The sequence below is a fragment of the Mucilaginibacter sp. genome (assembly GCF_965277465.1).
GTDB lineage: Bacteria > Bacteroidota > Bacteroidia > Sphingobacteriales > Sphingobacteriaceae > Mucilaginibacter.
On record NZ_CBDICW010000001.1, the window covers coordinates 1,899,845 to 1,957,515 of the forward strand.

At 37.8% G+C, this 57,671-nt stretch carries 54 protein-coding genes, 2 tRNA genes and 1 riboswitch (1 of these 57 cut by a window edge); of the genes, 35 read left to right on the forward strand and 21 right to left on the reverse strand.

The annotated features are described in order from the left end of the window. Positions 1 to 491: 491 nt before the first annotated feature. The 8 genes from ACQY4U_RS08645 to ACQY4U_RS08680 form a co-directional block, all read right to left on the reverse strand. Complete coding sequence (locus tag ACQY4U_RS08645; RefSeq protein WP_428328992.1) at positions 492 to 1,022, reverse strand: hypothetical protein; 531 nt, start codon at positions 1,020 to 1,022, stop codon at positions 492 to 494. 334 nt (positions 1,023 to 1,356) lie between these two features. Next, on the reverse strand, positions 1,357 to 3,750 hold the full coding sequence (locus tag ACQY4U_RS08650) for an ABC transporter permease (RefSeq protein WP_428328993.1): 2,394 nt from the start codon (positions 3,748 to 3,750) through the stop codon (positions 1,357 to 1,359). Between the two features lie 236 nt (positions 3,751 to 3,986). Beyond that, a complete protein-coding gene (locus ACQY4U_RS08655) occupies positions 3,987 to 5,681 on the reverse strand; it encodes a S41 family peptidase (RefSeq protein ID WP_428328994.1) in 1,695 nt (564 codons plus the stop codon). Between the two features lie 121 nt (positions 5,682 to 5,802). Next, positions 5,803 to 6,006 carry a hypothetical protein gene (locus ACQY4U_RS08660; protein WP_428328995.1) on the reverse strand — a complete coding sequence of 68 codons (204 nt, stop codon included), beginning with the start codon at positions 6,004 to 6,006 and terminating at the stop codon, positions 5,803 to 5,805. A 104-nt stretch (positions 6,007 to 6,110) separates the two neighbouring features. Continuing rightward, the gene (locus ACQY4U_RS08665) at positions 6,111 to 6,512 is read right to left on the reverse strand and encodes a DUF5655 domain-containing protein (protein ID WP_428328996.1); all 402 of its coding nucleotides are present in this window, start codon (positions 6,510 to 6,512) and stop codon (positions 6,111 to 6,113) included. Continuing rightward, complete coding sequence (locus ACQY4U_RS08670; protein WP_428328997.1) at positions 6,513 to 6,908, reverse strand: hypothetical protein; 396 nt, start codon at positions 6,906 to 6,908, stop codon at positions 6,513 to 6,515. It lies immediately after the preceding gene. Positions 6,909 to 7,035: 127 nt separating this feature from the next. Further along, positions 7,036 to 7,112: transfer RNA gene (locus ACQY4U_RS08675), tRNA-Met, on the reverse strand. 135 nt (positions 7,113 to 7,247) lie between these two features. Then, a tRNA-Met gene (locus tag ACQY4U_RS08680) sits at positions 7,248 to 7,320 on the reverse strand. 144 nt (positions 7,321 to 7,464) lie between these two features. On the opposite strand from ACQY4U_RS08680, the gene era reads away from it, so the two are divergent. Next, the gene (era, locus tag ACQY4U_RS08685; protein WP_428328998.1) at positions 7,465 to 8,340 is read left to right on the forward strand and encodes a GTPase Era; all 876 of its coding nucleotides are present in this window, start codon (positions 7,465 to 7,467) and stop codon (positions 8,338 to 8,340) included. 137 nt (positions 8,341 to 8,477) lie between these two features. Then, positions 8,478 to 9,779 (forward strand): ribosome biogenesis GTPase Der, encoded by a 1,302-nt coding sequence (der, locus tag ACQY4U_RS08690; protein ID WP_428328999.1) that lies wholly within the window; start codon positions 8,478 to 8,480, stop codon positions 9,777 to 9,779. A gap of 173 nt (positions 9,780 to 9,952) precedes the next feature. On the opposite strand, the gene ACQY4U_RS08695 is transcribed toward der, so the two are convergent. After that, positions 9,953 to 11,548: a S41 family peptidase gene (locus ACQY4U_RS08695; protein ID WP_428329000.1), complete on the reverse strand. Its 1,596-nt coding sequence runs from the start codon at positions 11,546 to 11,548 to the stop codon at positions 9,953 to 9,955. A gap of 182 nt (positions 11,549 to 11,730) precedes the next feature. Between ACQY4U_RS08695 and murQ the strand changes: the two genes are divergently transcribed. The 6 genes from murQ to metF all read left to right on the forward strand — a co-directional run bounded on the left by murQ (position 11,731) and on the right by metF (position 19,815). Then, on the forward strand, positions 11,731 to 12,555 hold the full coding sequence (gene murQ, locus ACQY4U_RS08700) for an N-acetylmuramic acid 6-phosphate etherase (protein ID WP_428329001.1): 825 nt from the start codon (positions 11,731 to 11,733) through the stop codon (positions 12,553 to 12,555). Continuing rightward, complete coding sequence (locus ACQY4U_RS08705) at positions 12,552 to 13,199, forward strand: DUF4240 domain-containing protein (RefSeq protein WP_428329002.1); 648 nt, start codon at positions 12,552 to 12,554, stop codon at positions 13,197 to 13,199. The genes murQ and ACQY4U_RS08705 overlap by 4 nt, the downstream gene beginning before the upstream one ends. 8 nt (positions 13,200 to 13,207) lie before the next feature. Further along, positions 13,208 to 13,774 (forward strand): hypothetical protein, encoded by a 567-nt coding sequence (locus ACQY4U_RS08710; protein WP_428329003.1) that lies wholly within the window; start codon positions 13,208 to 13,210, stop codon positions 13,772 to 13,774. A 160-nt stretch (positions 13,775 to 13,934) separates the two neighbouring features. Continuing rightward, positions 13,935 to 14,666 carry a Bax inhibitor-1/YccA family protein gene (locus ACQY4U_RS08715; protein WP_428329004.1) on the forward strand — a complete coding sequence of 244 codons (732 nt, stop codon included), beginning with the start codon at positions 13,935 to 13,937 and terminating at the stop codon, positions 14,664 to 14,666. A 168-nt stretch (positions 14,667 to 14,834) separates the two neighbouring features. Then, positions 14,835 to 14,945: riboswitch (SAM riboswitch) on the forward strand. A 156-nt stretch (positions 14,946 to 15,101) separates the two neighbouring features. Then, positions 15,102 to 18,776, forward strand: coding sequence for a methionine synthase (gene metH / locus ACQY4U_RS08720; protein ID WP_428329005.1), 3,675 nt, complete (start codon positions 15,102 to 15,104; stop codon positions 18,774 to 18,776). An 82-nt stretch (positions 18,777 to 18,858) separates the two neighbouring features. Continuing rightward, positions 18,859 to 19,815, forward strand: coding sequence for a methylenetetrahydrofolate reductase [NAD(P)H] (gene metF, locus ACQY4U_RS08725; protein ID WP_428329006.1), 957 nt, complete (start codon positions 18,859 to 18,861; stop codon positions 19,813 to 19,815). A 71-nt stretch (positions 19,816 to 19,886) separates the two neighbouring features. Here the strand turns inward: metF and ACQY4U_RS08730 are convergent, their stop codons facing one another. Beyond that, the gene (locus tag ACQY4U_RS08730) at positions 19,887 to 21,959 is read right to left on the reverse strand and encodes a M13 family metallopeptidase (protein ID WP_428329007.1); all 2,073 of its coding nucleotides are present in this window, start codon (positions 21,957 to 21,959) and stop codon (positions 19,887 to 19,889) included. Between the two features lie 335 nt (positions 21,960 to 22,294). Here ACQY4U_RS08730 and ACQY4U_RS08735 point away from each other — a divergent pair, with 335 nt between their 5' ends. Both ACQY4U_RS08735 and ACQY4U_RS08740 read left to right on the forward strand, forming a co-directional pair. Further along, on the forward strand, positions 22,295 to 24,940 hold the full coding sequence (locus tag ACQY4U_RS08735) for a valine--tRNA ligase (protein WP_428329008.1): 2,646 nt from the start codon (positions 22,295 to 22,297) through the stop codon (positions 24,938 to 24,940). 111 nt (positions 24,941 to 25,051) lie between these two features. Continuing rightward, positions 25,052 to 26,851, forward strand: a complete 1,800-nt coding sequence (locus tag ACQY4U_RS08740; RefSeq protein WP_428329009.1) for an ATP-binding protein — start codon at positions 25,052 to 25,054, stop codon at positions 26,849 to 26,851. Between the two features lie 6 nt (positions 26,852 to 26,857). Here ACQY4U_RS08740 and ACQY4U_RS08745 read toward each other — a convergent pair whose 3' ends face one another. Then, positions 26,858 to 27,310 (reverse strand): type I restriction enzyme HsdR N-terminal domain-containing protein, encoded by a 453-nt coding sequence (locus ACQY4U_RS08745; protein WP_428329010.1) that lies wholly within the window; start codon positions 27,308 to 27,310, stop codon positions 26,858 to 26,860. Positions 27,311 to 27,449: 139 nt separating this feature from the next. Between ACQY4U_RS08745 and holA the strand changes: the two genes are divergently transcribed. Continuing rightward, complete coding sequence (gene holA / locus ACQY4U_RS08750; protein ID WP_428329011.1) at positions 27,450 to 28,472, forward strand: DNA polymerase III subunit delta; 1,023 nt, start codon at positions 27,450 to 27,452, stop codon at positions 28,470 to 28,472. Positions 28,473 to 28,579: 107 nt separating this feature from the next. Continuing rightward, positions 28,580 to 29,452, forward strand: a complete 873-nt coding sequence (locus ACQY4U_RS08755; protein ID WP_428329012.1) for an FkbM family methyltransferase — start codon at positions 28,580 to 28,582, stop codon at positions 29,450 to 29,452. A 75-nt stretch (positions 29,453 to 29,527) separates the two neighbouring features. On the opposite strand, the gene ACQY4U_RS08760 is transcribed toward ACQY4U_RS08755, so the two are convergent. Together ACQY4U_RS08760 and ACQY4U_RS08765 are read right to left on the reverse strand one after the other, a co-directional pair. Next, positions 29,528 to 29,953, reverse strand: coding sequence for a hypothetical protein (locus ACQY4U_RS08760; RefSeq protein ID WP_428329013.1), 426 nt, complete (start codon positions 29,951 to 29,953; stop codon positions 29,528 to 29,530). 39 nt (positions 29,954 to 29,992) lie between these two features. Then, positions 29,993 to 30,382: a hypothetical protein gene (locus ACQY4U_RS08765; protein WP_428329014.1), complete on the reverse strand. Its 390-nt coding sequence runs from the start codon at positions 30,380 to 30,382 to the stop codon at positions 29,993 to 29,995. Positions 30,383 to 30,823: 441 nt separating this feature from the next. Between ACQY4U_RS08765 and ACQY4U_RS08770 the strand changes: the two genes are divergently transcribed. Further along, complete coding sequence (locus tag ACQY4U_RS08770; protein ID WP_428329015.1) at positions 30,824 to 31,978, forward strand: GAF domain-containing protein; 1,155 nt, start codon at positions 30,824 to 30,826, stop codon at positions 31,976 to 31,978. A gap of 447 nt (positions 31,979 to 32,425) precedes the next feature. On the opposite strand, the gene ACQY4U_RS08775 is transcribed toward ACQY4U_RS08770, so the two are convergent. Both ACQY4U_RS08775 and ACQY4U_RS08780 read right to left on the reverse strand, forming a co-directional pair. Next, positions 32,426 to 32,770, reverse strand: coding sequence for a hypothetical protein (locus ACQY4U_RS08775; protein WP_428329016.1), 345 nt, complete (start codon positions 32,768 to 32,770; stop codon positions 32,426 to 32,428). A gap of 867 nt (positions 32,771 to 33,637) precedes the next feature. Next, positions 33,638 to 33,835 carry a hypothetical protein gene (locus ACQY4U_RS08780; RefSeq protein WP_428329017.1) on the reverse strand — a complete coding sequence of 66 codons (198 nt, stop codon included), beginning with the start codon at positions 33,833 to 33,835 and terminating at the stop codon, positions 33,638 to 33,640. Positions 33,836 to 34,114: 279 nt separating this feature from the next. On the opposite strand from ACQY4U_RS08780, the gene ACQY4U_RS08785 reads away from it, so the two are divergent. Both ACQY4U_RS08785 and ACQY4U_RS08790 read left to right on the forward strand, forming a co-directional pair. Next, positions 34,115 to 35,197, forward strand: a complete 1,083-nt coding sequence (locus ACQY4U_RS08785; RefSeq protein WP_428329018.1) for a hypothetical protein — start codon at positions 34,115 to 34,117, stop codon at positions 35,195 to 35,197. A gap of 621 nt (positions 35,198 to 35,818) precedes the next feature. Further along, positions 35,819 to 36,244, forward strand: a complete 426-nt coding sequence (locus ACQY4U_RS08790) for a hypothetical protein (protein ID WP_428329019.1) — start codon at positions 35,819 to 35,821, stop codon at positions 36,242 to 36,244. Between the two features lie 61 nt (positions 36,245 to 36,305). Here ACQY4U_RS08790 and ACQY4U_RS08795 read toward each other — a convergent pair whose 3' ends face one another. Beyond that, the gene (locus ACQY4U_RS08795) at positions 36,306 to 36,527 is read right to left on the reverse strand and encodes a helix-turn-helix domain-containing protein (RefSeq protein WP_428329020.1); all 222 of its coding nucleotides are present in this window, start codon (positions 36,525 to 36,527) and stop codon (positions 36,306 to 36,308) included. Between the two features lie 96 nt (positions 36,528 to 36,623). Between ACQY4U_RS08795 and ACQY4U_RS08800 the strand changes: the two genes are divergently transcribed. Continuing rightward, positions 36,624 to 36,782, forward strand: a complete 159-nt coding sequence (locus tag ACQY4U_RS08800; RefSeq protein WP_428329021.1) for a hypothetical protein — start codon at positions 36,624 to 36,626, stop codon at positions 36,780 to 36,782. 1 nt (position 36,783) lies between these two features. Next, entirely contained in the window at positions 36,784 to 36,996 is a 213-nt protein-coding gene (locus ACQY4U_RS08805; RefSeq protein WP_428329022.1) for a hypothetical protein, read from the forward strand. Here the strand turns inward: ACQY4U_RS08805 and ACQY4U_RS08810 are convergent, their stop codons facing one another. Further along, entirely contained in the window at positions 36,997 to 37,239 is a 243-nt protein-coding gene (locus ACQY4U_RS08810; protein ID WP_428329023.1) for a hypothetical protein, read from the reverse strand. Between the two features lie 81 nt (positions 37,240 to 37,320). Here ACQY4U_RS08810 and ACQY4U_RS08815 point away from each other — a divergent pair, with 81 nt between their 5' ends. The 8 genes from ACQY4U_RS08815 to ACQY4U_RS08850 all read left to right on the forward strand — a co-directional run bounded on the left by ACQY4U_RS08815 (position 37,321) and on the right by ACQY4U_RS08850 (position 41,063). Further along, positions 37,321 to 37,485 carry a hypothetical protein gene (locus ACQY4U_RS08815; protein WP_428329024.1) on the forward strand — a complete coding sequence of 55 codons (165 nt, stop codon included), beginning with the start codon at positions 37,321 to 37,323 and terminating at the stop codon, positions 37,483 to 37,485. Further along, a complete protein-coding gene (locus tag ACQY4U_RS08820; protein WP_428329025.1) occupies positions 37,485 to 37,943 on the forward strand; it encodes a hypothetical protein in 459 nt (152 codons plus the stop codon). Before ACQY4U_RS08815 ends, ACQY4U_RS08820 begins: the two co-directional genes overlap by 1 nt. After that, a complete protein-coding gene (locus tag ACQY4U_RS08825) occupies positions 37,940 to 38,326 on the forward strand; it encodes a DUF5675 family protein (RefSeq protein ID WP_428329026.1) in 387 nt (128 codons plus the stop codon). The genes ACQY4U_RS08820 and ACQY4U_RS08825 overlap by 4 nt, the downstream gene beginning before the upstream one ends. Before the next feature lie 272 nt (positions 38,327 to 38,598). Next, entirely contained in the window at positions 38,599 to 39,393 is a 795-nt protein-coding gene (locus ACQY4U_RS08830; RefSeq protein ID WP_428329027.1) for a hypothetical protein, read from the forward strand. Then, positions 39,390 to 39,647: a hypothetical protein gene (locus ACQY4U_RS08835; protein ID WP_428329028.1), complete on the forward strand. Its 258-nt coding sequence runs from the start codon at positions 39,390 to 39,392 to the stop codon at positions 39,645 to 39,647. The genes ACQY4U_RS08830 and ACQY4U_RS08835 overlap by 4 nt, the downstream gene beginning before the upstream one ends. After that, positions 39,647 to 39,871 carry a hypothetical protein gene (locus ACQY4U_RS08840; RefSeq protein ID WP_428329029.1) on the forward strand — a complete coding sequence of 75 codons (225 nt, stop codon included), beginning with the start codon at positions 39,647 to 39,649 and terminating at the stop codon, positions 39,869 to 39,871. Before ACQY4U_RS08835 ends, ACQY4U_RS08840 begins: the two co-directional genes overlap by 1 nt. A 62-nt stretch (positions 39,872 to 39,933) precedes the next feature. Then, positions 39,934 to 40,584, forward strand: a complete 651-nt coding sequence (locus ACQY4U_RS08845) for a hypothetical protein (protein ID WP_428329030.1) — start codon at positions 39,934 to 39,936, stop codon at positions 40,582 to 40,584. A gap of 149 nt (positions 40,585 to 40,733) precedes the next feature. Continuing rightward, a complete protein-coding gene (locus tag ACQY4U_RS08850; RefSeq protein ID WP_428329031.1) occupies positions 40,734 to 41,063 on the forward strand; it encodes a hypothetical protein in 330 nt (109 codons plus the stop codon). Positions 41,064 to 41,166: 103 nt separating this feature from the next. Here ACQY4U_RS08850 and ACQY4U_RS08855 read toward each other — a convergent pair whose 3' ends face one another. Together ACQY4U_RS08855 and ACQY4U_RS08860 are read right to left on the reverse strand one after the other, a co-directional pair. Further along, positions 41,167 to 41,946 carry a methyltransferase gene (locus tag ACQY4U_RS08855; RefSeq protein WP_428329032.1) on the reverse strand — a complete coding sequence of 260 codons (780 nt, stop codon included), beginning with the start codon at positions 41,944 to 41,946 and terminating at the stop codon, positions 41,167 to 41,169. A 63-nt stretch (positions 41,947 to 42,009) separates the two neighbouring features. Continuing rightward, positions 42,010 to 42,924 (reverse strand): hypothetical protein, encoded by a 915-nt coding sequence (locus ACQY4U_RS08860; protein ID WP_428329033.1) that lies wholly within the window; start codon positions 42,922 to 42,924, stop codon positions 42,010 to 42,012. A 174-nt stretch (positions 42,925 to 43,098) separates the two neighbouring features. Between ACQY4U_RS08860 and ACQY4U_RS08865 the strand changes: the two genes are divergently transcribed. From ACQY4U_RS08865 to ACQY4U_RS08880, 4 genes are all read left to right on the forward strand, one after another. Continuing rightward, on the forward strand, positions 43,099 to 43,413 hold the full coding sequence (locus tag ACQY4U_RS08865; RefSeq protein WP_428329034.1) for a hypothetical protein: 315 nt from the start codon (positions 43,099 to 43,101) through the stop codon (positions 43,411 to 43,413). 124 nt (positions 43,414 to 43,537) lie between these two features. Beyond that, positions 43,538 to 44,722 carry a terminase large subunit domain-containing protein gene (locus ACQY4U_RS08870; protein ID WP_428329035.1) on the forward strand — a complete coding sequence of 395 codons (1,185 nt, stop codon included), beginning with the start codon at positions 43,538 to 43,540 and terminating at the stop codon, positions 44,720 to 44,722. A 13-nt stretch (positions 44,723 to 44,735) separates the two neighbouring features. Next, complete coding sequence (locus ACQY4U_RS08875) at positions 44,736 to 45,392, forward strand: hypothetical protein (RefSeq protein WP_428329036.1); 657 nt, start codon at positions 44,736 to 44,738, stop codon at positions 45,390 to 45,392. 238 nt (positions 45,393 to 45,630) lie between these two features. After that, a complete protein-coding gene (locus ACQY4U_RS08880; protein WP_428329037.1) occupies positions 45,631 to 46,242 on the forward strand; it encodes a hypothetical protein in 612 nt (203 codons plus the stop codon). Here ACQY4U_RS08880 and ACQY4U_RS08885 read toward each other — a convergent pair whose 3' ends face one another. Continuing rightward, positions 46,243 to 47,133, reverse strand: coding sequence for a hypothetical protein (locus tag ACQY4U_RS08885; protein ID WP_428329038.1), 891 nt, complete (start codon positions 47,131 to 47,133; stop codon positions 46,243 to 46,245). 27 nt (positions 47,134 to 47,160) lie between these two features. Between ACQY4U_RS08885 and ACQY4U_RS08890 the strand changes: the two genes are divergently transcribed. From ACQY4U_RS08890 to ACQY4U_RS08905, 4 genes are all read left to right on the forward strand, one after another. Then, a complete protein-coding gene (locus tag ACQY4U_RS08890) occupies positions 47,161 to 48,411 on the forward strand; it encodes a hypothetical protein (protein ID WP_428329039.1) in 1,251 nt (416 codons plus the stop codon). Between the two features lie 33 nt (positions 48,412 to 48,444). Further along, positions 48,445 to 50,547 (forward strand): hypothetical protein, encoded by a 2,103-nt coding sequence (locus ACQY4U_RS08895; RefSeq protein WP_428329040.1) that lies wholly within the window; start codon positions 48,445 to 48,447, stop codon positions 50,545 to 50,547. A 91-nt stretch (positions 50,548 to 50,638) separates the two neighbouring features. Next, entirely contained in the window at positions 50,639 to 53,680 is a 3,042-nt protein-coding gene (locus ACQY4U_RS08900) for a DUF5977 domain-containing protein (protein WP_428329041.1), read from the forward strand. Positions 53,681 to 53,767: 87 nt separating this feature from the next. After that, complete coding sequence (locus ACQY4U_RS08905) at positions 53,768 to 56,482, forward strand: hypothetical protein (protein ID WP_428329042.1); 2,715 nt, start codon at positions 53,768 to 53,770, stop codon at positions 56,480 to 56,482. Positions 56,483 to 56,504: 22 nt separating this feature from the next. Here ACQY4U_RS08905 and ACQY4U_RS08910 read toward each other — a convergent pair whose 3' ends face one another. Further along, positions 56,505 to 56,699: a hypothetical protein gene (locus ACQY4U_RS08910; RefSeq protein ID WP_428329043.1), complete on the reverse strand. Its 195-nt coding sequence runs from the start codon at positions 56,697 to 56,699 to the stop codon at positions 56,505 to 56,507. Between the two features lie 271 nt (positions 56,700 to 56,970). On the opposite strand from ACQY4U_RS08910, the gene ACQY4U_RS08915 reads away from it, so the two are divergent. Together ACQY4U_RS08915 and ACQY4U_RS08920 are read left to right on the forward strand one after the other, a co-directional pair. Further along, positions 56,971 to 57,546 (forward strand): XkdF-like putative serine protease domain-containing protein, encoded by a 576-nt coding sequence (locus tag ACQY4U_RS08915; RefSeq protein WP_428329044.1) that lies wholly within the window; start codon positions 56,971 to 56,973, stop codon positions 57,544 to 57,546. Between the two features lie 55 nt (positions 57,547 to 57,601). After that, on the forward strand, positions 57,602 to 57,671 hold the beginning of the coding sequence (locus ACQY4U_RS08920) for a hypothetical protein (RefSeq protein ID WP_428329045.1). 614 nt of this gene lie beyond the right edge of the window; the window shows 70 of its 684 coding nt (coding positions 1–70); it begins with the start codon at positions 57,602 to 57,604; the stop codon falls past the right edge of the window.

The following is a 57,671-nucleotide window of genomic DNA, read 5'->3' on the forward strand; positions in this document are numbered from 1 at the left end:
CTGATGTGTAAAAGTCTTTTTTATAGTGGTTTAACCCAATATCTTTAAATGAGGATATATGCTTTTGTGAAAAAAAGAAACTATTAATTGCCACAGATAAAGTATGATCACACCAAAAAACCTTAAAATATATCCACCCACAAACATATTTTATCTTTTAGGATTAAAAGGATAATTCCACTCAATAAATTTCAAAACAAAATATATATTATATGCAAAAGTTTAGGTGGTGTTATGTTTGCTTAATTATTTGATTTTTTTTGCATCAAATAAAGAAGTAACTAATCTTATTGCAAGAAAGACCATTATTACTGCTGCTATTATTAATATGATTTCCGGAGTTCCCATTTGTGTTTTAATTAATTGGTTTAGTTATACTAATGTACATATTTAATTATAAATATCATTTATATAAATCAACAGCCTCAAATCTCTCAATTCAAGGCTTTACCTGTATGGCCCGGGCCCGCCCTGTAAGAACACAAAACTATCTATCTGCTGAAGCGTATATATTGGTTAAACCTGTAATCGTGCGGATATTTAGTAATTTCGGTGCGGATAAAAAGTACTAAACTATCGGTCGTTAATTTCTTGATAGCATAGCCGCCTGAGGCGTCTGAACCGGTAAAACTTAAAGTGCTGTCTGCAGCTGAGGCTTTGTACTTATAAATATAAGGCGGATAGGTATCCGGGTGATCTGGATTAACGTAAAACTTAATAAAATTGGTCATCATGGCATCATGGCCGATCTGTTCATTTATCTTGGCTGCACTGTCTGCAGTAAATTCAAGATAATCAAATTTGCCAATAAACGAATATCTCTGTGGGAAAACTATGGGCGTGTTAAAATCAGTAGCCACTACCGTATCCTTTACAAAATACCATTTACCAGAAAGCGACTGATTAATAGTAAGCGGTTTACTAATGCTGGTAGTTGGTTTGGGTTTTGCACTGTCTTTTTTGCAGCCCTGGGTTATATATGCCAAAGCGAATATAGTAATCAGTATAACTTTTGCTTTCATGATGGGCAGTTATGTAATATTATTTTCTGATTCTAAACTAACAATCTATTGTTAAGTACATATTGATAATAAGTAAATAACAGTATTGTTACTTACACGCCAATTGCCCACATGGTGTGCGTGCTATACGAAAAGCTATAGGATAGGGGCACCGTCTGTTTTGAAGGTAAGGTTATTCAGTTCATCATCTATGTTGACAATATTGTGTTTCCAAACCTTAAGATGAATAAGTACAAACTAAATACATAATCCTATCATTTTATAAATCAAAAGCCTCAAATCTTTCAATTTAAGGCTCCTGGTTTTATTATCACCTCCCAAATTATCGGTAAAATTATTCTGTTTTTAAACTTTTTACGGGATTTGCCATTGCCGCCTTTATACTTTGATAGCTTACCGTTAACAGGGTTAACAATAGTGCTCCTGTACCTGTTATCGCAAACAGCCACCACGATATTTGAACCCTGTAGGTGTATTTTCGCAGCCAGCCCTGCATCAGGTAATTTGCTGTTGGCATGGCAATAATTAAGGCTATAGCTACCAGTACAACAGACTCGGCAGACATTAACCGCCATAACCCGATTATTGATGCGCCCAATACTTTGCGTACACCTATCTCTTTCCGGCGTTGCTCGGCAGCAAACGAAGCCATACCGAATAGCCCCAGGCAGCTGATGAAAATAGCAAGGCCTGTAAATACGCCAGCCAGCTTACCTATCCGTTCCTCAATTTCAAACTTTTTAGCATATTCCGAATCTGTAAAATGATAATCGAACGGGCTGTCGGGGTCATATTTAGTATAGATTGTCTTTATTTTTTGCAACGCATCAGCTATACTAATTTTGGGGTTGATCCGGATGTTTAAAACACTGCCGAAATATTGTAATGAATAAAAAATAGTAGGTTTTACCGGGTCAAAAGGCGATTTCATCACCATATCCTTAACAACGCCGATAATTTTAAAAGGGCGGCCCCAGCGGATAACCTGGCCAACAGGATGTTTGAGCCCCATAAATTTAGCGGCAGCTTCATTGATTATCATTGCAGAGGAATCTGACACAAAGGCCCGCGAAAAATCACGTCCATCACTCACCTTCCAGCCAACCGTTTTGCCGTACTCATTACTTACAGAGATCATCCCGAAATCAGACTGTAGATTAGGGTTTTTATTGGGCCATATAATGTCGCTGTAGTTAGACCATATATCAGTTAACGGGCTATCAGACTCGGCCACCTCAGTTACGGCACCCGATGCAATGAGGTCATTCCTTACCGAACCGAAATTTCGCTGAATACCTTCTGTCTTCAGTTCAACCTGTATCAAGCCATTCTGGTTATATCCAACCGGACGGTTTTTAGAGAAGCGGACTTCCATAAAAACAATCATGGTCCCGATGATCAGCATTACCGAAACGGTGAACTGCATTACCACTAATATTTTTCGCGGCAGGGAAGCATAGCGCCCGGCTTTAAAAGTGCCTTTTAAAACTTTTACCGGGTTAAAGGATGATAAGTAAAGGGCCGGATAACTGCCGGCTATTAAACCGGTTATTAAGCTGAAAATTATCCCAATGAACCAGAACAACAGGTTAGTAAACGGGATACTGATCTGCTTACCTGCAACCTGGTTAAACAAAGGCAGCGATAACTGAACAATAACTATGGAAATTAAAAATGCAAAGCACACCAGCAACAAAGATTCTGCAAAAAACTGGATAATCAGCTGGCCGCGCATGGAACCAACAGCCTTGCGGATGCCCACCTCTTTAGCCCGTTTTTCTGACCGGGCAGTGCTCAGGTTCATAAAGTTAATGCAGGCTAACAGCAATACAAACACGCCTATCAGGCTAAACATCCAAACAAATTGAATTTCGCCGCCGGTATTTACGCCATTTTTAAACTCCTGGTGCAAATGCCATTTGCTCATGGGTTGTAAAAATACCTGTGCTTTAAATGAAAGCCCCACCAAATCGTTATTTTGAGCCAGACCTTTCAACTTCAGGTCTTTAATATGAGCATTTACCGTTTTAATATTGGCATTGGGTTGCAGCTGGGCCAATATTGCCCATGAGTTGTTACCCCACATAGAAGCCGCACGTTTTAAAAATGGCTCGGATGTAACATACAGATCCCAGGGGGCTATAAATGAGGACACATCATTAAGTGTAGTGTTTTTAGGCAGATCTTCATACACACCGGTAACTTTTACATTTAATTTGTTGTCTATTTTGATGACCTTGTTTATCGGGTCGGCATCGCTGAAGAGTGATTTGGCCATAGTTGCCGAAAGCAGGATAGAGGAAGGATCTTGCAAACCGTTCCTGCTGCCGCTGATCATGCGGAGGGTCAACATTTCAGGGCCTTCGGCCTGCATATACATGCCTGATGAATTGAGCTTTTTATCGCCGGCGGCTAAAATATGGTCGCCCGGGCGTACCAGTACAACATATTTAAAATCGCTTTTATAACTGGCCCTTAGCTGGTATCCCAAAGGGATAGGCATTGATCTGCCGGTCATTATCTCACCGTTAAAGGTTTGATTTTGCATCACCTGTACTATGCGGTTGTAGTTCTTGTGGTATTTATCAAAGGAAAGCTCATCATAGATCCACAGGCCGATCAGCATAGCTACCGCCATCCCGATGGCTAAACCACCTATGTTAATTACCGAAGAAAACTTATTGTTGATAAGATTTCTCCATGCTATTTTGATATAGTTCCTGATCATGCTGTAACAGTTTTAACTTAACCTGTATACTTATTATAAACCTTGTGCCAATGATTTAACTATCTTATTATCAGGTTTTAATGTATTGTATAATTAAGTGCCTGTAACAATACCGGACACGTGCACGTACGGTATTGTTACAATTTTATGGTATGGTTACAAGGCTTTATTTTTGCGGATCAGGTATTAATTAAAGATCGGACCTATATTTAAATATGGATTATGGATACAAGAAATTACTTGTTTAATAGTTCTAATGCTTTTTGTTTGGCTGCGTCGGTTCCGCTCAGCAAGTCTTTAACTGTTTTTTTAACCACAACATCGGGCATAATTCCTACACCAACAAACTCTTTTCCATCCGGATAGGTATCCCGTTTACCGCATACGCGTGCACTTCCTCCGCCAGGCAAATTAAATGGAACAGGCTGCCCGGTACTGCCACCCGTAGGCAAGCCTATCAATTTGCCACGTTTCATATAATCAAAGGCTACGGTAAAATCCTCTGCTGCCGAAAATGTTCTCGGCCCTATCAATACAATTACCGGTTTGTTATAAAATATTTTACCATTAGGCGACCACTGGCCGGTACCATAATTTTCCCATTCGGGCTCGGCATTGGGCCTTGAATAATTGCGGAGCACTTTTGCCTCGGAGCTTAAAAAAGGTTTATCTGTCAAGCGCCGCAGGATGTTAAAGCCAATTCCGCCATCGCCGCCACCGTTGTACCTGATATCTATGATCAGGCCTTTTGTTTTGGCTATCTCGCTGTAAAGCGAGTCAAACTGCTTAACTATCTTGTTATCTTCAAAATTATTAATGGTTAGGTATCCTATGTTGCCAATGGTTTGATATTCCATTGTTTTTAACCCTTTTACATCGTGATAGCCAGTGCGGGATATTTTTCGGTTTATAGTTTTACCCTTGCTATCTTTAAATTCAATGCTTAAAGGTTTATTTTTAGGGCCCGAGAACAGTGCATAGGAAAACTCCCTGATCTCAATATCCTGCGGGGTAGAACCACTTAAATAAGGTTTCACATTCTTTTCGGCATAACTTATAACCGGTACCGAATCAATTTTAATAACCTCCAGGCCGGGTACAATCCCCGATTTATAAAGACTATCGCTAAAAACCTGGTTCACAAAAACTCGCCCTTCTATCATTTCTGTACGGAAGGGTGGCCTGCTATAAAACTCCGACGTTAAAGAATCGGGCACATAAACGTTGGTATGTCCATCTTTTAACAGCGCATAAAAACTGATTAAAACCTTATAATAATCGGCAGTTGATCTGGTGTTTTGAACCTTGGGCAAATAATCAAGATAGGTTTGATTCCAGTCGATATTGGCATGGTCAAAATTCACAAAATTATACTTCGCCTGCGACCAGAGCAACGATAGCCCGGCTACCTTCTCCGCATCAGTAAGGTTAGTTTTATAAGGTGTATTAAAGGCGGTATTTTGCCAAAGTGCTCCATTGTTTTTTAACTTTTGTATCAGGGCTTTATAACGTGGCTCATCGTGAAGAGTATCCAAAGTTGGCTCGTTTTCAATGAATTTGATAACCCCGCTCGAGGCGCCGTTTGCATACATCCGGTCGAGCGCGTTAAGTGCCGAATCTTTTTGACCAAGCAGTGCATACCCGCTTGCCAAATCGCGGTTAGCATCCGAACGGCGATAGTATAAATAGGCATTGGTAGGAGCCATCGCTTTTATAGGCACACTATCTAAAAATGCGATAGCATTTTTCAATATCATTACGGCTTTTTCAATCTGCGCAGGGGTGCTTTTTTTATCTATCAAATCATCTGCAATTCTTCGCTGCGCTTGTACGCGGTCTGCAGCTTCATTCCCTGTGTAAGTTTTTTGGGCAATAGCATTGATGGAAAAAACAAGCATTACTATTGGCAGACAAATAAATTTGCTTTTCATATTGGCGCGAATAAGATTTAAGAAATACTACTCTCAAATATACAAAACGCACCATAAATAGCAATGGCTGTTAAATAGCAGCTTGCCAAAGATTTGTGGAAACCTAAGATTTAAATTTAATTTAGTAGTTGTGCGCAGTTTGTTTCTTTCTCAAAACAATAAAGAAGCCAATAACACCACCAGCAATTAAGAATGCTGAAATACAAAACATAAAAGAATTAATTAGTACACCAACGTTAATTACACCACCCCACGACATCCATAAAAGCGCGTATCCTAAAATAATGCTGCAAACAGAGATCAGGCATTTTATTAATTTGCTCATTGTAAATCCTCCAGTTAATTACTATACTAATTTACGAAATATTTAAGCTTTCGGATCCTGATAATTATAAAGATATAATGATGGTTTGAGTGGCTCTAATTTTATTACAGCAGATCATAAGATTCCCTGATGTATTTAAATAAAGCCGGCCGCAGATCATCCAGCAGGGCAATGCGGATATGGTTTTGAAACTTATTGCCTACGGCTATACTTTTAAGTATCGGTTTTTCGGGATGTGGTGTTTTTGAATAGAACTTGATGTCCAGTTCCTTTTTCATCGGCCTGATCACCAAGAAAGTTAGCCGCCTGGCAAAAACGATACAATTCGGTGTAGTGCTTACCAATACGCCCTCCCAATCCGCTACCTCGGCCAGTATCTTATCAAACACCAGCACCATTTCGGGCAGTCTGCCCTCAAACAAACTATCGAGGCTAACCCTGGCGCAATAATGCCACTGATCTGCTTTAGGCAGTTCGCGCTCACATTTAGGGCAAGTCCAGCTCATTTATTTTTTCTTTTTCCGGTTTTCTAAAACCTCCGCAATATTAACAGCCGAACATTCGGTGATTATTTTGGCCAGGGTAATTAAAGGCAGATCGGCCTCGCCTATAAAATTAATACAGCCTTTCTGAAAATTAGCATCAGGCAGCCACTTTTCAAATTGCTGGTACAGCGCCGGGATCATATACATTGGCAGGCAATGCAGCGACATGTGTTTTTTTGTATCGGCTAACGCATACTTCATATAGCAGCGCTGCTCGTATAAAATCATATCCTTACCCATCATCGGCTTCACCATTGCAATAACAGTTGGATCGTTTGCTATAATAGCTTCGTGCAGTGCGGTTAAAACGGCCTGTCTTTCATCTGGCGCCCCGCTGATAAATTCCGTAATGCTCATAGACCAAGATAAACAAAAATAAGGGATCGCTCCAAGTGAGTTTAAACTGCTGAAAGCGGCTGAGTTGCCAGGATCAAAAAAGCAAAAAAGCCTCAAATCTTTCGATTCAAGGCTTTCTCTTTAATTCTGGGTAGCGGGAGCAGGACTCGAACCTACGACCTTCGGGTTATGAGCCCGACGAGCTACCAACTGCTCCATCCCGCACTATGTTTTAATTTTAAGATCTGCTTCATTACTGCAGAAAGGTGTAACTGTGTATTCAATTTAATGCCGTTACCGCATTGTTTTAAAATCAAAAAGTCTTTAGACTTCCGGCTAAAGACTTTTGATTTTTTCAGGTAGCGGGAGCAGGACTCGAACCTACGACCTTCGGGTTATGAGCCCGACGAGCTACCAACTGCTCCATCCCGCACTGTTTTTTTGTATGTTGCGATCCGATCATAACTTCGGAAAGTTGCTTCCAATTGTCAAAATGCAATTTGCACTCCGTTTTAATTGGACTGCAAAGATATAATTCGTTTCTTTGCAGTCCAAATATTATTTTAATTATTTTTCTATGGCGCATAAGGCAGGTTTCGTGAGTATAATTGGCAAGCCCAACGCAGGTAAATCAACATTGATGAACGCGCTTGTGGGCGAAAAAATGTCGATTATAACGCCTAAGGCACAAACCACTCGTCACCGTATTTTAGGTATTGTGAATGATGAGGATTACCAGATAGTTTTTTCTGATACCCCCGGAATTATTAAACCGCACTATGCCCTGCATGAGAGCATGATGCACCAGGTTGATGGTTCGATAGTGGATGCCGACCTTATTTTGCTGGTTACAGATATATATGAGGAATATGATGAGGCCGACGTTTTGAAAAAGTTAGAGGGCTCAACAGCGCCTTTAGCTATACTGATCAACAAAATTGATCAGTCGGACGAGGAAACAGTTAAGAAAAAAGTAGAGTACTGGCAGGAGAAATTAAACCCGATGGCCGTATTTGCAATTTCGGCCCTGCACGATCATAATGTGATCTCGGTAATGAACTTTGTAATTGAGCATTTGCCCGAGCATCCGCCATATTATGAAAAGGATGCGCTTACCGATCGTAACGATCGATTCTTTGCATCAGAAATGATCAGGGCACAGGTATTTAAACAGTACAAAAAAGAGATCCCATACAGTACCGAAGTAATTATAACCGCTTTTGTTGAGGGCGAAACCTTACACCGGGTGAGTGCCGAAATTATTGTGGAGCGTGATTCGCAAAAAAATATCATTATTGGTAAGGGCGGCGAAATGCTTAAAATAGTTGGTACTTATGCCCGCCGCGACATGGAAGAGTTTTTTCAGAAAAAGATCTTTTTAGAAATGTTTGTAAAGGTGATCCCTGATTGGCGCAGCAAAAAGAACTACCTTAAAAAATTCGGATACGAATAGTTAATTGAATTACGATTTACGAATTACGATATTAGATTTATGCTGATCGGATTTGTAAATTAGCATTAAAGTATGAGTCGGGATATTGGGCTTTGGCCATGTCCCTGATTCATAAATATAAAAATCTAAATATTAAAATGAGTAACATAGTAGCCATAGTGGGCAGGCCCAACGTAGGCAAATCAACTTTATACAACCGTTTAACCGAAAGCCGTAAAGCCATCGTCGACGATTTTAGCGGTGTAACCCGCGACAGGCATTATGGTGTTTCTGAGTGGATAGGCCATTCGTTTACCGTAATTGATACAGGTGGCTATGTAGCTAACTCAAACGATTTATTTGAAGCCGCCATCCGCGAGCAGGTTGCTATTGCAATTGAAGAGGCTACCGTTATTTTATTTATGGTGGATGTTACTACCGGCATTACCGATTTGGATGATGAAATAGCTACCATTTTACGCAAAGGTAGCAAGCCGGTGTTTGTGGTAGTAAACAAGTTAGATAATACCAACCTACTGGCCGACTCGATGGTTTTTTATAGCCTGGGCTTAGGCGAGCTTTACAATATATCATCAATGACAGGTTCAGGAACCGGTGAGTTGCTTGACGATGTAGTTAAGCATTTTGATGATGAGCAGGTTGAAGAAAACCAATTACCAAAATATGCAATTGTAGGCAGGCCTAACGTAGGTAAATCATCTATCATCAATTCGCTGATAGGTAAGGATCGTAACATTGTGACACCTATAGCAGGTACCACCCGCGATTCTATCCATATACATTATAACCAGTACGGGCATGATTTTATGCTGATTGATACTGCTGGTTTACGTAAAAAAACAAAGGTTAAAGAAAATATTGAGTTTTACTCGGTGATGCGTACCATAAAGGCGCTGGAAGAAGCCGATGTAGTTATCCTGATGATTGATGCTGTTGAAGGTATAGAATCGCAGGATATAAACATCTTTCACTTGGCCGAGAAAAATAAAAAGGGTGTTGTTATCGTAGTAAACAAATGGGATCTGATAGAAAAGAACAACAAAACCGTTAAGGTATTTGAAGAACAGATTCGCGATAAAATAGCACCGTTTACCAATGTGCCAATTGTGTTTACTTCGGTAACCGAAAAACAAAGGGTGTTAAAGGTGATTGAAACGGCAAATGCTGTTTATCAAAACAAGATCAAAAAGATCCCTACTTCAAAATTGAACGAGATCATGCTGCCGATAATTGAGGCTTATCCGCCGCCATCCATCAAGGGTAAATACGTAAAAATAAAATATATAACACAAATTGCAGGCACATCGCCAATGTTTGCGTTCTTCTGTAATTTACCACAATACATAAAAGAGCCGTATTACCGCTTTATTGAAAATAAGCTGCGGGAAAACTTTGATTTTGAAGGTGCACCAGTACAGGTGTGGTTCAGGCAGAAGTAATTTTTACTGCGTAAAATATTCTTGTTTAAAGAGATGCAAATTAATTGTGTCTCTTTTTTTATGCCTGATAGGGAGATGCATCGTGGTGTGGTGAGACACAAAGTATTATGCCTCTACAAAATATTCTGGTCTGTAAAAACACAATGCTTTATGTTTTCTTAAGCAAAGAGTGTTTACTTAATAGCTTCTATAGCTTTCCGTAAAGCAATATCATCCGTATTAACAGCCTGATAATAGGCATTTTCGCCCCATTTAAAGCGGGCGGCATAAGCCTTGAGCATCGTTTTTATGATCGGTTTAGAAATAAGCAGATCATGTGAATCCATTTCCTTAACCGTTTGCGAGGCATAAACAATAAAGTTGTCAAATGCTTCATCGCTGATGGTGTATTGTTTTACAAAGTCATCAGATACTTTAAATTTATCAAGATCGGGCTGCATTCTGTCAATTGCGTAAGCGGTAAAAAGCTGCTCGCTGTTTAATGATTGCAACAGGGGGGTAGCTAATGTAGTATCGGCAGGTACAAAAATATCAGGCATAATGCCGCCGCCGCCAAAAACTTTCCTTCCGCCCGAGGTATGATAAGGCGATGGCCTTTTAAAAATACTATCATTTAAATTGTTTTGAGCAGAAAATAATTCGCCTTTACGCATCCTCTCCGCTATTTCATTATGGTAATTATCAACCCCGGCCTTGTATGATTTCTGGATAGATCTGCCCGATGGGGTATAATACCTTGCCACAGTCAAATTAACTGCTGAGCCATCCCCGAACGCGAACTGCTGCTGCACCAAACCCTTGCCAAACGAACGGCGGCCAACTATAACAGCCCTGTCCAGATCCTGTAAGGCACCCGATAAGATCTCACTTGCCGAAGCCGAATACTCATCAATAATAACAGCTAACTTACCATCCTGAAACTCGCCCGAGTCTGTTGCAAAATAATCCCGGCGTTCATCATGGGTGCCTTTGGTATAAACAATTAGCTTTCCTTTTTTCAAAAATTCATCGGCAAGTGCCGTAGCGGTATTGAGGTAGCCGCCTCCGTTGTCCCTAAGGTCAAGCACTAATTTTTGCATCCCCTGAGCCTTAAGTTTTTCTATCGCTTCGCGAAAATCGGCATCGGTAGTTAAAGCAAACTTACTGATTTTGATATAACCTGTTTGTGGAGCGGCCATGTAGGAGGCATCCAGGCTGCTTAAATCTACATAGCCACGTTTAATAGGATATAATTTCAGCTCTGCCGAATTTGGTTTAGCAACAGAAAGAACGATGTCTGAATCTTTTTCGCCACGGAGTTTTTTATTTACAGACTCAACAGTAAGGTGTGTACCCGACAATTTTTTATGATCAACCTCTATTACGCGGTCGCCGGTGCTTAGCCCGGCTTTTGCTGCGGGACCATCAGGGTAAACCTGTGTAATAAAAAGCGTATCGCGCAGCAGTTGGTATTCTAAACCAATGCCATTAAAGCCGCCGGCCAATCCTTCGTTTATACTTTGTGCCTGTTGCTGCGGTAAATAAAGTGAATGCGGATCAAGCTTTTGAAGGATGCTGTTAACGGTAACGCCTTCAAGGCTATCTACATTAACAGAATCTACATAGTTTTGCCTCACCAGCGATAAAACCTTTGATACTTTATCGTTTTCATCAACGGTTAAGCCCAGGTTACGGGTCATGAAATTTTTACCACTGATAAACAGCCCAATAGCTATCCCCAGCAAAAGCAATATCATGGTCCTGAAAATTACACCCGCAGCCTTTTTCATACTCTGTTAGATTACAAAGTTACTGATTTGTTGCATTGTGTTAATCATAAGCAGCAGTTTTGATGAATAATAATTTGATTGTAAACAGATAGTAACAATTAAAAACCATCTAACAAGGTTGATATAAAGCCGGGCAAATTCTCAACATTTTTAACCAATTTTGTAAAAAATATCCGCCTTAAATGGAAACCACTACCGAAAAAGAGTCGCGTTACAATAACCTGGAGCAAATGAGCCTGATCCAGATCCTTGAAAACATTAACAAAGAAGATCAAACCGTTCCGCAGGCGGTTGCTATGGCTTTGCCACAGATTGAAAAATTGGCAGCTGTAACAGCTGAGCGGATGAAAAACGGTGGCAGACTCTTTTACATAGGTGCAGGCACCAGCGGCAGGTTAGGGGTGGTAGATGCATCGGAATGCCCGCCAACATTCGGCGTTCCGTTCGACCAGGTTGTGGGTATCATAGCCGGTGGCGACATTGCTATCCGCAAAGCCGTTGAATTTGCCGAGGATAATGCACAGCAAGCCTGGATTGATCTGTCGGCATACAATATTACCGATAAAGATGTGTTGGTAGGTATTGCAGCTTCGGGCACTACGCCTTACGTTATTGGTGGCTTAAAAAAGGCAAACGAGCACAATATTGCAACGGGTTGCATTGTTTGTAATAGCGGCAGCCCGGTTGCGGCAGCAGCACAATACCCGGTTGAAGTAGTTACAGGGCCTGAGTTTTTAACCGGATCAACCCGGATGAAGGCCGGTACTGCACAAAAATTGGTTTTAAATATGCTGACGACCAGCGTAATGATAAATATTGGGAGGGTAAAGGGTAACAGAATGGTTGATATGCAATTGACCAATAATAAGCTGGTTGACCGTGGCACTAAAATGGTGATGGCCGAAACCGGTTTAAATGAGGAAACTGCTGCTGATATGCTGAAAAAATATGGTAGTGTCAGAAAAGCGGTGGAGAATTATCAGCAAAAACAGGTTGATTCACAATGACGATTTTAAAAACATTAGTACTTTCATTAATATTTCTGAATTTCGGGTGTATAAATCAAACTAAAAAGCAACAGCCAATTGGGTTGTATAAGTTTGAAAAAGGAGGTAAAATGGACGAGCGAGAATTTTGGAATATAGTAGACTACTCTTTTAATGTTGCTAATGGGAGCGAAGAGACTCAAATTCAGGTTATCACCCAAAAGCTATCAGATTATACTGCTGAGCAGATCATAGACTTTGAAATGATATTTTCTAAAAAGCTGATTGACGCTAACGATTTTAAAATCATTGGAGCTGAGAAAATTATTGAAGGTTCTGTTTCGGACGACTCATTTTTGTACTTCCGTTGTTGGTTAATAAGTACGGGACGAAAAACTTTTGAAAAAACGCTTAAAAGTCCTGACTCCCTCGCTGATGTTATTGAAAAAGGAACCAATACAGATTTAGAGGAATTTCTATATATCTCAACAAATGCTTATAAAATCAAAACGGGCAAAAAGATTGAAGATGATACTTTCCCAAGGGATGTAGTATACAAAAAAGGGCTTAATTACGATTTTGGAGGGCCGCCCACAAAAGGTGAAAATTGGAAGGATAATGAATTACCTAAACTTTACCCTAAACTTTGGGCAAAATTTAATTAAGATTATTTATGCACGAGATAGAACCATATTATAAATGGCGTGACGATTATATTGCTGCGGAGGATGAATATTCGCCTTTTTACGCAACGCAGTATAACGAGTTTGAATTTGATAAGCAGGTATACAATTACCTGCTGCACCCACAATGGGATTCGTTTGGTTCCAATACCTTGTATATGAAGGTATTGTTTGCCGATTACGAAAAATCATACGCTATAATTGAATTTATAGGCGAGTGGAACGATGCTATCAATAACGATGTTATGATGCTGAAACGCGAAATAATTGAGTTGATGATTGATAATGGCATCAATCACTTTATCCTGATAGGCGAAAATATACTTAACTTTCACTCATCTGATGACTGTTACTATGAAGAATGGTTTCAGGATGTGGAAGATGGATGGATAGCGGGTATAAATTTCAGGGATCATGTTATTGACGAGTTTAAACGCAACAATATTGATTACTACATTAATTTTGGTGGTGCGCTCGATGACCTGGCCTGGCGAACCCTTAAACCCATACAGCTGTTTAAAAAGGTGGAGGAGCAATTGACAAGGAGGCTGAACTAATTGAAGGGAGCAGCAAAGGCTGAAGGATATAGGTATTAAATCTATTTCACCCTTTACCTCTTGCATTTAAACTATCTGCATATTAAACTATTTCTTTAATCTGTTGTCTAATATCCAAAATCAATAATTAAATTTGACTCATAAATTTTTTAAATAAAAAATGGAAAATAACACATCAAATTACGAATACAAAAACGTAGTTCAAATAAATGAAACTGATGCATCGCGTAAATTTTTGGCAAATGTATTTATGTGGATGTTTGTTGCATTAGGTATATCTGCACTTTGTTCATACACTTTTACTACCAATGATAACTTTAGGGCACAGATAATTGATCCTGCAACACATAGCTTTACAGGATTAGGCTTTTTAGCAATGATAGCGCCATTAGCATTTGTTTTAATAATGCGGTTTGGACTTAACAAAATTGCTTATCCTGTTTTGGCGGTTATATTTATTGCTTATGCAGCAGTTACTGGCGTTAGCTTAAGTATTATACTTTCTATTTATACAGCATCTTCTGTATTAGGTGTATTTTTAACTACATCAGTAGTGTTTGGTATTATGGCAATAGCAGGTTATACTACTCAGCAGGATTTAACAAAATTTGGCTCAATACTTATTATGTTTTTGATAGGCATTGTAGTAGCAAGTTTAGTAAATATGTTTTTACATAGCTCGGGCTTAGATATGCTTATCAGCTATATAGGTGTAGCTGTATTTGTAGGCTTAACTGCTTATGACGTGCAACGACTAAAAAACATTGGTGCAGGCTTAGAGTACGGTGATGCTACTGCCTCAAAAATGGCATTAATGGGTGGCTTAACCCTTTATCTTGATTTTATCAACCTTTTCATAATGTTGTTAAGAGTATTTGGCAGAAGAAGATAATCAACACCAAACAATTTATTAAAAGCTGCCTTGTTTTTCAGGGTAGCTTTTTTTGTGGATAAGGGTTAAGTCTTTTGTTATAAAAATGGGTGGAATTAACGTTCAAAAAGGAAAGAACGGTGACCAAAGCCCTCTTGCATATTAATTGTTTATTGCGCATCTTTGTGGTGCTTATGGAGAAAGACGGAGGGATTAGACCCTGCGATGTCTTAGCAACCTGTACTTACAAGGTGCTACATTCTACTTGATCAGCTTTGGGGCGGTCAGGAAAGATAAGCGAAAGTCAATCAAATACCCGACTTTTCGAGATAAGCTTTTTTTTAATTTGCAGCTAATAGGTTAACAATTAACAGTGTTTTTACTGTGTAGTTGTTTAAATATTTTACTGTAAATGCTGATTGAAAACTGGCAACTGGCTGCTGCCGAATGAACAAAATGGATATTAGAAAAGAATTAGAGAAACGCATCCTGGTGATTGACGGGGCTATGGGTACCATGATACAGCGGTACGAATTAACCGAAGAGGATTTCCGCGGAGAACGTTTTAGTGCGCATGCTTCTGACCTAAAAGGGAATAACGACCTTTTAAACATTACACGCCCCGATGTGATCAAGGCTATCCATGCCGAGTATTTAGATTCGGGAGCGGACATTATTGAAACCAATACTTTCAGTACACAACGCATATCACTGGCTGATTATCACCTGGAAGAACTGGCTTATGAGCTAAGTTACGAAGGAGCCCGGATAGCCCGCGAAGTGGCTGATGAATATAACATAAAAACACCCAACAAACCACGTTTTGTAGCGGGCGCTGTTGGGCCAACAAACAGAACGGCGTCATTATCGCCGGATGTTAATGACCCCGGTTATCGTGCGGTAAGCTTTGATGACCTGGCTGAAGCTTATTACGACCAGGTACGTGGCCTGGTTGATGGCGGATCGGATGTATTACTGATCGAAACCATATTTGACACTCTTAATGCAAAGGCGGCACTTTTTGCTATTAATAAGTATGCTAATGAATCGGGTAAGCATTTGCCTATCATGATCTCGGGTACTATAACCGATGCGTCCGGCCGTACCTTATCGGGGCAAACGGTCGAAGCATTCTGGAACTCGGTGCGCCATGCTAACCTGTTATCAGTTGGTTTAAATTGTGCGCTTGGTGCAAAAGAAATGCGCCCGCATTTAGAAGAACTATCAAACAAGGCCGATGTGTTTATCTCTGCCTATCCAAATGCAGGCTTACCCAACGAGTTTGGCCAGTACGATGAAACCGCTCACGAAACCGCTCACCAGGTTGACGACTTTATGAAAGCCGGCCTGGTAAATATAGTAGGGGGGTGTTGCGGCACCACGCCCGAACATATTAAATGCATAGCCGATAAAGCTGCAAAATACCCGGCACGATTAAAGCCTGTTATTGAACCATACCTGCGTTTAAGCGGCCTGGAAGCGGTTACCTTAACCCCCGAAACTAATTTTGTAAACATTGGCGAGCGTACCAACATTACTGGGTCACCCAAGTTTTCAAAGCTGATACTGGCCGAAGATTATGAGGCTGCCTTAGCCGTTGCATTGCAGCAGGTTGAAGGCGGTGCGCAGGTGATTGATATTAATATGGACGAGGGGATGATTGATTCGGAAGCGGTGATGGTTAAGTTCCTGAACCTGGTTGCTTCTGAACCTGATATTGCCAAGCTGCCCATCATGATCGATTCATCAAAATGGACGGTTATTGAGGCGGGTTTAAAATGCCTGCAGGGTAAGGGGATAGTAAACTCTATCTCGCTAAAAGAAGGCGAAGAGAAATTTAAAGAATATGCCCGCAAAATATTAAGCTATGGCGCTGCCGCGGTAGTAATGGCCTTTGACGAAACCGGGCAAGCCGACTCGTTAGAACGCCGTAAGGAGATCTGCCAGCGATCATACAATATATTGGTTAATGAGATCGGTTTCCCGCCACAGGATATTATTTTCGACCCGAATATATTAACCGTAGCTACGGGTTTAGAAGAACATAACAATTACGCGGTAGATTTTATTGAGGCTACCCGCTGGATAAAAAATAACTTGCCTTATGCCAAAGTGAGCGGCGGGGTAAGTAATATATCATTCTCCTTTAGGGGGAACAATGTAGTGCGCGAGGCTATGCACTCAGCATTTTTATACCATGCTATTGGTGCAGGCCTGGATATGGGCATTGTTAACGCCGGGATGCTGGAGGTTTATGAGCAGATCCCTAAAGATCTGTTAACCCTGGTGGAAGATGTACTGTTGAACCGCCGCGAAGATGCTACCGAGCGTTTGGTTGAGTTTGCCGATACCATTAAAACAAAAGGAAAAGAAATTGTAAGGAACGAGGAATGGCGCAATGCCCCCGTTGCCGAACGCTTATCGCACTCATTAGTAAAAGGCATCATTGAATACCTTGATGATGATGTGGAAGAGGCCCGCCAGCTGTATGATAAACCATTAGAAGTAATTGAAGGCCCGCTGATGGACGGGATGAACGTGGTGGGTGATCTTTTTGGTGCAGGTAAAATGTTTTTACCCCAGGTAGTAAAATCGGCCCGTGTAATGAAAAAGGCGGTTGCTTATTTACTGCCATTTATTGAAGAAGAAAAACGTACCAACGTTAATGCTGATCAGCGTGCTAATGCCGGTAAAATACTAATGGCAACCGTTAAAGGCGATGTACACGATATTGGTAAAAATATTGTAGGTGTGGTATTGGCCTGTAATAACTTTGAGGTGATAGACCTTGGGGTTATGGTGCCCGCACAAAGAATAATTGAAGAAGCTAAAAAGCAAAATGTAGATATTATAGGCCTTAGCGGATTGATCACCCCATCGTTAGATGAAATGGTGCATTTTGCCAAGGAAATGGAACGCGAAGGTTTTACCATACCTCTGATTATTGGTGGTGCCACAACCTCTCGTATCCATGCCGCTGTTAAGGTTGATCCGCATTACTCGGGTGCTGCAATTCACGTGCTCGATGCATCGCGCAGCGTTACGGTTTGCAGCAGCTTAATGAACAGGGAAAACCGTGGTGCGTACATACAAGGCATAAAAGACGAATACGCAAAAGCACGCGAGGCCCATTTAAATAAAAAATCAGACAAGCGCTTTGTAAGTATCGAAGCTGCAAGGGCTGCAAGGTTCCAGATCAGCCTTGATGGTGATGTTGCGCCAAAGCCAACCTTTACAGGTACCAGGGTGTTTGAGGGATTCCCATTGGAAGATTTAGTGCCTTATATTGACTGGACGCCATTTTTCCATACATGGGAACTGCGCGGCAGTTTTCCTAAAATATTTAATGATAAGTATGTAGGTATCGAAGCTAAAAAGCTTTACGACGATGCCCAGGAGCTATTAAAACGCATAGTTGACAATAAATTGCTAAAGGCAAACGGTGTAATAGGCTTTTGGCCGGCCAACAGTGTTGGCGATGATATTGAGATCTACACCGATGATACGCGCCAAACATTACTTACCCGCATCCATACCTTACGCCAGCAGGGCGAAAAGGTAAAAGGCGATCCATATTATGCACTATCAGATTTTATCGCCCCAAAAGAAAGCGGTATCCCTGATTACTGGGGAGGCTTCGCGGTAACAACAGGTATAGGCTGCGATGAGTTGGTTGCCGAATTTGAACGCGACCATGATGATTATAATAGTATTATGGCCAAGGCTCTGGCCGATCGTTTGGCTGAAGCATTTGCCGAAAAGATGCATGAGCTGGTACGTAAGGATTACTGGGGATATTCGAAAGGGGAGCATTTAAGTACTGATGACCTGATTAAGGAAGAGTACCAGGGTATCCGCCCGGCACCGGGTTATCCCGCCTGCCCTGATCATACAGAAAAAACTACCTTGTTCGAGATTTTAAAGGCAGAGGATAACACGCAGATGCACCTTACCGAAAGCCTGGCCATGATGCCGGCAGCATCAGTAAGCGGCTTTTACTTTGCACACCCGCAGGCCCGTTACTTTGGCTTGGGTAAGATCAGTAAAGACCAGGTGGAGGATTATGCCATCCGTAAAAATATGCCGCTGGAAGATGTAGAAAGATGGCTTGGGCCAAACATTAATTATTAACCATCAGTCCTTATTAACGGAATGATGATAGGATAGAATTTAACAACTAAAATCCAAAATTTCCCATTTAAGGGGTTAGGGTATGAAAATAACCGATCACATTAAAAACGCCAACGGCAAAACTCTTTTTTCATTTGAACTGATACCGCCATTAAAGGGCCAGAGCATACAAGGTATTTACGATGCTATTGACCCGTTGATGGAGTTTAAGCCGCCGTTTATTGATGTAACATCGTTGCGGGAGGATTATATTTATAAGCAGCACCCGACAGGCTTGCTGGAGAAGCTGAGCTACCGTAAACGCCCGGGAACTATTGCCATTTGTGCAGCCATTATGAACAAGTATAAGGTGGATACTGTTCCGCATTTATTGTGTGGCGGCTTTACGAAGGATGAAACCGAGAACGGCCTGGTTGATCTTCAATTTTTAGGGATCGAGAATGTTTTGGTGCTTCGCGGCGATGCCCGCAGGGGTGATGCCTCATTTGTACCTACACCTAACGGCCATAATTATGCTACTGACCTGCTGCAGCAAGTGGTTAACATGAATAACGGTATTTACCTGCACGAAAATAATGACGATAGTTTAAAAACGGATTTCTGTATAGGTGTTGCCGGGTATCCCGAAAAACATTTTGAGGCCCCAAACCTTAAAACTGATTTTAAATTCCTTAAGCAAAAGGTGGATATGGGTGCAGGCTTTATTGTTACCCAAATGTTTTTTGATAATCAAAAATATTTCGATTTTGTAAATAACTGCCGTGCAAATGGTATCAACGTGCCTATAATACCTGGGCTAAAACCAATAACGTCGTCAAAACAATTAGTTGGCCTTGCAAAAACTTTCAGTATAGATATGCCCGAAGAGTTATGCGACCTGGTAACTGCCTGCAAAACAGAAAAGGATGTAAGAGAAGCCGGTATTGAATGGACAATAAACCAATGCAAACAGCTAATGGATTTTGGTGTACCCGTATTGCATTTTTATACCATGAGCAACGCTGGTCCAACTAAAAAGATAGCCGAAGCAATATTCTAAAAACATATATTACAATAAAACAGGAAAGCCCGCAATAAGCGGGCTTTCCTGTTTTATTGTAATCACTAATATTACCAGATTTTAGTTCTGTCTTCCGGTTTTTTGTACATCTTATCACCGGGTTTAACATCAAATGCTGCATACCATGCGTCAATATTAGTTATAGGCGCATTGGTACGGTATTGCTCCGGCGAATGTGGGTCTGTCAAAATCCGTTGTGCGGCAGCTTCCGGGCGTTGTGAGCCTCTCCAAACCTGCGCCCATGAAAGGAAGAAACGCTGGTCTGGCGTAAAGCCATCAATTTTAGTGGTTGATTGTCCTTCCTTGGTTTTTTTGAAAGCAGCATAAGCCACATTTAATCCACCTAAATCAGCCAGATTTTCGCCTAAGGTCAGTTTCCCATTTACGTGGATGGTATCTAAAACGGTAAAGCCGTTGTATTGATTTACCACCTGGTCAGCACGTTCCTTAAATTTACCGGCATCATCTTTTGTCCACCAGTCGCGCAGTGTACCATCAGCATCATACTGGCGGCCCTGATCATCAAAACCATGAGTCATTTCGTGGCCGATTACTGCACCAATACCACCATAGTTAACGGCATCATCAGCCTTAAAATCAAAGAAAGGGAACTGCAATATCCCAGCCGGGAAAACGATCTCGTTATTGGTAGGGCTGTAGTAAGCATTTACTGTTGGCGGGCTCATGCCCCAGCGGGTTTTATCCACCGGTTTGTTAAGCTGGCTCACTGAATATTCATAGCGCCACTGCGAAATTCTTTTCAAGTTCCCTGCGTAATCATTGCGTTCAATCACTAAACCGGTATAGGGCTGCCATTTATCCGGATAGCCAATTTTAACGGTAAAAGCGGCTAACTTTTTAAGGGCACGGGCCTTCGTTTCGTCACTCATCCAGGCAAGGTTTTGGATGCGCTCGCCTAAGGTTACCTTCAGGTTGTTTACCAGGTCAACCATGTATTGCTTAGCTGCCGGGGTAAAGTATTTTTTAACATACAGCTGGCCCAACAGTTCGCCCAGGCTGCCATCAACCAATCCCGACATACGCTCATTGCGTGGAGTCTGAACTTTTTGGCCGCTTATAACGCTGCTGTAAGCAAATGTAGCTTTAACAAATGGCGAGCTTAATAACGAAGCCGATCCTTTAAGGATATTCCATTGCAGGTAAACTTTCCAGTCGGCAACTGGAGTTGCTGCCAAAAGCGCATCGGTAGCCTTGAAAAAGTCTGGCTGCGAAACCAGCAGGGTATCCTGCCCGTTAATTTTCATTAAAGGTAATAGCTGTACCCAGTTTAGGTGCGGGGTAGTTTTACCAAAATCAGTAACTGCAAATTTGTTATAGGTTTTGTTTGGATCGCGCATGGCTACACGGCTCAGTTGTACTTTTGCCAAAGCTGCTTCAATGCCAAATACGGTAGCGGCATTTTTAGCAGCCTCATCAGGGCTGGTTCCGGTTAGGGTAAACAAGGCAATAATATATTGCTTGTAAGTATCCTGTACTTTTTTGGTACGGGCATCATCCTTTAAATAATAATCCCTGTCTGGCAAACCGGTGCCACCCTGGCCTAAATCTAAAATGTTTTTTGTGGGATGTTTGGAATCCTGCCCAACACCAAAACCAAATAAGGGGCTTCCTTCGCCGTTAACACGCTCATAAATAGCCTCGTTAACAACACCGTTAAGGTCTGTTATTTTATCAATACGTTTCAAAGCGGGTTTAATAGGCTCATACCCGCGTTTTTCAATAGCAAGGCTGTCCATACCGCTGGCATACAAATCGCCTACGCGTTGTTCAAGGCTCCCTTTAGGGTAGGTTGTTTTGCTTACCTCGGTCAAAATTCCAAGCAGCCTGTCGGTATTTTCCTGGTGCAGGATATTGAAACTTCCCCAGCGGCTTTCCTTTGCAGGGATAGCATTTTCTTTTATCCAGGTGCCGTTGGCATAATCAAAAAAATTATCGCCGGGTTTAACGGAAAGATCCATATTGGCCGGGTCAATAAACTTTTTTGGGGGTGCTTGTGCGCTTTTTGTTTTAGCATCTCCTTTTTTACCACCATCAGTGGCAAAGGCGCTTACTGAAAGGCATACCATACCCATCAGCATAAAATTTTTTACGTTTTGTTTCATATCAGTTACTGAAAAATAAAGTTAGCAAAATAGGGCAGAAGCCTGCAACAGCAAGGGGCAGCTGTTAGCGATTAAACCATTTTATTACAAATGATGATTTTGCTTTTCTCAAAATTACAAGCAGAAAGCGGTGTAAATGCACTGTTTTCATGGCCTTTGGGTTTGTATTATAATAACTTTTTAATTGTAAAAATATTGTTGCGTCAACCGGATAGTGTTTGAGGCTCATCAAAAATCTGTTGTGATGACACCTCTTTTGATAAAAATGATAAAAAAGCAGCTCTGTATTGAGGTAGGTTTGGGGCAAGGCTTTAAAAACCTTAAATTTGCGGCTTATGAGTATTTCTAAAACATACCTGCCCAAAGAAACTGAAGAAAAATGGTACAGCTACTGGTTAAAAAACGATTTTTTTAAATCGGTGCCTGACGAACGCGAGCCATATACAATAGTTATCCCGCCACCCAATGTTACGGGTGTGCTGCACATGGGGCACATGTTAAATAATACCATACAGGATGTTTTGATTCGCCGTGCCCGTATGAAAGGTAAAAATGCCTGCTGGGTACCGGGTACAGATCATGCAAGTATTGCAACCGAAGCAAAGGTTGTTGCCATGCTTAAAGAACGAGGGATCAGCAAAAAAGACCTTACCCGCACCGAGTTTTTGAGCTATGCCTGGGAGTGGAAAGAAAAATACGGCGGTATCATCCTTGATCAGCTTAAAAAATTAGGAGCATCATGCGATTGGGACCGTACCCGTTTTACAATGGAAGATGATCTTTCGGATGCGGTTATTGATACGTTTATCCACCTGCATAAAAAGGGCCTGATTTACCGCGGCGTACGTATGGTAAACTGGGATCCGCAGGGTAAAACAGCCGTATCTGACGAGGAGGTTATCCGCAAGGAAGTAAACCAAAAGCTTTATTATATCCGTTACCATATTTCAGGTACAGAGTCAGCTACCGACTATTTAGTAGTAGCAACCACACGCCCCGAAACCATTATGGCCGATGCCGCTATCTGTATCAACCCAAATGATGAAAGGTATTTGCACCTGCATGGAAAAAAAGTGTTTATCCCGCTTATTGAAAGGGAGATCCCGGTTATACTGGATGAGTATGTAACTATGGATTTTGGTACAGGCTGCTTAAAGGTAACCCCGGCACATGATCTGAACGATTATGAGCTTGGCCAAAAACATAACCTGCCTGTTATTGATATTTTAAATGACGATGGCACGCTGAATGAAAATGCGCAGATATTGGTTGGTGAAGAAAGATTTGCCGCCCGTAAAAAAATAGCGGTATTGCTTGAAACTGCGGGAGCTTTAGATAAGGTTGAGGATTATAAATCACAGATAGGTTTTTCTGAACGTACGGATGCCGTTATTGAGCCCAAATTATCTATGCAATGGTTTTGCAAAATGGATGAGATGGCTAAACCTGCATTGGATTATGTACTGGATGGCGAGATTAAACTCATCCCCGAAAAATTCACCAATACCTACCGCCATTGGATGGAGAATGTAAAGGATTGGTGTATCAGCCGCCAGCTATGGTGGGGGCAGCAGATCCCGGCCTGGTATTTACCAAACGGCCAGTTTGTGATTGCCAAAACCCGCGAAGAAGCATTTGAACAGGTTAACGCGCATAAAACCTATAGTGAATTAAACCTTACTGCCGAAGATTTAAGGCAGGATGAGGATGTATTGGATACCTGGTTTTCATCGTGGTTATGGCCGATATCGGTATTTGATGGATTTAAGAATCCTAACAATGCCGACATTAACTATTATTACCCAACCAATGACCTGGTTACCGCACCCGAGATCTTGTTTTTCTGGGTTGCCAGGATGGTTATGGCGGGTCACGAGTTCAGGGGGCAGGTTCCGTTCAAAAACGTTTATCTAACCGGCATAGTGCGCGATAAGCTGGGCCGTAAAATGTCAAAATCATTAGGTAACTCGCCCGATCCGTTAGAGCTGATAGAGAAATTTAGTGCCGATGGGGTTAGGGTAGGTATGCTGCTATGCTCGCCTGCCGGTAACGACCTGATGTTTGATGACAGCTATTGCGAGCAGGGCCGTAACTTTGGCAATAAAATTTGGAACGCTTTCAGGCTGGTTAAAGGCTGGGAGGTTGACGATAAGCTGCAAAACACCAACCATACTGCTATTGAATGGTTCGACAGCCGCTTTAACCAGGCCTTAACCGAGATAGAAGATAATTTTGCCCAGTACCGCCTTTCAGAAGCCCTGATGGCTACTTACAAGCTGGTTTGGGACGATTTCTGTGCCTGGTACCTGGAAATGATTAAGCCTGTTTACCTGCAGCCGATTGATCGTGAAACTTATGAAAGGACGGTAGCATTTTTTGAAAATATCCTAAAGATCCTTCACCCGTTTATGCCATTTATTACCGAAGAGCTATGGCATGACGAGTTGTTTGGCGAGCGTTCAGCAATGGATTGTTGCATCGTTGCCCAATTACCAGTTTATGGGCAAATAAATACACGGCTGCTTGCCGATGTCGAGATGGTCAAACAAATTATAACACAGATCAGGAATATTCGTAACAGCAAACAGATTTCTCCAAAGGAAAAGTTAGCGCTTTCTGTTAAAGCAAATTCAACAGTTGCTTACCATAACTATGAGTTGATAATTACCAAATTAGGTAACTTAAATTCGTTGGATATTGTATCGGATAAGGTAAATAATGCGGCGAGCTTTATGGTGTCAACTGATGAGTTTTATGTCCCTTTAAGCGAAACATTAGACCCCGTAGCTGAATGTGCAAGGCTGCAAAAAGAGAAGGAATATTTAAATGGATTTTTAAAGTCAGTTAACTCAAAGTTAGGTAACGAACGGTTTATGAGTAATGCAAAACCTGAAATAATTGAGGTTGAATTACAGAAGAAAGCCGATGCCGAGGCTAAGTTGAAAATACTGGAAGAAAACCTGGTGGCTTTGGCTTGCTAATTGCATATTAGTTTGTGATAAATTGTTGGGAGCAGGGGGTAAGGTGTTTAATAATATTCTTTGTTATTAATAATTTTATAATCAATTTTAACAGACAAGCCGCACAACTTAATGAGCCGGGACGCAAGTTTTTTTAACTTCTCAATTAAAAATATTCTATCTGATAACCAGTCAGTCCTTGATCAGGCTCGTATCCGTTTACTTTATTATGGCTTCGGGATCGTATTTGTAGCTGTATTAGGGTTGCTTGTTAGCGTTTACCTGCAACATTTACCTATGCTCACCATAACTGCCGAAATTTCGCTGATCTTGGTTGTAAGCTTGTTCAAGTACCTTACCTACAAACCGCGCTGGCTGCGCATTTCGCATGCTTTATTAATGCTGGCTACCTTTATTAATCTGTTAGACGTATTCGTGATTATGCAACGGGTTGATATTATCACTATCCAGATCATCCTGTTAGTGGTACTGTTTGGCTATTATATGGTTGGGCAAAGCTGGGGTTTGTTTTATTCACTGCTCAACATTATACCGGTAATGGTATTTTACGTGCTGGAATATAACGATGGCTACTTTATTGCGCTAAGGCCCGAAAAGATAGATCAGAGCACCATAATTATCAGCATGTTTGCCAACTTCATCCTGATAATTTATATACACAGCCACTTTTACAGCGCATTTTTTAATAATATTAAGCAACTTAAAGAAACCAGCGATCAGCAAAAATTACTTAATAATAAGCTGGAGCTTGCTATTGAAAAAGCCGAAAAATCATCACATATCAAATCTGAGTTCCTGTCAACCATGTCGCACGAGATCCGGACGCCGCTTAATGCCGTTATCGGAATGTGTAACCTGATGATTATGGCCAACCCAAGGGCCGATCAGAAAGAGAATTTAAGGGTGTTAAAGTTCTCGGCCAATAACCTGTTAGCTATTGTAAACGATGTGCTCGATTTTAATAAGATAGAATCGGGCAAGGTTATTTTTGAAAGTATAAAATTTAGCCTTGTTGAGCTGATGCAGAATATTTGCGGCGGCCAAATGCTTAAGGCCGAAGAAAAAGGTTTGGAGTTTAACCTGAAAATAGATCCTGTACTTGCCAATAAGGTGCTTTATGGCGATCCAACAAGGCTTGCCCAAATCCTGTTTAACCTGGTAAGCAATGCTATTAAATTTACCAAACAGGGTAACATATATGTAAAAGCTTTTTGCCACGAGGATAAGAATAATAAAGTGGTTATAACTTTTACCGTTAAGGATACCGGTATAGGTATAGCTAAAGATAACCTTGAAAGTATTTTTGAACCCTTTACACAGGAATCAATAACAACTACCCGACAGTACGGTGGCACGGGTTTGGGCCTGGCTATTGTAAAGCGTTTGCTTGAGTTGCAGGGGTTACAAATGCAGGTAATTAGTAAAGTTGGTGAGGGGTCTGAATTTTCGTTCAATATGGAGTTTGAGGTATCTAACACTACTGATGAGGTTGGTGAAAAACACCCGTTATTGCAAAATACCGAGGGGCTGAGCAATCTTAAAATGCTTATTGCCGAGGATAACCCGGTAAATGTTTTGCTGATGAAAAAGCTGCTGGCCAAATGGAAAATTACGCCAATAATAGCCGAAAACGGTGAGCGTGTTATCCAGGTTTTGCAGTATCGTGATTTTGATATTATTTTGATGGATTTGCAAATGCCGGTAATGAACGGGTTTGACGCTGCCATTGAGATCAGAAAAATGCCGGACATCAAAAAGGCAGCTATCCCTATTATTGCTTTAACAGCAGCAGCTCTTACTGATATTAAGGAGCAGATATTAAACGCCGGTATGAATGATTATGTATCAAAGCCGTTTAAGCCGGAAGAACTGATGGAGAAGATTCAGCACCTGGTATTTGAAATTCACTGATAGCCCTTATTTATAAGCAGGCAGTTCTTCAATAAAATTGTAAGCCCCTTTATCAAAATCAATATTGCAGTAATAATGCTGCAAGCCGTTAGTAACAGCCAGCGTTTTTACTTTATGAACAATGTTATAATGCGCTATCTGGTCAAAGGTTTTTTGATCAATTGTTACGGATGGGGCCTTACATTCAACCAATAGAATTTTCTCGCCCGCCGGGTTATAGATCACAATGTCTGATCGTTTGGCCATTCCGTTCAGCTTATGGCCACCCTCCAGTTTGATCAATGTTTTAGGATACTTTTTTTGGTTGATAAGGTATTGCACAAAATGCTGGCGAACCCATTCTTCCGGGGTAATCACAATATTTTTTTTCCGGATAATATCAAAAAGCATCAGCTGCCCGGACTCATCGGATATTTTAAAAGCATAAGGAGGTAAATTAAGGGGCAGCAACAGTTCCATTGGAGTAAATTAACTTCAGTTTAGGATAATATACAAATTATCTGTGGCCTTTTTTAAAAGTAATTAGTCAATAAGCAGAATTGTTTAGCCTTTTGAGCTTTTACTTTTTACTTTTGATTTTTAATCATTTATTGAAAGCATGACGGCAGGCGATATTATAAAAGATCTTAAGAACAAAAAATATAAACCTGTATACCTGCTGCATGGTGAAGAACCGTATTTTATTGATATGGTAAGTAATTATGTAGAGCATAAGCTTTTATCAGATGCCGAAAAGGGCTTTAACCAAACCGTATTATATGGTAAGGATACCGATATAATGACTGTGCTTAACGCTTCCAAGCGTTACCCTATGATGGCCGACTACCAGGTGGTGCTGGTTAAAGAGGCTCAGGATATGAAATGGGGCAGTGATGATGCCGATAAAAAAGGTATAAACCCTTTATTAAGCTACCTGGAAAATCCCTTGCCAAGCACCATTTTAGTATTTTGCTATAAATACGGTAAGTTTGATAAACGTAAAAAGACCTATAAGGCCATTGAAAAAAGCGGACTTATTTTTGAATCGGCTGCGTTGTACGATAGTAAGATCCCGGCATGGGTTGAAGGTTTTATAACTGATAAGGGATATAAGATCAATCAGCAGGCATCATTAATGCTGGCGGAGTATTTAGGTAATGATCTTTCAAAGATCTCGAACGAATTAGAGAAACTGATGCTAAATGTGCAGGCCGGGCAGGAGATCACCCTAAAGCATATCCATGATAATATCGGTATCAGTAAAGAATATAATGTTTTTGAGCTACAGGCGGCCCTTGGTAAAAAGGATGCCTTTAAAGCCAACCAGATAATTAACTACTTTGAGGCCAACCCAAAGGCCAACCCAATAGTTTTGGTATTGGGTAACCTGAATAACTTTTTCAGCAAGGTGCTTACTTATCACTATGTAAAAGATAAAACACCGCAAACCCTTGCACGCGAATTAGGTATTAGTCCTTATTTTATTAAAGACTATGAGCAGGCCGCCCGCAGTTACAACTATGGTAAAACCATGCAGATCATCAGCTATTTACGCGAGTATGATTTAAAAAGCAAAGGTGTGGAGTCCAACACAGATCATGGTGGTTTAATGAAGGAGCTGGTATTTAAAATATTGCATTAATAGTTTTGTACACACATGTTGCAAAATATTTAACCTTTTAGAAAAAAAGTATACTTTATTTTAATTTTTAGTTGTTGCATACGGCTTAAGTTTTTATAATTTGCGGTATGTTAAGAACAATAAAATTTGTTTTACATCATCCTTTTAACAAGGGGCACAGATTTTCAGCTATTCTTAACCTTTTAAAGTGGCAGCTATCTTCAAGGGCTCGCCGTTTACCTGTGGTTCATCAATTTACTCAAAACAGCAAGCTTTGGGCGTGGAATGGTTTGGCTGGTGCAACCGGTAATATTTATTGCGGCTTGCATGAGTTTGAGGATATGGCATTTCTTTTGCATTTGTTAAGAGCAGGCGACCTTTTTATCGACATCGGCGCTAACATTGGCAGCTATTCGATGTTAGCATCGGCAGAAATTGGTGCCAATACTATTGCTATAGAGCCTGTACCTAAAACCTATCAGCATCTCACAAAAAACATAGCCTTAAATAATATAGGTGAAAAAGTTACGGCTTTAAATATTGGTTTAAGCAACAAAGAGGGCATACTAAAATTTACAGAAATGTTGGATACCGCTAACCACGTGGTAGATGATGAAACATCAGCTTTTATAAAAGTAGAGGTTGATACCCTTGATAATATATTAGGCGGTAAAGAACCCATACTGCTAAAAATTGATGTGGAAGGTTTTGAAATGAACGTATTGAACGGGGCATCAAAAACGCTGCAATCTCCGGCATTAAAAGCTATAATAATTGAACTGAATGGCTCAGGACTTAAATATGGTTTTAATGATGAGGACATAGATGAATTGCTTGTTGATAAAGGCTTTAAAGTAATGGAATACTCACCCTTTAAAAGGGAATTAACTGAAGGATCACTTAACAAAGTGAATAATACACTTTATGTTAGGGATGAGAGCTTTGTAGCAGCAAGGTTGAAAAACGCTGACACTATCTTAATTCAAAACAGGCCGCTGTAAAAAAATATTCCCGGTCTATATTATTCGCGATCCCTTCCATTTTAAACAGCAGAGATCGCGAATAAACAGGATAAACTAAACCTTCTCTTTAAAGCTGCTGATACTTACGCGTACTTTATCGTTCGGTTCTTCTTCCATATCAAAAAACAGGGTGAGTTTACCATCTTTTCCTTCGATGGTTATACTCACATTTTTCTCATCACCATTGGGATTGGTCATGGTTGCAGTAATAATGGATTTACCCTCTTTAAAAGGTACTTTCCAATCACATTTGCTCGATGTAATGGTGCCATGCATTTTTTTCTCATCGTTTATGGCAATATCAATGGTAGTTTTAGTCAGGTCAATTTTAGCTGATTCATCAACGGTTCTTTGTACGGTACCGCTGGCATCCAGGTGATCTGTTTTTGATGAGATAAGTTCAACATTCTTGTCGCATTGGGCAAAGCTTACAGTGCCTATAGCAACCAATAAACTTAAGGTTAGGATAATTTTTTTCATGATTTTTATGATATGATTTTGTTAAAATAGATGGCTGGTTTATTTACCTTTTAATACGTTACCTACGCCCTCGCACATTTTTTTGATGCGCATGTATGATGAATAGGAGTTTTTCTTCTTGTCGATGTCAATCGTAAGCTTTCCGGGCGATGCCTTTATATAAAAGTTGGTGTGATCCTGCAGGGTAGTGGTTACATCAAAATAGTCGTGATCTGATTTAAACAAGCCATTTGGGGCTATGCTTTTGTTTATATAATCCTGTACGCGCCCTGTCTGGCTGGGATCGTAGGTAGCAGTCAATGAGTAATCGTCGTTGGTATTGGTAACAGCAATAGATATATCGTTACTGTTTCTTTGCAATTGCGACCAAACCACAAATCCGCTTAAAAAGAGGATACAAAAGGCGGCTATAAAAAAGCTTGTTTTCATTTATTATCGTTTAGGGTTAAATTTCTAAGTATTAAAAGCTTTATTCTTTTTGGGAATGCTAATTCGTAAACTACAGTACAAAGATATATGTTTAATATGGTAATATGCAATACATAGTTCTATAAATTATTTGAATTATTTTTTAATGTATTGATATACAGTATTATAATTTAATGGGAAGCTTTGCTTAAGCAGGGAGAAATGTTCAATTATGATATGAATGCCTTTAAGCGACATTATATTTTCCTATATACTTTAAAAAGGGAAGGATAAATAGCCAGAATTTGGAAACTTTTTTAACTTTAATAATATTTATTTTACATAATTATGAGTTGTAACACCAACTAAAACTCCCTTTATTACGTAAACATATAATTGTTATATTAACACTTTTAAAAGTAAAAGATGGTGTTTAAGCTTAAAAACGTAGCTATATAATTTATGACGGAAGATTTACGGTTACAAGCTGCTGCACGTTTTATTGATCTGGATTTTGAAAATGATAAGGAGTTATTAGAGATAGTGGAACTGGCATCAGCGGTAACAAAATCGCCTTATGCCCTGATCACATTTTTAGATGACGATACCCAATATTTAAAAGTCAGAAGAGGGGTTTGTGAAACTATTGTACCCAAGCATTTAAGTTTTTGCTCATACGCAATGGAGCAGGATAATCTGTTAATGGTTGCTGACACACTCAAAGATGAGCGCTTTGCCCAGCATCCTTTAGTTGTTGGAGAACCGGAGATCCGCTTTTTTGCAGGTATGGCTTTATTAACACAGGAAGGACAAAAATTAGGTACATTATGTGTGCTTGATACTGTGCCGAATGAACTGGATGATCATCAGCAACTGGTATTTAAAATTTTGGCTAACCAGGTAATAAAAATTGTTGAGCTTAGGGCAGGTAAAGCCCTCATCGAGAAAAAACAAAAGGAACTTGACCAACAACAGGAATTTATAAATGATGCTTCAATAAGGCTGCGGTCGTTTTTTGAGAGTTCAACCAATTTTCAGGTTTTATTGGGCAAGCATGGTGAGGTGATAGATTTTAATAAAACAGCTTATAACTTTATTAAAACCGTACATAAATGCGAAATAAAAAGGAACGATCAGTTCATTAAATATTTGCACCCGGAGTTTGTAGCAACCTTTATTGATAAATACACAATTGCATTAGAAGGAAAAAAGTGCGCAGTTGAAGGCTCAACAGACTATGCCGAAATGGGCGTGATATGGTGGGAGGCATCTTTTGAAGCTGCCCGCGATAATGATAATCAGATAATCGGGTTATCCTACCTGATCCGTAATGTAACGGAGCGAAAATTAAAAGAGCAAAAGATCATCTCGCAAAATCAGTCCTTATTAAAAATAGCACATATCCAGGCGCATGAGTTCCGGGCACCCCTGGCTACAATAATGGGCTTAATGAACCTGATAAAAGAAGAAGATTATAACCCACCCCGGGAATATATTGAATTTTTGGAGCAGGCTGTAGATGTGCTTGATACCACCATAAGGCATATAGTTAGCGATATTGATAATACGGTAATACAGGATTATGTATCTGATCTTACCGATTTTAATAATCGTTGATTAATCTTAGTTTAATCCCAAGTTTAAAAAGATTGATGATGCTAAATTGCGTAATACTTTAATGCGAATTTTACACATTTGGCCTAACCTGTTTTTGTTTTTCCTATTTTCATTACATTTGGCAAAACATCTTTTAAATGCAGCATTGGTTAGTAAAATCCTACCCCTAACATATAATAAAAAAATGAAAAGTGCCCTAACAATATTAAAAACAAAGATTTTATTTTTTTACCTACTTACTCCTTAGTACTTTTTAAGACCTTTTTAAGTCTTTTTGACACCTATCTTGACACCTGATTTCTAACCTACTGAAATGCTAAAACGTTGATTTAGATACTGCTAAAAACCTTTTCTATGAAGGTGGATAATAACAGCTATTGCAGAATAAATTTTAGGCAAAAAAAAAGCTTGCAAAGCAAGCTTGATGAACGTAATGAATAAAGTGTTTCAGAACTTTTTCTTCGGTTGAACCCATATTTTTTTCCTCAAAATACTTTTTTCCTCTTGGGATATATTTGCTTTACCGGATGGTGAAGTTTTTACTTTAATATTCATTGATTGTACTGTTTCAACATAGGTATAAATTGAATCAATTTTCTTCTTCATACTTTCAATATCTGAAATAGCTTTAGTCATAAGTTCAGAATTGATAACCTTTTCTTCAACCCTTGGAAATGTAGCATCAATAAGATAACTAAACTTTTTTGCTGATTGAGAATTATCTTCATCAGTAAGTTCAATTAATGGCAAAACAGATTTCAATATTGCATCAACTACCGTAGTATCATTCATAGTATGTAACGTTTATTTAAACAACGAAAGACAGGTTTCCCTGTCTTCTTTTTCAGATTCAAAAATAGCTAAAAATAACAAATTAAACAACAATTTATATGATTAAAGTATTGATAAAGAGGTTAGTATAATAAATTATACCTATTGATTTACTAACTCCTTATACAGTTTATACATCAAAACGTTAAACTAAATTTAGATTTTCTAATTATAGTTCCTTTTATCGTATTTAAGCCTCATTATCTCATTCAGGTTGAATAATTTTAGATTTTATGATATAGTTATCATTGAATGAATAAAATGCCTTAAAAGGCTTTAAAATAAGTTTTAGCTTTTATTTAATTGAATTTTCAAGTTGAAAATGGTAATCATTGAAGCTAAAATGCCGTGTACGGCATAAATTGAATACCAAAACCTATAAATCTGGTAGAAATTATAATTGAAGTAACCCTTCGGGTGCCTAAATCAATTAAAGGGGTTCTGATTCGCAGGTTGAAGGCTATTCCCTTTATATTTTTATTTTTGAAAATTTTTCAAAAATCACCTATTGAAGATTATTGCTTACGCAAATTGAAGATTATAATTCTTTTGCCCTTCGGGTAAGAATCAGATATAGTTCAAACAAGAAAAGAACTATCAATGCCCCCGGCGGGTTTATATAGTAACCTAAGATAGGGTTACATGGGCAAAGCCCATGATAACCCCGACTTAAATATAAATCCTAAAATTATACTTCAACCCCTTTAGGTATTTTTCAATTCTTGGGTTACTGTTTAACAGTTATACAAAACAGTAACCTATATTCACTCTTTATATTCTTTTACCTCTTTATATTTCTTTAATCTCTTTAATTCTCTTTAAAACTCTTTATACTCTAATGCGTACATATACCAGTACATATTGAAGTACATACAGCAGTACATATACCAGTACATACTGTAGTACATATACCAGTACATACTGCCGTACATATTCCGGGGCTGAAAGTCTGTATTCAACTTGTTTAGCTATAACCTTCAAAACCCTGCCGGGGTTAATGTTCAACAGCAGTACATACCCGTACATACGGTAAAATGAAACACCTTCAACACCCGAAGGGCATTGAAAATATAGTTCTTTCGTTCACTTGACTTTTGCCAAAACTGACCTAAGTTTGTATTTGAAAAAGGTTGAATGATAATTATTTTCAACTTTTTTGGTCTTCTTGCAACTTAGGTTGTATTTATAAAAAGAAGCAATTCTTAGTTTATTGCGCTGATGTACTACGTTCCAAACCTTGTGGTACATCAGCCTATACCGTCTGGAACACGGTATTAAAGGTTTGGAAGGTATATACATAAACTAATGCAAAATTTCAAAAATGACGTAACACAACCTGTTATTTTCAACACCCCAAAATCATTAAATCTATCAGAATTGTTTCCGACCTATACGCAGGATAAATTAGATAAGGTCAGCTATATTGTTCACCAGTGTAACTACTACACCAACAAAAACGGCTATAATTTAGACCTCACAAATCACCGTTGGTTCTTGTCTTTGACCCGGAATGATTTGTCATTCATCAAGAAAGTTCTGATTGAAGCCTCGGTAATCAAACAAACTATAAAGGGTACTAAGGGTAATAAGTCAGACCATTTTTCAATGGTAAAGCCTTTCAACTACCTGAATGAATCAACTGTTAACAAACATTTTTTCTATCTAAATGATTCTGCTTGCCCGTTATGGGTTCAACGATACGTTGCTGATGGCAGTGCAGTAAAGAATGCAAAAACCACCAATTGGGTGAAACGCCCTAACGACTGGCAACCTGATTCATTGCTTCAACCTGCAACAGCAGTTGAACCTGATAACCGGGATGCTTATATTCAATTATTGGAACTGGCATTGATAACAAACAACATACCATTACCTGTAATGAATACAACCCCGGCACCAGAGGTTAAAATTTCAGATTCAACCCCGATTAAAGAAGAAGAACCTAAAGCCGGGTTAATCATGGCCGAAGGCCATTCTAAACCCTTTGAGGTTAAGCCACCGGTAGCGGTTACATCAGTTAAACCTGAACTATCAACCCCGGTTACGAAGGTTGAAAAGGCAAAAAACGTTTTGGCGGGGCTTAGGGTAAAGCAAGTAACCCCGGTAGCTATAGTAGCTGAACCAGAAAAAGTAAATGTATTGAACACGGATGTTCATTCAATGGGGGATTACATAATGGTCAACTACAAGCGTTACACACGTGCAACGCAACTGTCAGGGTTTATGGATAAGGTTAAAATTGAACGCAGGTTATCCGAATTGGTAGCAAATGGCTATCAAGGCAGCGAGGTATTCAACACCGAAACGTGGAAATTGACCTTTGATATTGATTCCGCAAGCGGAAAAGTAACGTTATCAAGCGTTTTGGATACCGAAATAGCAGCCTAAAAGTATAAATTTTCTTTGCTTATAGGTTAATTTTGACTTAAAAACCTACTGAATCAAATATCTTCAAATTTGTACTCATTATTTCGGCACTTTCAACTTCTTAGCGGTTTCAGCTATGGATAATCTATCTTCTGGAATAAATATAAATTTAGGTTGAAATGGGGCTTTTTTATATGGTTAACTTAATCGAAAAATAAAGGTGGTATAGTTTATTATATCTTTGATTTACAGTAAGTTATATCAAAAAAAAGTTGTGGAAATGGAAAGTTTGGCGTATATTTGCTCTTGAAATAAGGGATAAGTGAGGGTGATTAAACCAGACTTAATTTTAAAGAAGTCTGCGGGGCTTGTCGGCAAGCCTAAAGCAGGGATAACAAACCTGCAAGTGTAATACAGCCGAAAAAACATAACGCCATTAAAAGGCAGGTTTTAACCTCTGAGATAAAAGAGGGGAAAAAAGACACGGGAATTAACCCCCGTGTCTTTTGAGTTTAAAAAGGGGTTGAGATATGTATAATAAATTATACCGGGTAATTTATATGAGGTTTTAGGGCATTTAAAATTTAATGAAGTATTTATAATAAACAAGCAAACTATATGAACACACAAACAACAAACACTATGAAAAACTTATCAAACGTAATTAAACAGACCCATATTGATGTGAACAGTGAAATTGAAACTTACTTTATGGATTATCCATTAACCACGGAGCAGTTCAATGAATTATGCGGAGATATTGAATATAACCCACACCTTGATGAATTTCCGACTCCAAAAATAATCCGTAATGAATATTACGGTCATAAATATTCTGGAATTAGAATCAAACACGAAATTGATGGTTTAACAGTAACCGTTTTGCCGAAAAGCGAATTAACTCCTAATAAAATTCTTTTAATGGCTAATATAGTTACCGGGGAAATTAATGAGTTTGTAAATTCTGATGATTATAAGGGTTATCAAAATGATGGATTACATAAAATGCACATCGCAACCGATAAGGAAGTATCAGACTTATTAAGTAAATATTACCAACTATCTTAAATCTGCTACGCATGTAGCAGATTCTTAAACACCCCGGTATAAACCGCCAGGGCTTAATGAATTATTGAAAGAAAAGGTGAGGTTCAACATTCAGAGCCTTACCTATTGCAAAGAGGATAGCAACAGTTGTATTGATTTTGCCTAACTCAATCCTATTAATTTGGGAAAGGTCAGTATCAATCATATTAGCCAAATCTTGTTGAGATAACTTAGCAGCAGTTCTATACTTACGGATGTTAGCCCCAACAAGTAATATACCCTGATTATCTCGAATATTTGCCATTGCACAAAATTTGAGTTTTAATAGTTTGTAGTATTAGGCATATATGCCTATATTTGAATTATAATAATTGGAATTTTAAACCTTAACTAAATGAATATGAAAACAAAAGTTCACCTTTTTATTATTGCCGTAATAGTTACATCATCGTTCACAAGCTGCAAAAAGTCAGCCGATATTGTTCCTGTAAAATCAGCTAAAGTAGGGGTTGCCCCGGTAGCATTACCTGATAGCGGTACGCACAAGCTGCACCAATAAAATGTTTGAGCGGGATAGGTATTATAGCCTTACAGAGATTCAAAAGAAGTTCAAAATAAGCCGTTTTAAGCTTAGTAAACTATTGGATGAACACAAGCCCCCGGTTATCGAAAATAAGATAACGTACGGGGCTTATTACAGCCTTACGGCTAAGTACTATCTGATAGAAGATATTGATAGTATTTTTATAGACTCAAAGGTTGCCGATATGTAACTAATTCTTTTTAGTTCCTAAACTCCTGTTAAATTTAGAAATATCACTTCTGAATTTATTCATTATTTCAATGTCTGCATCCGTTGTAGCAGAATCTAAACTTATCACTTCATTAAAATAATCTAAATGTCCTTGTTCGTCTATTTCAATGCTATATTGATTATGCTGAGCAAAGTATTCTAATTGCTTTTTTGTAAGCAAGTCATAGTGTTTTTGCGTTACTTTTTCAAGTTCCTCATTCATCTTAATAATTCTAAAATATATTTTTCAAAAAATGTACTTCTTCACTTTTAGGTGGTATTTATAATTATACACACAAACGAAATGGAAGTTCTACAATTAAGAAATTTAATTTTCATCAGTCAGCCGGGCAATAGCTACTATATGATTGATACCAACAAAAAATATGTTAAAGCAATTGAAGAAGATTGTTATAACCTCATAGAAGGCTTATTAGCTTTAAAACAAGATATTAAAGCTTTTAGGTAATGAATAATCAGTTTTTAAAAAAAGAAGCTGTAGGCAGGGCTAAGACGGTTACCCTGTTCCCTCAGTACCAGTTAGTAGAAAGTTCAGACCCTTATGCTGTTTGGGATATGTCAGGGCAAACAACCACAAACATAACCGGGGAGTTGAAGCCGTTCTTCATAGAAATAAAGGACAGGAATATATCATCAACAGATTTTGATTCTGTCTTCTTAGAGTTCAGCAAGTACCAACACCTTCTACAGATAAGCGAAGCGAACGCCGGGGCTGATATATTTTACTTATCCTTTTTTAAGGATAACAAAGCCCTGATATACAACCTGAAAAAGCTTAAAGTATCAGAGTTGAAACTATCAATTCAGAACGTAAACAAAACCACAATGGCTGATAGCCCTAACGTAAATAAGGTGATGATTGAACTACCTTATCACGAAGCGACAATAAAAAAATTAAAGAATTGAATTTAAAAGTTACAAGAAAAGTATTTAATGAAAATGATACGATTGGAATACTGTACATAGATGAAACTAAATTTAGTTTTACTTTGGAAGATATAGTAAGACCAAAAGATGAACCCAAAGTTTTTGGCAAAACAGCAATCCCGGCAGGGACTTATAAAGTGATTTTATCACATAGTAATCATTTCAATAGGATACTACCAGAGATATTAAACGTTCCCGGATTTGAAGGGATTAGGATGCACAGTGGTAACACCGAATTGGACACAGAAGGCTGTATTCTGGTTGCTTACCATACGGATAACCAAAAGATTTGGGATTCAGCAATTGATAAGTTAGTTGACCTGATGACAGATAAAGAAGAAATAACCATTACCGTACAATGATAGCAGCCATAATCATAATTTCCTTAACCGTTAACGGCTTAATGATGAACCCGGCGTACCTCTGGTTAATACACCGCTTAAACTTGGTCTTCAAACCCTTCAATTGTGTGTACTGTCTTGCTTGGTGGTCAGGTGTAGCGTACGCTGCAATACAAGCGTTTTCCGGGGGTTGTCATCCGGGGTTGGTAGTAATACCATTAGCAGCTTCATTTTCGGCTGTAGTGATTGACAGGTGGTTTAATACCCTGCCTGTTAAGATTAAATAAGTCAAAGTGACGAACGAAGAACAGAAGAATAAAATATTGACAGATTACTTCAACTCTGGAAGGCTAAAGGTTAAGATTGACGGATATTACAAAGGTAAACTACACATAAGCCGGTACACCAAAATAGCAGAAGAAATTGAACTACAAGTTTGGTTGGAACTATCAAAGTATCCGGCTGATAAAATGGTTGAGCGTTACAACCGTAACCCTAATTCCTTAGAAGCCTTAGCGGTTACTATCAGCAAGTATCAGATGATGCACAAACGGAATAACCCCGATTCTCCTAATAACAGCTTTGGTACGAAACTGATTTTTGGTAGCAATTACTTTAGTGGGGATTACATCAGTGCTACAGATTCTTACTCTGAAACAAATGAAACCGGGGATTACACAGGTATTCCAATTGCTGATGTAGAAGATAATAACTATTTCAGGGATAGGGATAACAGCCCTGATAGGCAAGCAGAGATATTCAAAAGGTTAACCCCGGAAGAAATTGAATTTGTTACGGCTTTGTGGAACGGTGAAAAATTCTATAAAAGAAAACCAACAAATCAGTACAAAGAATTTAGAACCTATGTGTTCAATAAAATCCAAAATATGAACATTCACGAAGACCCAACACCGTTACAACATATTCAAAACAAGCTAACAATGTCAGAGAATAAATTATTTAATGTGATGTTTGATGAAGACCTATCAAGGGCTGAAAAAATAAAGAAGTTAAAGTACAGTGAGCAGCAGTACATCGCACAACGTAGGATTTTATTAAAGAAGATTAAAGCCCTTAACATCAGATGATGACAGACAAAGTTTTTGCTTACACGTTCAGGCTGATGAATCAACAATCAGCATTGATATTGACCAAATATGAAAATGATGAAACGGTGCTTAATAATCTGTATGAGGAAATGTTATTAGATGTTGAGGCTAATGAAGGTTTAGGATTCGTAAACTATTTAACCAAACTAATAAGCTTTTTAGAAGCCAAAGAAGACTATGAAAAATGTTCGATGCTTCTAAAACTAAAAAATAAAATTAAAGAAATATTGTAATGGAAAAAGCAGAAATATTAAATCTGATTGAACAGATTTTACCCAAAATACAGCAATGGATTATTTATAAAGAAGCCAGTTTTGAACCTGATGAAATGCAAATTGTTAAGCAGGTTGCAGCAGTGATTCAGCCCGGCAGGGTATTCAATTTAAACTGTACACCGTGTGCGGGGGAGTTGCTTACATTGATATGGTCATATTACCAAAGAGAAAAAAATAATTAAAAATATTTTCACTTTTTGGGCACTTTCCAAAAGTGAGAGGTATTTATAATAAAAGAGATTAAATGAACGAAGAAGAAATAAAAATTGGCTTGTATTATATGATTGAAGTCCAAAAAACCTATTTAGATATTTATGTTGGTGAAGATTACAAGATTTCATTAAATATTTGTGATGAACGGTTACCTGTATTGGGTGAGTTATCTTTAGACGCATATTCATTGATATTCAATAAGGATAAAAGAGAATTATTGAATATGATAGATATTTATATGAAAACTAATCCTCCTAAATATACCTGTGGTAGGGTTATCACTAATGGGTTTGCCAATGATGAATTTATCAAAGATTATTTTGTTAACCAACAGGCTAATTTAATATCCAAAAGAGAAAAGCAAGAAATTTTAGAAACCGGAGGTTTAAAACTCCTAACTTCTAAATCTGGAAAATTCGTTGGATTGGATAACCCTTGGTATTGTTTAGAAGGTTGTGCTGTTCCCGGTACAAATAAGGATTTCACTTTACAAGATATTTTCTTTGTGATGTCTAAGTTGGGAAACGATTTTAAAAGTGATAACCCAAAAGTTTATATGGATGTAATCGCATACATAGAAAAAATAAAATCTGCATTGATTGTAGAAAAAATAATTGCTGATGGTACGGTAACCTATAATATAACAGTACCGGAAGAAGCGATGTTATGCGAACCAAAATAGTACAAAAAAGATTGGGGGTTTCATATTATATATTAAGGTTAATCAGCAATGGTTAGCCTTTTTTTTTGGCATTAACTTTAATATATTTTGTATCTTGGGGAATGACAATTGAAGAAGGGAACCCCCCTTAAAATCTTAATTAATTTATAATGAAAAACGGAAAAGCCTATTGGGTTAAAGATACTTTTGAATATATCGCTTCGCCAGAAGAAAAGCCATTAGAACATACTACTGCATTAGTTGATATTATTGTCTTTAGTGATGATTTAATAAAGATGTTTGTTCCAAAGCAAAAATTTCTTGATAGGGATTACCATATTGAATTAAAACCCGATGAAATTGGTTTAGAATTTAATGGTATTGACGGTGACGTAACAATCAGTTGCGAAGTGTTTTCTAACCTTAAAAAAATTATGATTTATGGTAACTGGAAAGAACGGGAACACCGTTACACTTGGTGGTTGATAGCTGAAAAATAAAATCCCCTCAGTATCGCACTTTGGGGATTTCTACCTAAACCTATCACATTAGGCAATAAGATTGCCGATTGTAGATTACGCAATTTAATATTTTTGTATTAAATTAAAAATTATCCTTAAAATTAAAATCAACTATTTCACAGATAGGGCTTACACCTTTCCAGTCATTTTTATAGTAACTGGTATCAATTCCAATATTGAACTGATAGTCTAAACCTGTTTCCTTAATGAACTTCTGAACCTTGGCGGGTACTGATAAATCATAAGGATTATAACCTTTGTTTTGCTGCCTTAAATCCATAAAAAACTCTGCACCTGAATACTTGAAGGGTGTACTGGTTTGGGGTAAAATGAAGCAGCCGTAATCAGCAATCTTTGAAGATATATCAATGGTAATCAAATCAAATTCTGCACCCTTGTACGCTAACTCTTTTTGAACCTCAGTATCTAAACCAGTTTTGATTTTTCCGAACGGGGGATTGGAAATAGCTTGGTCAAAATGACCAAAATCTTTATAATCAAAGATGCTACCGTTAATCCAGTTAGCCTCTGGCAATAACTTTTTACCTACTTCACAATAGATAGGGTTAAGTTCTACACAGGTAATATCATTACATTCCCGGTAATGATAAGCAACAAAGGATAACATACCTATCCCGGCGCAAAGGTCTATTGTTTTAGCCTTATCATAAATGTTAAGGGAGAAGTCATTTGCTAAGGCAATAGGGGTAAAGAATGCCCCGGCTTCACTGTTCAATGATACAGCTGATTCATTCCATTTTTCATAGACTATCAGCTTTTCTTCAAATGTTAATTTATCTTTTTGTAATAGTTCAACTGCTATGTTGTGTTCTTTAATTTCTTGTTTGGTAAGCTTTGCCATTTATCTCTTTTAGATAAATAGTCCAGACTTTTACAGAACGCCCCAAAAAAGAAAGCAAAATTCTCAATAAGTTAAAATTTTACGATTTTCTTTTTTCTCAATGTATTTTATCGCTTCCAGAAATTTATCTTGAACTTCTGTACTTAATTGAAAAGAAGAAATACCATTTGTCAGTCTAAATTGTGAAAATTCTCGGAAAATTTGAACTCCTTTCAACAATTCATCATCATAAAATACTTCTTTCATAACGTATGTATCTTCATTAAATCCAACATTCTCATCAATAGGAATCATTACTGTTATAAATGAATTAGGTAATAAGTCTATACCTGCGGAAGGCGGCGAATCAGAATGTATTGTATTGTTCCGGACATTCCAAAAAGTCAGAATAACCTTTCTTACATAAGCATTTCTTTTACCGCCATTTGTAATGGTTGATGTTATAGTTCTTATCGCTTTATTTTTAATCGTATCAATTTTATATTGAGAAAAGATGAAAATAGGCTTATTTTCATTCTGCTGTTCTTCATAAATAATTTGTGCCCGGTTTAATTGATTTTCAGCTATTAAAGTCTGTTTTTTGAAGTACCTTAATTGCTCGATACCAGTCAGTGTTTGATTTTTAAAATATCCTAACTGTTCTCTGTTAATTGTATCCTGATGTTTATTTAAAGAATCTTGATGTATTTTATCCACTCTTGCAGTTGAATCTGATTGTGAATCTTTTTTAATTATATGGGCAAATTGTTTTTGATTTAATTTATCTTGATTTTTATATTCCGCTAAAGTGGATTTCGAGAATTTGTAACTTAAAATCAAAGAAATAGCACCAATTATTGTTGCAGCCAAATATCCAAAAAATGTTATAGAAGCTAAATTTCTATTATACCAACTTACTTTTCGTGGTTTAGATTTTTGCTTCTGAACATCATTTATCCTTTCTTCTAATTCTATTATTTTCTTTTCTAATGCATTCATAATATGTGACTAATTAGGTCAGGTTGAAACTAATTATAAATGTAATACTTCATAATTATACTAATTTTTTTAGTTATTAACATTGGTAATTAGTTAACACTTTAAAGTAATAACCTCACTCTTTTTTATCGCACATATATCTTATTACCTATTCAAATAGAATAATTAAAGAATATGCCGTTTGAAAAAGGGAAGCCAAAAACCGGGGGTAGATTACCGGGGGTTAAAAATAAATCTACAGCAGAGATTAGAGAAGCGATACAAAAAGTATTAGCTGATAAGGTTGATGAATTGGCTGATGACTTAGCATCTATGAATGAGTTTAAGCAGTGGACTATTTTAAACGCTGTAGCTAAGTATGTATTACCAACATTAGCGAAGAATGAAGACACCGTTGAATATTCAGGTGAAATTAAAATAACAGTAAGCTTTTCAGATGGTGATATAGCCACTGATTACCCGACCGGGGATTATAATAGCGAAGAATAAAACCACTTCGTTAACCCTTTTAGGGTACACAGGTTGATATGTTACCAACCAAAAATATGCCTTAAACATACTTTAAAGGCTGTTTTTTGAAGGTAGGTGTCAAAATGATGAATGAAAATACACTTTGAACGTTAATTTAACTTTACCGAAACCACATTCAGGGCAACAACAAGTACTAAATTCTAAAGCCAGATTTAAGGTTTTACTATGTGGCCGAAGGTGGGGCAAATCATTGATAAGTCAGATAATATCTGTCTTGGGTATTATCAATGGCAAACAGATTGCCTATGTGACCCCGACCTATCAACTTAGTAAAATCTTCTTTCAGGACGTTCTAAAGTTGATACCTTTTAAACTGATTAAGTCAGCTAACAAGACAGATTTAATTATTGAATTAATTACTGGTGGTACGCTATCATTTTTAACAGGTGAACGACTTGATAACTTTAGAGGGCGCAAGTTTCATACCGTTATCATTGATGAAGCAGCGTACATACCAGACTTAGAATCCGCTTGGTTAAACAGCATCAGACCAACACTGACAGACTATAAAGGTAATGCCCTGTTCATTAGTACACCCCGTGGTAAAAACTATTTCTACGCCCTTTATAATAAGGGATTAAATAAAGAAGACGGCTATGAATCATTCCATTTCACCAGTTATGATAACCCGCACATTGCTAAAAGTGAAATAGATGCAGCAGCATTAGAACTACCTGATGCAGCGTTCAGACAGGAATACTTAGCTGAACCCGGAGAGAATAGTAATAACCCATTTGGGGTTGATAACATCCGGGATAATACCATTACGGAATTAAGCAGGAAAGAAACTAAGGTTATCGGTATTGACTTAGGTAAACATAATGACTACACTGTATTCATAGGATTAGATGAAGATGGTGCTATGACCTATTTTGACCGCTTTAAACAACCGTGGGCTTATACCATAGAAATGGTTAAAGCCCTGCCTTCATACTGTCTTAAAGCCGTTGATAGTACTGGTGTAGGTGATGCAGTGTTTGAACAGTTATCAACTACCTGCCAAAATATTACCGGGTTTAAATTCACTTCAACCAGTAAGCCCCAAATCGTTATGGAGTTGGTTAAGGATTTGTCATTAGGTAAGGTTAAAATGAATGAAGTAACAGCTAATGAAATGATGGTTTTTGAATATAAGATTCAACCATCAGGGCATATTAAATATGAAGCACAATCAGGGTTTCACGATGATACGGTTATGAGTTTGGCAATGGCTAACCATTACCTTAAACAAGCTGCACTATCAAACTATGCAGGTTGGCTATACTAAATAAGAACAACAAATGAATTACAAAGAAATATTACAGAAGTTACCCGGTACTTGGGCTGAACTTAAACTAAAAGATTATATAAAACTATCCCCGGTTATTCAGGAGCCAGAAGAAGACGTTTTACCAGACCCGGATATATTTACCAATCAGTACTTAACTGAGTTAGATAAGAATGTTCACATCATTAGTCTTTTAACTGATGTACCAGTTGAGGAAATTGAAAAGCTGACTATGGTTCAATTGGATGAAGCCGTTAACAAAATCAGCTTTATAAGTACGGCACCTGAACAGGTTAAAACCCAAATAAAATATAAGCAGTTTTCAGAACTATCTTACGATAACTTCATAACGTTTCAGAAGCTAAGTTTAGATTTTACACCTGAAAAGATTTTATCATCAGCTATCAACAACCTGCCATTAATGTTATCAGTGTTCAGTAAGGATAACCTTAAAGAAGACTACTTTTTAGAACTATCTATTCCAGAAATTATAACAGGTTTTTTTTTTGTCAATCTGAACATACAAAAGTATTTGAAACGTTTGGTGACTTCTTCATACAAGCAACTGATGAAGGCTCAGATACAAACAGGGAAGCGGATATTGACCCGATATTGGCAGAATCACAATCCATTGAAAAAGAGTTCAACCAGAATTGGAACTACTGGTTAATTGCTAATCAGGTATCCGATTTCACCAAACAAACCTTTTGGCAAGTGTTAGAAGATAACGTTATGGCAGTGCTAACTATTGCAACATTATTGAAGCAGCAGGTAACCGTCATAGAAAATCGTAATGGTAAAATCAGTTCCTAAAGGGTTAAGAACCTATAACAGTTAAAGTCAGTAAAACAATTATAAACCGGGGTTTAAACGGTAAATCAGCTTTAAACCCTTTTTAACCTTTTTGGATGGCAACACTATCACAAGCTAATGCAGCAGCCCTTGATTCTTTGGGTGTAAATAAGAACAAATTTACTTCTGCTTTGTCGGCAGCAGAAGATGCTTGTGCCCAATTTATTAAACGGATTCAAGCAAATATTCAAGCTATCCCGGACTTTGTTAACACCGGGGCTATTGAGAACCTAACAGTAGAGTCTTCTGGTGATGAAATACACATTAAAGGTTCAGGTCATATCCTATGGCAAAACTACGGTGTTAATGGTGTGAAGGTTCAAGTGTATGATACGGTTTACCAGTACAAAGATAAAAGACCCCCGGTAGAAATTTTCTTGGCTTGGATTCAATCTAAGAATATAAGTATGGTTCACAATCCAAAATACTACGGTAACCCTTCACCATTTAAAGAAGTTAACGAAGAAAAAGACCAATTGAAGCTTGCTTGGGCTATGGCTACAAAGGTTTACAATGAAGGTTTTAAACCCCGACCTATCAAGTGGGATGAAGAAAAGGAAAAGCTAAAGCAGGACTTAATAAAGAATGCTAAGGGCTTTGTTATAGGCAAGTTGAAGACTGAGATTTATAATAAAGAGGGCAACAATATTGAAAGTAAGGGTAAGTGATTATCTAAAAGAATATTTAATTATGTCTTTATTAGGGTAAACTTCGACATTATCGTGCGCCCTATTATAAAAAAAAACGTAATTGGATGATTTACCGATAAAGAAAAAATTTCGATTCGAAGTGATAGTGTCAATTTTATTGTCTGGAGTTTTCAACAAAAAATAATCAGATTTTAATTTGTCTTTTAGTGCTATTTCGATTGGTCTTGAGTAATATTCATATTTTAAGCTTGCTTTAAGTAGCCCTTGCAATATTGGTAAATAAATTAAGAAAATTATTCCTATTAAATAAATACCAATTGCTTGTGTAGATTTTAAAGTGTATTCTTTTTTAATTTCAATTAACTCCTTTTCAATATAAAACAAAAGTGGAACAATGCTTACAGCAATTAAAACTGTCAAGGATTCTGTACCTGAAAGCAAATGAGTAAAATAGGAAATTACACCAACTATAGCATATATTCCAGCAAAAAAAATAAAAAATTTGTAAACGTGTCTTTTTCTATTTTGTATTAATTCAGACATAAATTTATTATAGTCATTTTGGGGAATCACGTTACTAATAACCCTTAACGCAATATCTTTATATAAGATAGAAAGAATTATTAAAAGAATAACAGCACTCAAATTTTCGACAATTAAAGCTGCGATTTCTTTTAAATCCAAAAAATTGAATACATTAAATCTAAAGCAGGCATAATATACTTCTAAAGTTATAATCCCATACAATAAAGTACAGCCAGTCATAATTGATAAATATTCTGCAAAAGAAAATTTAAACTTTATTTCTTTTTTCTGAATTACTCTCTCTCCTAAATATATTATTTCATTAAAATTATTATTTTTTTCCATTGATTTAGGTTTTACCAAATATAATAATTCTCTATCCATTACCTATTACCCCTTAAAAAGTAGGTAATGATTTCATTTATAAAACAACCAAATAAGTACACCCCGGTAAATAATCCTGTTATATTTCAGATTCAATCTGATAATCCTTTAATTCAGTTTTTCAAAGTAACCATAACCGATAATTTAGGTAATATCATAGGTTCTTTAAGGCTTTTTACAACCCCGGATTACCTTACTGGTAGCTTTACCGACCTTTCAACTATCCTTTCAAATACGGTAAACTATCAGCTTTTACCATCAGCTAATTTAGTTGACTATACCCCCAATATTTTACAGGCTTACCAATTAACTGTTACAGAAAAAATTTATTCTAACGGTATTATCGTTGATGGTACAACCTCAACTACTGGCTTGTTTTATGTTTGGAACGGCTTAGTTGATAAAGTATCATTCAGTTCATTTGATTATCACAACTATGTTTTAACCACAGGTAACACTGCTAACTTCTTAACCAATAAACCACCAATTTCAACGATGTATTTAACATCATCCGAATATTTATACTTTTTAAATGATGGTCGGTCAGGTAACGTAAACTTAAACTTTTACGGTGCAGGTAATACTTTAGTAGGTAGTCATCAACTTGCTATTTCAGGTAGTACATCTGGTGCAACCAGAATTGATATAAGCCCGGCAGCCATTACCAATACCTTTGGAAGCAGCTTTGCCAATTCTATAGGTAGAGAATTTGGAAGTATGTTCACTTCGCCTTTTGGTACAAATTACAGTCTGAGCAGTGCCAATTATTTTACCGTTAACCTAACTGATGTATCAGGTAATTCTAAGAGTGTTGTAAGAACTTATGTGCTAAAGAATACATCTTGTAAGAATACCCCTGTTCAAATTGTATTCGGTAATCAGTTAGGGGGCTATGATAGTTTTATGTTTTTCAACCCCCGTGAAACTTTAGATGTGGTGAAAACTTCAATTACAGATAACCCGTTTTCAATTAACATTGGGGGCATTTATACTGATAATAACAACTCAGTCTTTAATGAAGAAAATACCACCATCAATGTTAACGCTACATCCACTTATAAGGTCATTACAGACGCTCTAAGGGACGAAGAAGTTAGATTCCTAAAGGAGTTGGTTAAAAGTCAAAAGGTCTATATAAGGCTTCTAAATGGTATGTTTTACCCTGTAACTGTAACCAATTTAAACTTTCCTGTTCAGCAGAAAAAATATACAACTTCATTATTAAGACTTGAACTTGTATTCACAATGAGGGACACCGGGATTAATATGAATTATTAATAACCTCTACCTATTTCCTAAGAAAATAGATAAATGGATATTACTTCTTTCAATAGTCAAATCAGTTCTGGTATAACTAACCAGACACTACCCAATACAATATTACCTGCAACTGTAGGTAACGCATTTACTACGCTTGCCACAATGACAAAATCGGCAATCGAATCATTACCATCAGGTATTACGGTTACCACTTTAAAGAATTGGGGTTTTAGTTCTGGTGATACTTTATTTGATGCCCGATATGACACCAGATATTTGTCAATCAATTCTGGTAGTTCAATCAATATTGTAGCAAAGAAGATTCCGACAAACAGAAATTTATTTGACTATTCAGCAGTTCAAACACCTGCTTTTATTAATTATACTGATGGTTCAATAGTTTCAGGCGCATCTGCGCCTGGTTCAGTAATTTCTGATTACATACCTGTAACAGCAGGGTTATCTTATTATATTTCTGGCAGGGTAGCCAGTCCGGGTACAAACGGTTTAGCCTTTTACGATGTTAACAAAAACCTAATTACCCCTGCTTCACAGGGTGCCAATTGGGGTTCTGGTTCACTTAATGGTGTTTATGTTGCGCCTTCTGGTTCAACCTACGTAAGATTTACTACTCAGTTTCAAAATTCAACCCAAAGCGGTGTAATTCAATTTGAACAAGGTACTTCTGCAACTGCCTATATTGCCTATAGCGGATTAACCACAATAGGTACTATTAATGGCTCAGCCTTTGGTGTTGATTTTTCACCCGTTACGGCTTCATTAAATACATCAATTGCAGCAGTTAATACATCAGTTGCAGCAGTTGATAACAAAATTTCCATCCATCAGGATAACGCTAACTACGGTTTTGCAACGATTCCTGCCAGTTCATCTTGGTACAATGATGCAACATCTGCAATTGTAGCTGAAACAGACCCTTATCTAACCACTTTAAAAATAACCAACAGTGTAGTATTTGCTTCTGGTCAGACGTTAGCAGCCAACAGCAGATATTTATACTACAAATACAATTACGGTAATGTCATTGATGGTAATTACATTCAGGTTGCCTTTTTCGTTAAAACGGCTGACATAACTAAGTTTACTAACCTTTATGCCAACAATGCCAATGCCTACGTTTACAATGCTTCGGGCTTTACAGCAGTTAACCCAATTGCAACTGGTCAGACCCTTGTTTCAAGTGGTAGCACTTACGGGATTTGGGAAATAAGAAAGACACTTTTAGCACCATCAACAGGTAATAACACTGGTGTGTACATTGGTGCCAATTTTGCAACAGCAGCACAGGATGCAGTAACGATTAGCGGGTTTTATTCTTACTTATCAAGCGGTGGTACACCTGTAACAACAGTGTTTCCTGATGTTTATAAGGCTATCAACAACCTGTCAGCAAATAATGCTCAGTATGTAAAATCAAGATGGTTTGGTAAAACTATCGTTTGGATGGGTACTTCTATCCCGGCGGGTTATCCTACAGGAATACCAAATTCATATCCGAATTTGGCAGCAGCAAGGTTAGGGGCAAATATCATCAACGTAGCACAGCCTTCAAGCTTAATGCGAATTGCATTAAGTAACGGTTCAGCATTACCGTCTAACTTTGATATAGTAAGTTTTGGCAAGACAGAAGCGGAATATGCAACAGCCTATCCTTCAAATCCTGCCTACCAGTTGCAAAGTTATGAAGCTAAAATGTTAGGTAATCTGAGTGCAGATTTATTTGTTTTTGACTTTGGTTACAATGACTATTCAGTTGATTCAAGCAACTTTGCAACGTTACCATCAAACGTACAGGATAGAACAACCTTCATAGGTGCTTTTATCTACTGTCTGTTTAAACTTTATCAAGCTAAACCTAAAGCAACGGTTGCTATTTTTGGTCACTATGAAAATCAGGAAAGACCATTGATAGCTACTGCTCAACAGTTAGTTGCTTCTTACTTCTCTGTTCCTATTTTTAAGACTTGGGAAAATACAGGTTGGAACAATCAGATAGTTCCGGGTTCAAGTCCTTCAATAACTGTTAAAAATAGTTGGTTAACGGATGGCATACACCCAAACACGGATACAACCGGGGCTGCAACTTTAAAATTAAGTTATTTGGCACAAACGTTTTTAGAAAACATATTTTAAAACAAGGGGCTTGAATTTTCAAGCCTTTTGTTTTTAGCTTATTGTGCATCAGATTTTCCGGTGTTGAAGCCTATTACCTTCTTAAAAAAGGATGTTCAACAACGATTACTACGAAATATATTTAATTGATTCTACCACTGGTTCAACCGGGAATTACGCCAAACTTGATTGTGAAGGAATAGATTTTAGTTCTACATTTCAGGTAGCAGACCTTGCTGATATATCAACCCGCAAAGCAGCCATTTCAAAGACCATAAGCTTTAAGGCAACTAAGAATAACAATGTAATTTTTGGCAATTTATCCAACCTGAACAGGTATGTTGATGATTCCGTTAACTTATCTTTTTACTTCAATTTTGATATTACACAGGATATTGATTGCATTGTACTTGAAAACAAGGTTCAGATTTTTAAGGGCAAGCTTCAATTTATTTCTTCAAACCGGGATTCATCAGGTAACATCACCTATGAATGCTACATCAAAAATTACATAGCTGATTTCTTTTATATCATCAATGATAAATTAATATCTGATTTAAACTTTTCCGGGTTCAGCCATACTTACAATATCCAAAATATTGTAAACAGTTGGTCTAACATTTATACCAAAAATGGGGTGAGCATTACAGGTAATACAGGTGATGGTTTTGTTTATTCAATGATTGATTACGGGGCTAATATAGCTAATGATACTTCGTTTGATAACCAGATAGATTACCGGAATTTCAGACCTTCTTTTTATCTGAAAGAGTACTTTAATGCCTTGTTCACACAAACGGGGTTAACCGGGAACTATAGTTACACCGTTACAGGTTCAACCGCTTTTATGGATGAATTTAATAAGCTTATTGTTCCCAATAATGATTCTGATTTTAGTTTTGCTCAGGCACCATCTATCATATTTGAGGTTAACAGAAACACTACACCCGTTCAGTACAACGGGAACAATCAAACCTATAGAGATAACACCAACCACCGCACCGAATACAACAATTTAATAGGGTTTAATAATGTGCTAACCGGGGCTACTGGTCAGACATTGATAAACCCGGCATTGGTCAATGGTAATCGTATCGTTTTTAATAAAACTATCAACACTACGGTAAGCGCACAGATAACATTTTCATCTGCTCAATTTTCAGGTACAGATGCCCAAATTAGTTTTCAATGTTTGTATAGAACCAGTAGCACCGGGCAATTCAATAACATAGGTCAGATTGTTACTAATTACAATTCGGTCACAGGCGGGGCTATTCAATACAACCCTGCCATTACCAGTAATTTAGTTTTAACTAATCAATTTGATGCAGGTGGTGAAATGGCTTTTGTCCTTTATATTGATGGTCACGTACCCGAAGGCATATCGGTAAACTATAATCTGGTTGATGTTAAAATTGGTAGCCAGTTGAATAGTTCACAGGTAACAGTAGGTTTAAATGATGTGGCTGTTTTGGTAGGTCAGAACACACAGATAATTAAGCAGGTAGATTTCCTAAAATCGGTGATTCAGATGTTTAACCTGTATGTTTACCCCGACCCGGATAACCCCAAACATATTATTTTTACCCCTTATAATGACTATTATTCAAAGTTCAACGCTAATACTATTGTTAAGAATGCGATAAACTGGACTAATAAAATTGATAATGCATCAACGTTTAAACAAACCCCTGTATCAGATATTTTTAACCTGTATACCTTCAATTTTAAAGATGATACCGATTATTACAGCAAGTATTACAAAGATAAATATGGTGTAACGTATGGTAATTTAACGCTGACAGGTACAACTAATGGTCAGGATAAAAGTATTGACCTGATTTTTGGTTCAACGCCTGTTCCTTTTTATAACGGGCGAAGCGTTCCTAATTTGTGGGAATTGGATACCAACAATTTGAAGAAGCAGAAGGTAACTGTACCCCGGTTATTATTTTATAATGGGTTACAAAATTGCCCCAACTATGAAATTGGTATTGTTTCATTAAGTGCAGCAACACAGCAGTATTACTTTTCACATATTGATAGCGGTAATACAGCCAGTTATACATTTAGCCAGTATGCACAGGCTAATGAATTTAGTTTATCAGCACAATATGAATTTGTTGATTTAACTTTTGGTAACCCCCTTGAAGTATTTTATACATCAGGTGGTGTACTGTTAAATTATGGCTCAGGTAAAAAAACTTTATATGATAGATATTATTCAAATCAGATAGCAGAACTAACGGATAGTAACACCCGGATTATTGAACTAACAGCCTACTTAAATGAAGTGGATATTCAAAATTTGGATTTTAGAACCCCGGTTTATTTTAATTCAGTTTTAGGTCAAAATTATTTTAAGATATTGAAGGTTGAGTATTCAAACAGTCAGTCACCGTCAACAATAACTTTACAAACTGCCTATTTAAATGATAGCAATACTCCGTTTTCAGGGTATTATAATTCAACGTATGCAGCCTTCATTCAAAAAAATAATTGTGGTTCAGGTTATACTGGTGAAGCCTCTTATTACTTAATTCCATCAGGAAAATATGTATCACAGATTTCACAAGCTAATGCTGATGCAATGGCAGTTAATGAGGCTGCAACATCAGGGCAAACATTTGCTAATGCTAACGGTATTTGCGTTAATACAGGGGTTACTTTCAACTTAGGATTTGCTATTACACCAACACAGGCTTCAACCACTACGCCCCGTGGTAATTATTGTACAAACACTGGTACTTTAAATACTGGTTCAACCATATTTGGATTTTCGGGTAATGTTCCAGTAAGAAATATCAGTTCTTATTACGCCAACAGTACCTACTATTATCTGACTGATACGTCTTCAACAATTGTGAGTTCCGGTACAACTGCAAGTTTATCCGGTATGACCTATGATGCCTATTTTGTTGAAGGCTCAACCAAAACATTAACCTGTTCTTCTGCTAATGATGGTTCAGGCACCTATGTAAATTATAAGATAAGCGACCCGCACCCTGTAATCAATACCATAGTAAAAGACAGTACCGGCACCAGTTATGTAGCTGATGGTTTTTATTCAGATGGTACTAATTCTTATAGTGTTACTGGCGGTGTGATTACTGGTAGTTACACCTGTAGCAGGAGCCCGGTGATAATATCTTAACCTTACCACTTACCCAATTGAAAAGCTATCTAATCAGGTAGCTTTTTCTTTTTGAATTTCACCTATTACCTCTTAAAAAAGGTAAAGATGGCAAGCAATGACGAAGATAAAATATTAATAAATGTAGGGCTTAATACCTCAGAAGCAGAACAGGGAATCACCGCATTAGGTAAAAAAATTGAATCTGTCAGTAATCAGAATTTAGGCACAACCAATGTTCAATCCTATAAATTACAGATAAGGGAACTAACGGCTGAACTTCAAAAAATTGAACAGGTACAAGGTAGAAATTCACAAGCTTTTAGGGACGGCGCAAAAGAATTAGGTAGATTAAAGTTAGCAGCCTTAGATTTTAAACAATCTATTGAAGCAGCTAACCCGGCTTTAGGTCGTTTTGGTTCATTGATTCCTATAGCAAGGGGCGCAGCCGTAGCTATGACCGGGGTTGCCGGGGCTATGGGTTTATTTGGTATAAAAGGGGCTAAGGCAGAAGAAGTAATGCTTCGCCTTCAAAGCGTATTAGCATTATCCCACGCATTAAGCGGTATTCACGAAATAACCAACGGTTACCGCTCATTTGTATCAATGTTAGGCTTAACATCAGCAGCAGCAGCTAAGGTTGTTGTTGCAACGGATGCACAGGTTGTTTCATCAGAAGCGGTAACTGAAAGTTTAACTGCTCAACAGGTTGCAGAGGATAAATTAGCGGTAGCGAAAATTGCAGCAGCAGAAGCTACCATTGAAGCGGAAACAGCCTTAAATGCGGTTAAGGCAGAAGGTTTAGATGCTACTGTAGCAACTACAGTTGGAGAACAAGCATTTTTAGAAACAGCAGCAGCCAAAGTAACAGCGTTACAAGCTTTAACAGCAGCGCAAGCGGAATATGATGCAGCCTTAGCAGCAGGAACGGAAGGTTCAGCAGCAGCCAGTGAAGCTAATATTGCACAGGTTGCAACTACAGAAGCAGTAACAGTTGCAGAAGAAGGTGCTACTGGTGCTTCAATCGGCTTAAAGGCTGCATTATGGTCAATAGGTATTGGTTTAATCATTACAGCTTTAGCTTATCTGGTATCCAATTGGGATAAAGTTACAGCAGCCGTTGAAAGGCTGTTCCCTGCTTTAAAAAACACTGGCACCGTATTCAAGGAGTTTTCACAAATCATTTCCGGGGTTGGTTTATCTGTTATTAAATTTTTGAAAATACCCATTGATGAAGTTGTAACAGGTATAAAAGTATTGATTGATGTACTAAAAGGAGATTTCAAGGCAGCAGCAGCAGATTTTAAGGATGGTTTAAAGCAAATAGCAGATGATGCTAACGTTATAGCCAACTTTAAAGAAGGTGCAGCAGAAAAAGCAGCTTCACAAGCCGAAGATGAAAGAAAAATCAGGGTTCAGAAAGAAGTTGATGCCAATGAAAGAATCATCAAGGAAAGAAAAGCATTAGGACAGGATACCTATGCCTTAGAAATTAAAAATCAACAGCTTAAAAATACCTTATTAGATAAAGATGCTGATGATTACCAGAAGAAATTGGCAGATGGTGAATCAGAAATTACAGTACTACAAAATACTGAGATAAAGAAAAGGGCAGACGAAGCCGAAAAGGTTAAAAAAGCAGCCAAACAGAAAGCAGATGCTTTAAGGAAGGCTGATTTGGACAAGCTTAAATCAGGTGAAGATGAAGCAGCCAAAGTACTTAACGAAGGTAGACGAAGCCAAAGAGATATTGAATTGGCTGATGCAGATTTCAAGTATAATAAACTGATTGCCATAGCTAAGAAGTACGGAAAAGATGCTTCTGATTTAGAAGAAGCTTTGGGTATAACAAAAAGCAGAATAAATAAAAAATATGCTGATGAAGTTAAGGCATACCTTGAAAAAAGTGATGATGATACCTTAAATGAGTTTGAAAAGAAGCGTAAGCAAATATTAAAAGAAGCTGATGCAGTCTTGAAAAATGCTAACCCTGATGAATCAGAAGCTATCAATGCAAGCCGGGACTATCAGTTGAACCGTAGTTATAAGGAAGAAGGTTTATCTAATGCAACCAGTGCAGCCAATGTAGGGGTAACTAATACTGAAAATGCAAACCGTGCCGGGGCTGATGGTAAAGATTCTGCTCAGACAGTTTTCAACAAGGAAGAAGCAATCAGGAAAGCGAAGTTAGCAGCCCTTAAAGCACAATATGCACAGGAACAGTTCTTAGCAGCAGGGAACGCTACTAAGTTAGCTGAAATTGAAGCCAACTATCAGAAAGCTTCAAAAGATTCAGATGATGAAGGTGCTAAAGCCCGCATAGCATTAGCAGAAGCAGAAAAGGAAGCCAAATTAGCAACTTATGATGAAGTATCACAGGGTTTACAGGCAGCAGCAGATATTGCCGGGAAAAATACAGTAGCAGGTAAAGCTTTGGCTGTAGCCTCTGCTACAATTTCAACTTATTTATCAGCACAAAAAGCTTATGAATCACAGTTCTTGCCCGTGCCGGATTTAACTTCACCTGTAAGGGGTGCATTAGCAGCCGGGGTTGCTGTAGCTTCTGGTTTAGCAAATATTAAAACTATTTTATCTGTTAAAGTACCGGGTGCTTCTTCATCAGCAGGTGTTACACCTTCTTATTCTGCACCTACTATCAACAGTACTGTTTTAAATGCTGCACAGCAAGGAATACAGAACGTTAACGTGTTAAATCATCCTGATACTACCAAACAACAGCCAATAAAGGCTTATGTAGTTGAAAAGGATATTTCAAGCGCACAGGATAGAGCAGCGTATTTAGATAGGCAATCAACTATTTAATAATAATTATTTGAACTAAAAACTACTTTTTGTATTCCTTGTAAACAGTAAATATTGAATAAGAAGTATTTCCACTTTCTAGTGAATTAAACATATTTGAAGAAACAATTTCAATTTCATTACTATTCATACCATCTAACCAGTACTCAAATAATGCATTGGTTAAAAATATGTCAGCATCACTTATTAAGTGATTTCTGTATTCAAAGTTTTTCATAATTTTTTTCTTAAAGTAGAGTTTGAAAAAAGTATTTTCTTCGTTTTAAAAATAACTTTTGTGCGCAATATTGGTTCTCAAAGATTTCTCCTTCAAAAGTGATAAAGAAAAAATGAAAAGCTGGTCTTTATTTTTTCTTTTCTTGCTAAAGCTGTTTTAATACTTGTGCAGCACTATATGTAAGATTACTCCGGTAGCGTAAAAAACTACCGGATTTTTTATTTGCAGGTAATTACCTATTACCCGGTTAATGAAACTACCATTAATCGAATTGAAAATTGATGAAGCTAATGAAAGCTTCGTATCAGCCATAGCACTTGTAGAAAATCCTGCCATTGAAAGTGACTTTATCGCTTTTTCAAAAATTGAATATTTTGCAGCTAATGATGAAAAGCAGGAGTTATTAGGTGCAGCAATGATACCTGATAAACCCATTTATCGTAACGGTGATAAAGGGGATTTCTATGCGGTATTTTCTAAGGATACCATCAGGCAGATAGCACAGGTTTTTGCCCAAAAAGGTTTATTCAACAACACCAACATTGAGCATACCATTATCCCGGCTGACAGCTATGTTTTTCAATCCATTACTGATGAAAGAATACCGTCACCCGCAGGTTTAGACCTGCCATTGGGTTCTTGGGTTGTAGGGGTTAAGGTCAATAATCCTACCGTTTGGCAAGCCATTAAAAAAGGACAAATCAAGGGTTTTTCAGTAGAAGGTATCTTTTCATTATTCCCAACAAATCAATTAAGTGACGGTGCATCAGCCATTGATGATTTAGAACTGTCACAAGCAATCAGAGAATTTAACGCTGCAATCGAAAGATTGAATAATAACGGGTAAAGGATTTATTCAACAGATAATCCTATTACCAGTAAAGAAGATAATAAATCTAAAAATGACAAAAAAAGAAGCAATAGAATCTATCAAAAATGCAACTAAGGCTATCGGTATGCTTTTCTATGTTG

Bases quoted from the DNA above. Each gene is read 5' to 3' on its own strand.
- ACQY4U_RS08800 (WP_428329021.1), top strand. From the start codon at position 36,624: ATGAAAACAAAAGTTCACCTTTTTATTATTGCCGTAATAGTTACATCA.
- ACQY4U_RS08755 (WP_428329012.1), top strand. From the start codon at position 28,580: ATGTTAAGAACAATAAAATTTGTTTTACATCATCCTTTTAACAAGGGG.
- metH (WP_428329005.1), top strand. From the start codon at position 15,102: ATGGATATTAGAAAAGAATTAGAGAAACGCATCCTGGTGATTGACGGG.
- ACQY4U_RS08730 (WP_428329007.1), bottom strand. From the start codon at position 21,959: ATGAAACAAAACGTAAAAAATTTTATGCTGATGGGTATGGTATGCCTT.
- ACQY4U_RS08810 (WP_428329023.1), bottom strand. From the start codon at position 37,239: ATGAATGAGGAACTTGAAAAAGTAACGCAAAAACACTATGACTTGCTT.
- murQ (WP_428329001.1), top strand. From the start codon at position 11,731: ATGGAAACCACTACCGAAAAAGAGTCGCGTTACAATAACCTGGAGCAA.
- ACQY4U_RS08845 (WP_428329030.1), top strand. From the start codon at position 39,934: ATGAACGAAGAAGAAATAAAAATTGGCTTGTATTATATGATTGAAGTC.
- ACQY4U_RS08855 (WP_428329032.1), bottom strand. From the start codon at position 41,946: ATGGCAAAGCTTACCAAACAAGAAATTAAAGAACACAACATAGCAGTT.
- ACQY4U_RS08795 (WP_428329020.1), bottom strand. From the start codon at position 36,527: ATGGCAAATATTCGAGATAATCAGGGTATATTACTTGTTGGGGCTAAC.
- ACQY4U_RS08885 (WP_428329038.1), bottom strand. From the start codon at position 47,133: ATGGATAGAGAATTATTATATTTGGTAAAACCTAAATCAATGGAAAAA.
- ACQY4U_RS08745 (WP_428329010.1), bottom strand. From the start codon at position 27,310: ATGGAACTGTTGCTGCCCCTTAATTTACCTCCTTATGCTTTTAAAATA.
- ACQY4U_RS08860 (WP_428329033.1), bottom strand. From the start codon at position 42,924: ATGAATGCATTAGAAAAGAAAATAATAGAATTAGAAGAAAGGATAAAT.
- ACQY4U_RS08785 (WP_428329018.1), top strand. From the start codon at position 34,115: ATGCAAAATTTCAAAAATGACGTAACACAACCTGTTATTTTCAACACC.
- ACQY4U_RS08780 (WP_428329017.1), bottom strand. From the start codon at position 33,835: ATGTACGGGTATGTACTGCTGTTGAACATTAACCCCGGCAGGGTTTTG.
- ACQY4U_RS08875 (WP_428329036.1), top strand. From the start codon at position 44,736: ATGAATTACAAAGAAATATTACAGAAGTTACCCGGTACTTGGGCTGAA.
- ACQY4U_RS08805 (WP_428329022.1), top strand. From the start codon at position 36,784: ATGTTTGAGCGGGATAGGTATTATAGCCTTACAGAGATTCAAAAGAAG.
- ACQY4U_RS08665 (WP_428328996.1), bottom strand. From the start codon at position 6,512: ATGAGCTGGACTTGCCCTAAATGTGAGCGCGAACTGCCTAAAGCAGAT.
- ACQY4U_RS08715 (WP_428329004.1), top strand. From the start codon at position 13,935: ATGGAAAATAACACATCAAATTACGAATACAAAAACGTAGTTCAAATA.
- holA (WP_428329011.1), top strand. From the start codon at position 27,450: ATGACGGCAGGCGATATTATAAAAGATCTTAAGAACAAAAAATATAAA.
- der (WP_428328999.1), top strand. From the start codon at position 8,478: ATGAGTAACATAGTAGCCATAGTGGGCAGGCCCAACGTAGGCAAATCA.
- metF (WP_428329006.1), top strand. From the start codon at position 18,859: ATGAAAATAACCGATCACATTAAAAACGCCAACGGCAAAACTCTTTTT.
- ACQY4U_RS08775 (WP_428329016.1), bottom strand. From the start codon at position 32,770: ATGAATGATACTACGGTAGTTGATGCAATATTGAAATCTGTTTTGCCA.
- ACQY4U_RS08735 (WP_428329008.1), top strand. From the start codon at position 22,295: ATGAGTATTTCTAAAACATACCTGCCCAAAGAAACTGAAGAAAAATGG.
- ACQY4U_RS08770 (WP_428329015.1), top strand. From the start codon at position 30,824: ATGACGGAAGATTTACGGTTACAAGCTGCTGCACGTTTTATTGATCTG.
- ACQY4U_RS08705 (WP_428329002.1), top strand. From the start codon at position 12,552: ATGACGATTTTAAAAACATTAGTACTTTCATTAATATTTCTGAATTTC.
- ACQY4U_RS08695 (WP_428329000.1), bottom strand. From the start codon at position 11,548: ATGAAAAAGGCTGCGGGTGTAATTTTCAGGACCATGATATTGCTTTTG.
- ACQY4U_RS08895 (WP_428329040.1), top strand. From the start codon at position 48,445: ATGGATATTACTTCTTTCAATAGTCAAATCAGTTCTGGTATAACTAAC.
- ACQY4U_RS08905 (WP_428329042.1), top strand. From the start codon at position 53,768: ATGGCAAGCAATGACGAAGATAAAATATTAATAAATGTAGGGCTTAAT.
- ACQY4U_RS08815 (WP_428329024.1), top strand. From the start codon at position 37,321: ATGGAAGTTCTACAATTAAGAAATTTAATTTTCATCAGTCAGCCGGGC.
- ACQY4U_RS08900 (WP_428329041.1), top strand. From the start codon at position 50,639: ATGTTCAACAACGATTACTACGAAATATATTTAATTGATTCTACCACT.
- ACQY4U_RS08760 (WP_428329013.1), bottom strand. From the start codon at position 29,953: ATGAAAAAAATTATCCTAACCTTAAGTTTATTGGTTGCTATAGGCACT.
- ACQY4U_RS08645 (WP_428328992.1), bottom strand. From the start codon at position 1,022: ATGAAAGCAAAAGTTATACTGATTACTATATTCGCTTTGGCATATATA.
- ACQY4U_RS08850 (WP_428329031.1), top strand. From the start codon at position 40,734: ATGAAAAACGGAAAAGCCTATTGGGTTAAAGATACTTTTGAATATATC.
- ACQY4U_RS08835 (WP_428329028.1), top strand. From the start codon at position 39,390: ATGATGACAGACAAAGTTTTTGCTTACACGTTCAGGCTGATGAATCAA.
- ACQY4U_RS08765 (WP_428329014.1), bottom strand. From the start codon at position 30,382: ATGAAAACAAGCTTTTTTATAGCCGCCTTTTGTATCCTCTTTTTAAGC.
- ACQY4U_RS08650 (WP_428328993.1), bottom strand. From the start codon at position 3,750: ATGATCAGGAACTATATCAAAATAGCATGGAGAAATCTTATCAACAAT.
- ACQY4U_RS08710 (WP_428329003.1), top strand. From the start codon at position 13,208: ATGCACGAGATAGAACCATATTATAAATGGCGTGACGATTATATTGCT.
- ACQY4U_RS08865 (WP_428329034.1), top strand. From the start codon at position 43,099: ATGCCGTTTGAAAAAGGGAAGCCAAAAACCGGGGGTAGATTACCGGGG.
- ACQY4U_RS08790 (WP_428329019.1), top strand. From the start codon at position 35,819: ATGAAAAACTTATCAAACGTAATTAAACAGACCCATATTGATGTGAAC.
- ACQY4U_RS08820 (WP_428329025.1), top strand. From the start codon at position 37,485: ATGAATAATCAGTTTTTAAAAAAAGAAGCTGTAGGCAGGGCTAAGACG.
- ACQY4U_RS08740 (WP_428329009.1), top strand. From the start codon at position 25,052: ATGAGCCGGGACGCAAGTTTTTTTAACTTCTCAATTAAAAATATTCTA.
- ACQY4U_RS08670 (WP_428328997.1), bottom strand. From the start codon at position 6,908: ATGAGCATTACGGAATTTATCAGCGGGGCGCCAGATGAAAGACAGGCC.
- ACQY4U_RS08890 (WP_428329039.1), top strand. From the start codon at position 47,161: ATGATTTCATTTATAAAACAACCAAATAAGTACACCCCGGTAAATAAT.
- ACQY4U_RS08880 (WP_428329037.1), top strand. From the start codon at position 45,631: ATGGCAACACTATCACAAGCTAATGCAGCAGCCCTTGATTCTTTGGGT.
- ACQY4U_RS08840 (WP_428329029.1), top strand. From the start codon at position 39,647: ATGGAAAAAGCAGAAATATTAAATCTGATTGAACAGATTTTACCCAAA.
- ACQY4U_RS08655 (WP_428328994.1), bottom strand. From the start codon at position 5,681: ATGAAAAGCAAATTTATTTGTCTGCCAATAGTAATGCTTGTTTTTTCC.
- ACQY4U_RS08660 (WP_428328995.1), bottom strand. From the start codon at position 6,006: ATGAGCAAATTAATAAAATGCCTGATCTCTGTTTGCAGCATTATTTTA.
- ACQY4U_RS08910 (WP_428329043.1), bottom strand. From the start codon at position 56,699: ATGAAAAACTTTGAATACAGAAATCACTTAATAAGTGATGCTGACATA.
- era (WP_428328998.1), top strand. From the start codon at position 7,465: ATGGCGCATAAGGCAGGTTTCGTGAGTATAATTGGCAAGCCCAACGCA.